49 protein-coding genes (1 of these 49 running past the window's edge) are annotated in these 57,671 nt (G+C 56.0%); 26 read left to right on the top strand and 23 right to left on the bottom strand.

The features are described from left to right. Positions 1-2,576, top strand: the 3' portion of a protein-coding gene (locus IEY52_RS07425) for a putative bifunctional diguanylate cyclase/phosphodiesterase (RefSeq protein WP_189001922.1). The gene continues 178 nt to the left of window position 1, outside the view; 2,576 of the gene's 2,754 nt are visible here — the last part of the coding sequence; its start codon lies off the left edge, out of view; its stop codon occupies positions 2,574-2,576. A 66-nt stretch (positions 2,577-2,642) separates the two neighbouring features. Here the strand turns inward: IEY52_RS07425 and IEY52_RS07420 are convergent, their stop codons facing one another. The 3 genes from IEY52_RS07420 to IEY52_RS07410 all read right to left on the bottom strand — a co-directional run bounded on the left by IEY52_RS07420 (position 2,643) and on the right by IEY52_RS07410 (position 5,085). Then, the gene (locus IEY52_RS07420; RefSeq protein ID WP_189001920.1) at positions 2,643-3,548 is read right to left on the bottom strand and encodes a pseudouridine-5'-phosphate glycosidase; all 906 of its coding nucleotides are present in this window, start codon (positions 3,546-3,548) and stop codon (positions 2,643-2,645) included. Beyond that, positions 3,529-4,614 (bottom strand): carbohydrate kinase, encoded by a 1,086-nt coding sequence (locus IEY52_RS07415; protein WP_189001918.1) that lies wholly within the window; start codon positions 4,612-4,614, stop codon positions 3,529-3,531. The genes IEY52_RS07420 and IEY52_RS07415 overlap by 20 nt, the downstream gene beginning before the upstream one ends. An 87-nt stretch (positions 4,615-4,701) precedes the next feature. Continuing rightward, a complete protein-coding gene (locus IEY52_RS07410) occupies positions 4,702-5,085 on the bottom strand; it encodes an Hsp20/alpha crystallin family protein (RefSeq protein ID WP_189001916.1) in 384 nt (127 codons plus the stop codon). 112 nt (positions 5,086-5,197) lie between these two features. Here IEY52_RS07410 and miaA point away from each other — a divergent pair, with 112 nt between their 5' ends. The 6 genes from miaA to IEY52_RS07380 all read left to right on the top strand — a co-directional run bounded on the left by miaA (position 5,198) and on the right by IEY52_RS07380 (position 13,400). Continuing rightward, positions 5,198-6,100, top strand: coding sequence for a tRNA (adenosine(37)-N6)-dimethylallyltransferase MiaA (gene miaA / locus IEY52_RS07405; RefSeq protein ID WP_189001914.1), 903 nt, complete (start codon positions 5,198-5,200; stop codon positions 6,098-6,100). Between the two features lie 193 nt (positions 6,101-6,293). Beyond that, on the top strand, positions 6,294-6,674 hold the full coding sequence (locus IEY52_RS07400) for a GntR family transcriptional regulator (RefSeq protein WP_189001912.1): 381 nt from the start codon (positions 6,294-6,296) through the stop codon (positions 6,672-6,674). Beyond that, positions 6,671-7,612 carry an ABC transporter ATP-binding protein gene (locus IEY52_RS07395; protein WP_189001910.1) on the top strand — a complete coding sequence of 314 codons (942 nt, stop codon included), beginning with the start codon at positions 6,671-6,673 and terminating at the stop codon, positions 7,610-7,612. The genes IEY52_RS07400 and IEY52_RS07395 overlap by 4 nt, the downstream gene beginning before the upstream one ends. Then, the gene (locus tag IEY52_RS07390) at positions 7,609-8,382 is read left to right on the top strand and encodes a hypothetical protein (RefSeq protein WP_189001908.1); all 774 of its coding nucleotides are present in this window, start codon (positions 7,609-7,611) and stop codon (positions 8,380-8,382) included. The genes IEY52_RS07395 and IEY52_RS07390 overlap by 4 nt, the downstream gene beginning before the upstream one ends. A gap of 197 nt (positions 8,383-8,579) precedes the next feature. Beyond that, the gene (locus IEY52_RS07385; RefSeq protein ID WP_189001906.1) at positions 8,580-10,865 is read left to right on the top strand and encodes a DNA polymerase domain-containing protein; all 2,286 of its coding nucleotides are present in this window, start codon (positions 8,580-8,582) and stop codon (positions 10,863-10,865) included. A gap of 234 nt (positions 10,866-11,099) precedes the next feature. After that, positions 11,100-13,400, top strand: a complete 2,301-nt coding sequence (locus IEY52_RS07380) for an alpha-glucosidase (protein WP_189001904.1) — start codon at positions 11,100-11,102, stop codon at positions 13,398-13,400. Here the strand turns inward: IEY52_RS07380 and IEY52_RS07375 are convergent. The 6 genes from IEY52_RS07375 to IEY52_RS07350 are packed head-to-tail and all read right to left on the bottom strand — an operon-like array spanning position 13,378 to position 19,208. After that, complete coding sequence (locus tag IEY52_RS07375; RefSeq protein ID WP_229684674.1) at positions 13,378-14,862, bottom strand: aldehyde dehydrogenase (NADP(+)); 1,485 nt, start codon at positions 14,860-14,862, stop codon at positions 13,378-13,380. The genes IEY52_RS07380 and IEY52_RS07375 overlap by 23 nt on opposite strands. Then, positions 14,859-15,788, bottom strand: coding sequence for a dihydrodipicolinate synthase family protein (locus IEY52_RS07370; RefSeq protein ID WP_229684673.1), 930 nt, complete (start codon positions 15,786-15,788; stop codon positions 14,859-14,861). The genes IEY52_RS07375 and IEY52_RS07370 overlap by 4 nt, the downstream gene beginning before the upstream one ends. Next, entirely contained in the window at positions 15,785-16,969 is a 1,185-nt protein-coding gene (locus tag IEY52_RS07365) for an NAD(P)/FAD-dependent oxidoreductase (RefSeq protein WP_189001902.1), read from the bottom strand. Before IEY52_RS07365 ends, IEY52_RS07370 begins: the two co-directional genes overlap by 4 nt. After that, on the bottom strand, positions 16,959-17,198 hold the full coding sequence (locus tag IEY52_RS07360) for a (2Fe-2S)-binding protein (RefSeq protein WP_189001900.1): 240 nt from the start codon (positions 17,196-17,198) through the stop codon (positions 16,959-16,961). Before IEY52_RS07360 ends, IEY52_RS07365 begins: the two co-directional genes overlap by 11 nt. After that, positions 17,191-18,285 carry an NAD(P)/FAD-dependent oxidoreductase gene (locus IEY52_RS07355; RefSeq protein ID WP_189001898.1) on the bottom strand — a complete coding sequence of 365 codons (1,095 nt, stop codon included), beginning with the start codon at positions 18,283-18,285 and terminating at the stop codon, positions 17,191-17,193. Before IEY52_RS07355 ends, IEY52_RS07360 begins: the two co-directional genes overlap by 8 nt. Beyond that, positions 18,282-19,208 (bottom strand): proline racemase family protein, encoded by a 927-nt coding sequence (locus tag IEY52_RS07350; RefSeq protein ID WP_189001896.1) that lies wholly within the window; start codon positions 19,206-19,208, stop codon positions 18,282-18,284. Before IEY52_RS07350 ends, IEY52_RS07355 begins: the two co-directional genes overlap by 4 nt. 100 nt (positions 19,209-19,308) lie before the next feature. On the opposite strand from IEY52_RS07350, the gene IEY52_RS07345 reads away from it, so the two are divergent. Next, on the top strand, positions 19,309-20,040 hold the full coding sequence (locus IEY52_RS07345) for an AraC family transcriptional regulator (protein ID WP_189001894.1): 732 nt from the start codon (positions 19,309-19,311) through the stop codon (positions 20,038-20,040). A gap of 87 nt (positions 20,041-20,127) precedes the next feature. Further along, a complete protein-coding gene (locus tag IEY52_RS07340) occupies positions 20,128-20,319 on the top strand; it encodes a hypothetical protein (protein WP_189001892.1) in 192 nt (63 codons plus the stop codon). Positions 20,320-20,405: 86 nt separating this feature from the next. Here IEY52_RS07340 and ileS read toward each other — a convergent pair whose 3' ends face one another. Together ileS and IEY52_RS07330 are read right to left on the bottom strand one after the other, a co-directional pair. Then, positions 20,406-23,555, bottom strand: a complete 3,150-nt coding sequence (ileS, locus tag IEY52_RS07335) for an isoleucine--tRNA ligase (RefSeq protein WP_189001890.1) — start codon at positions 23,553-23,555, stop codon at positions 20,406-20,408. A 179-nt stretch (positions 23,556-23,734) separates the two neighbouring features. Beyond that, entirely contained in the window at positions 23,735-24,067 is a 333-nt protein-coding gene (locus IEY52_RS07330; RefSeq protein ID WP_229684672.1) for a DHCW motif cupin fold protein, read from the bottom strand. Between the two features lie 797 nt (positions 24,068-24,864). Between IEY52_RS07330 and rho the strand changes: the two genes are divergently transcribed. The 6 genes from rho to IEY52_RS07300 all read left to right on the top strand — a co-directional run bounded on the left by rho (position 24,865) and on the right by IEY52_RS07300 (position 31,720). Next, the gene (rho, locus tag IEY52_RS07325) at positions 24,865-26,154 is read left to right on the top strand and encodes a transcription termination factor Rho (RefSeq protein WP_189001888.1); all 1,290 of its coding nucleotides are present in this window, start codon (positions 24,865-24,867) and stop codon (positions 26,152-26,154) included. Between the two features lie 355 nt (positions 26,155-26,509). Beyond that, a complete protein-coding gene (locus IEY52_RS07320) occupies positions 26,510-27,955 on the top strand; it encodes a peptidoglycan DD-metalloendopeptidase family protein (RefSeq protein ID WP_189001886.1) in 1,446 nt (481 codons plus the stop codon). 54 nt (positions 27,956-28,009) lie between these two features. Further along, the gene (locus IEY52_RS07315; protein ID WP_189001884.1) at positions 28,010-28,375 is read left to right on the top strand and encodes a response regulator transcription factor; all 366 of its coding nucleotides are present in this window, start codon (positions 28,010-28,012) and stop codon (positions 28,373-28,375) included. A 67-nt stretch (positions 28,376-28,442) separates the two neighbouring features. Then, positions 28,443-29,324, top strand: coding sequence for a pyridoxal 5'-phosphate synthase lyase subunit PdxS (pdxS, locus tag IEY52_RS07310; RefSeq protein ID WP_229684671.1), 882 nt, complete (start codon positions 28,443-28,445; stop codon positions 29,322-29,324). Positions 29,325-29,454: 130 nt separating this feature from the next. Then, positions 29,455-30,042, top strand: coding sequence for a pyridoxal 5'-phosphate synthase glutaminase subunit PdxT (pdxT, locus tag IEY52_RS07305; RefSeq protein WP_229684670.1), 588 nt, complete (start codon positions 29,455-29,457; stop codon positions 30,040-30,042). Positions 30,043-30,331: 289 nt separating this feature from the next. Then, complete coding sequence (locus tag IEY52_RS07300) at positions 30,332-31,720, top strand: aspartate kinase (protein ID WP_189001880.1); 1,389 nt, start codon at positions 30,332-30,334, stop codon at positions 31,718-31,720. A gap of 123 nt (positions 31,721-31,843) precedes the next feature. Here the strand turns inward: IEY52_RS07300 and IEY52_RS07295 are convergent, their stop codons facing one another. Then, positions 31,844-32,554, bottom strand: coding sequence for a metallophosphoesterase family protein (locus IEY52_RS07295; protein WP_189001878.1), 711 nt, complete (start codon positions 32,552-32,554; stop codon positions 31,844-31,846). A gap of 274 nt (positions 32,555-32,828) precedes the next feature. Here IEY52_RS07295 and lnt point away from each other — a divergent pair, with 274 nt between their 5' ends. Then, complete coding sequence (lnt, locus tag IEY52_RS07290) at positions 32,829-34,250, top strand: apolipoprotein N-acyltransferase (protein ID WP_189001877.1); 1,422 nt, start codon at positions 32,829-32,831, stop codon at positions 34,248-34,250. Here lnt and IEY52_RS07285 read toward each other — a convergent pair. The 5 genes from IEY52_RS07285 to IEY52_RS07265 all read right to left on the bottom strand — a co-directional run bounded on the left by IEY52_RS07285 (position 34,216) and on the right by IEY52_RS07265 (position 38,104). After that, the gene (locus IEY52_RS07285) at positions 34,216-35,010 is read right to left on the bottom strand and encodes a Cof-type HAD-IIB family hydrolase (protein ID WP_189001875.1); all 795 of its coding nucleotides are present in this window, start codon (positions 35,008-35,010) and stop codon (positions 34,216-34,218) included. The two genes, lnt and IEY52_RS07285, sit on opposite strands and share 35 nt — an antisense overlap. A gap of 126 nt (positions 35,011-35,136) precedes the next feature. Then, positions 35,137-35,580 carry a type III secretion system chaperone family protein gene (locus IEY52_RS07280; RefSeq protein WP_373289840.1) on the bottom strand — a complete coding sequence of 148 codons (444 nt, stop codon included), beginning with the start codon at positions 35,578-35,580 and terminating at the stop codon, positions 35,137-35,139. 97 nt (positions 35,581-35,677) lie between these two features. Then, positions 35,678-36,010, bottom strand: a complete 333-nt coding sequence (locus IEY52_RS07275; RefSeq protein WP_189001873.1) for a septal ring lytic transglycosylase RlpA family protein — start codon at positions 36,008-36,010, stop codon at positions 35,678-35,680. Then, positions 36,011-37,069, bottom strand: a complete 1,059-nt coding sequence (locus IEY52_RS07270; RefSeq protein ID WP_189001871.1) for a M24 family metallopeptidase — start codon at positions 37,067-37,069, stop codon at positions 36,011-36,013. It lies immediately after the preceding gene. Between the two features lie 45 nt (positions 37,070-37,114). Then, positions 37,115-38,104, bottom strand: a complete 990-nt coding sequence (locus IEY52_RS07265) for a S41 family peptidase (protein WP_189001869.1) — start codon at positions 38,102-38,104, stop codon at positions 37,115-37,117. A gap of 133 nt (positions 38,105-38,237) precedes the next feature. Between IEY52_RS07265 and IEY52_RS07260 the strand changes: the two genes are divergently transcribed. Beyond that, positions 38,238-39,290 (top strand): aminotransferase class V-fold PLP-dependent enzyme, encoded by a 1,053-nt coding sequence (locus IEY52_RS07260; protein ID WP_308424997.1) that lies wholly within the window; start codon positions 38,238-38,240, stop codon positions 39,288-39,290. A gap of 69 nt (positions 39,291-39,359) precedes the next feature. Here IEY52_RS07260 and IEY52_RS07255 read toward each other — a convergent pair whose 3' ends face one another. The 5 genes from IEY52_RS07255 to gap form a co-directional block, all read right to left on the bottom strand. Beyond that, positions 39,360-40,076, bottom strand: coding sequence for a PleD family two-component system response regulator (locus IEY52_RS07255; protein ID WP_189001864.1), 717 nt, complete (start codon positions 40,074-40,076; stop codon positions 39,360-39,362). Positions 40,077-40,200: 124 nt separating this feature from the next. Further along, positions 40,201-40,557, bottom strand: a complete 357-nt coding sequence (locus IEY52_RS07250; protein WP_189001862.1) for a hypothetical protein — start codon at positions 40,555-40,557, stop codon at positions 40,201-40,203. Between the two features lie 204 nt (positions 40,558-40,761). Beyond that, on the bottom strand, positions 40,762-41,517 hold the full coding sequence (gene tpiA, locus IEY52_RS07245; protein WP_189001860.1) for a triose-phosphate isomerase: 756 nt from the start codon (positions 41,515-41,517) through the stop codon (positions 40,762-40,764). Between the two features lie 115 nt (positions 41,518-41,632). Next, positions 41,633-42,796 (bottom strand): phosphoglycerate kinase, encoded by a 1,164-nt coding sequence (locus tag IEY52_RS07240; RefSeq protein WP_308424996.1) that lies wholly within the window; start codon positions 42,794-42,796, stop codon positions 41,633-41,635. A gap of 93 nt (positions 42,797-42,889) precedes the next feature. After that, positions 42,890-43,882 carry a type I glyceraldehyde-3-phosphate dehydrogenase gene (gene gap / locus IEY52_RS07235; protein ID WP_189001855.1) on the bottom strand — a complete coding sequence of 331 codons (993 nt, stop codon included), beginning with the start codon at positions 43,880-43,882 and terminating at the stop codon, positions 42,890-42,892. A gap of 297 nt (positions 43,883-44,179) precedes the next feature. Between gap and IEY52_RS07230 the strand changes: the two genes are divergently transcribed. Both IEY52_RS07230 and IEY52_RS07225 read left to right on the top strand, forming a co-directional pair. Next, a complete protein-coding gene (locus IEY52_RS07230) occupies positions 44,180-44,644 on the top strand; it encodes a hypothetical protein (RefSeq protein ID WP_189001853.1) in 465 nt (154 codons plus the stop codon). 253 nt (positions 44,645-44,897) lie between these two features. Then, entirely contained in the window at positions 44,898-46,148 is a 1,251-nt protein-coding gene (locus IEY52_RS07225) for a cation:proton antiporter domain-containing protein (protein ID WP_189001851.1), read from the top strand. Between the two features lie 103 nt (positions 46,149-46,251). On the opposite strand, the gene asnS is transcribed toward IEY52_RS07225, so the two are convergent. Beyond that, positions 46,252-47,547 (bottom strand): asparagine--tRNA ligase, encoded by a 1,296-nt coding sequence (asnS, locus tag IEY52_RS07220; protein WP_189001850.1) that lies wholly within the window; start codon positions 47,545-47,547, stop codon positions 46,252-46,254. A 491-nt stretch (positions 47,548-48,038) separates the two neighbouring features. On the opposite strand from asnS, the gene IEY52_RS07215 reads away from it, so the two are divergent. The 7 genes from IEY52_RS07215 (at position 48,039) to IEY52_RS07185 (ending at position 57,444) form a co-directional block, all read left to right on the top strand. Beyond that, positions 48,039-49,274, top strand: a complete 1,236-nt coding sequence (locus IEY52_RS07215) for an ABC transporter substrate-binding protein (RefSeq protein ID WP_189001849.1) — start codon at positions 48,039-48,041, stop codon at positions 49,272-49,274. Between the two features lie 176 nt (positions 49,275-49,450). Next, positions 49,451-50,650, top strand: a complete 1,200-nt coding sequence (locus IEY52_RS07210; protein WP_229684668.1) for a carbohydrate ABC transporter permease — start codon at positions 49,451-49,453, stop codon at positions 50,648-50,650. Further along, positions 50,647-51,507, top strand: a complete 861-nt coding sequence (locus tag IEY52_RS07205) for a carbohydrate ABC transporter permease (protein WP_229684667.1) — start codon at positions 50,647-50,649, stop codon at positions 51,505-51,507. Before IEY52_RS07210 ends, IEY52_RS07205 begins: the two co-directional genes overlap by 4 nt. Positions 51,508-51,630: 123 nt before the next feature. Continuing rightward, positions 51,631-52,221: an SsrA-binding protein SmpB gene (gene smpB / locus IEY52_RS07200; protein WP_308424995.1), complete on the top strand. Its 591-nt coding sequence runs from the start codon at positions 51,631-51,633 to the stop codon at positions 52,219-52,221. Beyond that, positions 52,218-53,600 (top strand): N-acetylmuramoyl-L-alanine amidase family protein, encoded by a 1,383-nt coding sequence (locus tag IEY52_RS07195; RefSeq protein ID WP_189001847.1) that lies wholly within the window; start codon positions 52,218-52,220, stop codon positions 53,598-53,600. Before smpB ends, IEY52_RS07195 begins: the two co-directional genes overlap by 4 nt. Next, on the top strand, positions 53,597-54,142 hold the full coding sequence (locus IEY52_RS07190) for a GerMN domain-containing protein (protein ID WP_189001846.1): 546 nt from the start codon (positions 53,597-53,599) through the stop codon (positions 54,140-54,142). Before IEY52_RS07195 ends, IEY52_RS07190 begins: the two co-directional genes overlap by 4 nt. Beyond that, positions 54,139-57,444, top strand: a complete 3,306-nt coding sequence (locus IEY52_RS07185; protein ID WP_189001845.1) for an SMC hinge domain-related protein — start codon at positions 54,139-54,141, stop codon at positions 57,442-57,444. The genes IEY52_RS07190 and IEY52_RS07185 overlap by 4 nt, the downstream gene beginning before the upstream one ends. Positions 57,445-57,671 lie beyond the last annotated feature (227 nt).

Genomic DNA, 57,671 nt, shown 5'->3' with positions numbered 1-57,671 from the left:
GGGTGCTCGAAGCCCTGATCCGGCAGCGGCTCTTGATGGCCTACAACCTGGCAGAAAACACCACCTTGCAAGATCCTGTTCTGGAAACCGAATTGCAACACAGCGTTCAGGCCCTGTCCAGCGTCAACCTGCAACTGGGTCAGCAATTGCGCAGCACCGTGGCCTGGGAAGGATTCAACAGCGTCTGGCAGAACACGCAAAACCAGTCCGAGGGTTCTTTGCTGCTGAGGTACACGGCCCAGAATGTGCTGGTGCAGGAACTCACAGGCCTGATTTCCCGGGTGGGGGACACCTCCAACCTGATTCTGGACCCCGAACTGGACTCTTACTACCTGATGAATGGCCTGATCAATGTGCTGCCTGCACTGGCCCATCAGCGTGCGGAAGTGGTTGAAAGGGCCATGCAGGTCACGGCGAGCAAGCACATCCTCTCTTCGGAAGAGAGCCACCTGAATGCCCGACTGCAACTGGTGGATGACTCGTACATCCACCTGTGGCGCAGCCTGGACAATGCCCTGCTGGCCCGTCCCCAACTGGGAGATGCCCTGCGGATCCTGATTCAGCAAAACCAGAAAATCCAGGTTCTGCTGCAGGAAAAAGTTCAGGACAACCTGCTCAGCAAGTCTGATTTCAACCTGCGAAGCCAGGAGCTGTACCAGATGGAAAAAACGGCCCTTGATGCCCAGTTTCAACTGGAGCACCACATGGCCCTGCAACTCCAGCATCTGCTGGACCAGCGTGTACAGCATCTGGAACACAGGCGCAATCTGGTGCTTTTGCTGGCCCTGATCATGGTGGTGTTCAGCGGGGTGGGGGTGCGGGTTGTTCTGGGCACCCTCAGGCGCAGGCAGGGCCTTGAGGCCAACGCCCGCCTGATCTCATCGGTGTTTTCCACTTCTGGAGAAGCGTTTTTCATTGCGGACCGCAAGCAGGGCATCACCGGGGTGAATGCTGCTTTTCAACAGATCACTGGATATGAAGGTGCAGATGTGCAGGGCCAGCCGGTCCTGATGCTGGCCCAGAGGGCCTACGAGAACGAGGTGTACCAGCAACTGATGCAGGAACTCATGGCCACGGGCCGCTGGAAAGGAGAGGTGTTCTTCCGGCGCAAAAATGGCCATGTGTACCCCGTCTTGTTGAGCGTGACGGTGCTGACCGACCACCGGGGTGCCATGATCGGCTTTGTGGGCAGCTTTTCCGACATCACCGAGAAGAAGGAATTTGAGCAGAGCCTGCTGCATCTGGTGCACCACGATGTTCTGACCGGGCTTCCCAACCGTGCCCTGTTTGAAGACCGCACTTCACAGGCCCTGGCCCTGCAACAGCACAGGGGTGGAATGCTGTCGGTGCTGTTCCTCAATCTGGACCACTTCAAGCAGATCAATGAAAGTTTTGGGCATGCCACCGGAGATTTGATCCTCTGTGAAGTGGCTGCCCGCCTGAAGCAAACCCTGGGTCAGGATGCCACGGTGGCCCGTCAGGGTGGAGATGAATTCATGCTGCTGCTGCCAGAGGTGCCCTCCTGGGACCACGCCGGAGAGATGGCCCAGAAGATTCTGGATGTGCTGGCCAGCCCTTACCGGGTGGAAGACTATGAATTTGCCCTGCTGGGCAGCATCGGGATCAGCATGTTCCCCAGAGATGGCGACGATGTGAAAACCCTGCTGAAAAATGCCGACACAGCAGTGTCCAGGGCCAAAGCGCAGGGCCGCAACACCTTCGGGTTCTACACCGCAGAAATGAACCAGGTGTCCCTGGAAAAACTGCGGCTGGAGCATGACCTCAGGCAGGCGGTGGCCCGCAATGAACTGGTGCTGTTCTACCAGCCCCAGGTGAACGTGAGCACCGGACAGGTGGTGGGGGTGGAAGCCCTGCTGCGCTGGCAGCATCCCCAATTGGGCATGGTCTCACCTGCAAAATTCATCCCTCTGGCCGAAGAAACCGGCCTGATTGTGCCCATCGGAGCGTGGGTGCTCAGGGAAGCCTGTGCCCAGAGCCAGAAGTGGCAAGCCTGGGGTTTCCCGCCGCTCAAGATGTCCGTGAACCTGTCTGCCTTGCAGTTCAAGAAGCAAAATGTGGTGCAACTGGTGCAATCGGTCTTGCAGGAGACCGGCCTTCCTGCCCACCTGCTGGACCTGGAATTCACCGAAAGCCTGGTGATGGAAAACACCGAGTACATCATCCAGGTGCTGCAATCCCTCAGGGATCTGGGCGTGCAACTGTCGGTGGATGACTTCGGAACCGGATATTCCAGCCTGAGTTACCTCAAGCGTTTCCCGGTCAACACCGTCAAGATTGACCGCTCTTTTGTGCAATCGGTGCACCATGTGCGGGAGGATGCTGTGCTCACCCGTGCGATCATTGCCCTGGCCCGCAGCATGAACCTCAAAACCGTGGCAGAAGGGGTGGAGACCATCGAGCAACTGAACTTTCTGATGCAGCACAACTGTGACGAGGTGCAGGGGTTCTACTTCAGCAAGCCCCTGCCTGTCTTTGAACTGGAACAGTTGATGCACAGACAGACCCATTTCGAAATTGCATCTTTTGAACCCCTTCCCCAGACGGCCAGCGATTGATTCAACCAGCGATTGATTCAACAAAAAGAAAGCCTTCTGGTCAGAAGGCTTTCTTTTCAAGAGCTTTCAGTGCAACTTTGCGTAAGCCACTGCAATCTGTGCCCCCAGCAGCGCATTGTTTTTGACCAGTGCGATGTTGGATTTCAGGCTCTGGCCGCTGGTGATCTCGCTGATTTTGGCCAGCAGAAAGGGGGTAACGTCTTTGCCTTTGATGCCTTTTTCTGCAGCTTCGGAAAGGGCCTGCTCAATGTGGGGATCAATGCGGCTGGCAGGAATTTCATCTTCCAGGGGGATGGGATTTGCAACACTGATGCCTCCAGTCAGGCCCAGATCCCACTTGTGTTTCATAACGTTTGCAATGTCTGATGGGCTGTCCAGTTGCAGGGGCACCTTGAACCCGGAGATTCTGGAATAGAAGGCCGGGAAGTCTGATGTGCCGTATCCAATCACCGGCACCCCCAGGGTTTCCAGTTTTTCCAGGGTCAGCCCAATGTCCAGAATGGATTTCACGCCAGCACTGATCACAGTCACATCGCTGAGGGTGAATTCGGTGAGGTCCGCAGAGACATCGAAGGTGGTTTCTGCGCCCCTGTGCACGCCGCCCAGTCCTCCGGTCACAAACACCCGGATTCCGGCCTGGTGGGCAATGCGCATGGTGCTGGCAACGGTGGTGGCCCCGTGGCGTTTCATGGCGGTCACAAAAGGCAGATCCCGGATGGAAACCTTCATCACATCCTTGCTGGAGCCCAGCAGTTCCAGTTCCTCGTCTGACAGGCCCACCTTGATGTCGCCGTTCAGAATGGCAATGGTGGCAGGAATGGCCCCCTGGTCCCGAATGATGGCTTCCACTTCCCGTGCGGTCTGCACATTCTGAGGGTAAGGCATCCCGTGAGAGATGATGGTGGATTCCAGGGCGACCACAGGCTGGCCGTTTTGCAGGGCTTCATGGACTTCAGGGTTTAAGGTGATCATTTTTCCTGCTTTCTAGAGAACTGACGCTCAGTTCGGGATTGACGGTGCTGGGGCTTTCCAGGGTCAGCACAGCAGCGGCCTGACCGTATTCACAGGCGGCTTTCAGGTCCTCGTTGTGGCTGAGGGCATACAGCATCCCCGATAGGAATGCGTCTCCGGCTCCGGTGACATCCTGCACTTTTGCTGGGATGGCTTTCAGTTGCAATTTGCTTCTGGGTCCAGAGACATACACCCCTTCTTCTCCCAGTGTGACCACCACGTGTTCCACATTCAGGCTGTGCAGGGTTTTGCAGGCCAGTTTGAGGTCGCGGGTTCCGGTCAGGGCTTCCAGTTCATCCAGGTTGGGCGTGAGGGCAAACAGGGGAGCATTCCCCAGAATGCCTTTTAAGGGCAGGGATTTGCTGACGCTGACGGGTTCCAGCACCACTTTGCCTCTGGCGGTTTTCAGGGCATATTCCAGGGTGTCCATGCGCAGGTTGGCGTCCAGCACCAGATATGGCGCATTCTTGATGTGCTGCTCTCTTTGCCGGAGCACATCAGGAGAGAGCTCCTGCATGATGCTCATGTCACTGATGGCAATGAGCAAACTGCCATCCGGGTTGAGGGCAGCGTTGTAGGTTCCCGTGGGGGTGTCCGAAGAAAAGCACAGGCGCAAGTCCACGCCAGCACTCTGGGTGTGCATTTTCAGGCGTTCTCCGCTGGGATCACGGCCCAGCATGGTGATCAGGCTGACCTGCACGCCAAGCCTTGCCAGGTTCTCCGCAATGTTGCGCCCCACCCCTCCGAAGGTGGAGGTGGTCTGTCCAGGGTTGGAACTTCCCATCACTGGACTGTTCAGGCTTCTGGCCTTGAAGTCCAGGTTGGCCCCGCCAATCACCAGCACGCTGCTTTCCTGGCGCACGATGTAGCCGCGTCCCAGAATCACCCCTTTTTTGGTGAGGTTGGAGAGGTGCACGGCAATGGCGCTGGGGGTGGTTTTCAGGCGTTCGGCAAGCTCTTTGGGAGAGAGCAGGGGATTGTCGGTGAGTAAAGAGAGGAGCTGTTGTTCCCGCTCGGTGAGTGCCATGCTTAAATGATATAAAGAATTCTTATAAATTTAAAGAGAGGCTGTGCGGCCTCCCTGAAATTCCTGGGTGTGCAGTCTGGTTTTGCATTATTCTGCGTTGATCACCTTGGTGCTTTTCTCAAAAGAAATCACCAATACACCGTTGCGCAGTCTGGCCTGTGCAGAGCCGGGCATGGTGTCGCGGGGCATCTGGAACTCCCGCACAAAATCCGTTCCGGGCCTTTCATGATGGATCACGGTGCCCGGAACTTCAAGGTCTTCCCGTTTTCCAGCCACGGTCAGGATCTCAGCATCTTCCTGAATTTCCAGGGATTCGGGATCAATGCCCGGCAAATCCATCACCAGAATCACATGAGAATCGGTTTCCAGCCAATCTGAGGACGGTGTCCAGCGGCCTGTTCCAGACAGGACCTCAATGTCTTCACGCAACTTCATCAGCGAACCCAGTCGCTTGAGCACCAGTTCATCCATAGGGGTATTCTAACGTGATTTTGGCAAGGAGTGAAAAGAGTGTGTAGGTCACAGTTGCCCTGTTCTTCTGTGCCCTTGCACCTTGCCTGTCCTTTCTCTAGACTGAGACCTCATGAAGCCCATCCCCGTCCTGCTCGGTCCCACCGCCAGTGGAAAGACCGCTCTGGCCCTGGAAATGGCCCGCATGTTTCCCATCGAAATTGTGTCTGCAGACGCCATGCTGGTGTACCGGAGTCTGGACATCGGCACGGCCAAACCCACACAGGCAGAGTTGCAGGCGGTGCCTCACCATCTGATTGACATTGTGGACCCGCAGCAGGAATACGATGTGGCCCGGTTCGTGCAGGATGCAGAACAGGCCATTGCAGACATTCAGGCCAGAAACCGCATTCCTCTGGTGGTGGGAGGAACCGGTTTTTATGTGAAAGCCCTGCAGCAGGGCCTGCCCCTTACACCCAGAGCAGATGAAGCCCTACAGCAGCAGATCTGGCATGAACTGGAACATCGGGGTCTGGACGCGCTCCTGGCAGAAATCTCAGCGGTGAATCCAGCAGAAGCCCAGCGCATGCAGCGCAACCCCAGAAGGGTGATCCGGGCACTGGAGGTGCAGCGCAGAACTGGAAAATTTCCGGGGGATTTTGGTTACACCACACCCCGGTTTCAGTACCGGCTTTTTGGCCTGTCTCCAGTTTTCCCTGACCTTGAAAAACGCATTGCCCTTCGGGTGCAGCAGATGTTTGCAGCAGGTCTGGTGCATGAGGTGAAAAGCCTGCTGGATGTGCTTTCCGAAGATACGGGTCGCAGACCCACTGCTTTGCAGGCCATTGGATACAAGGAAGTGCTGGAAGGTCTTTCTGAAGGTCACAGCGAAGCCGCCATGATCGAAAAAATCACCCTGGCCACCAGGCAGTACGCCAAACGGCAACTCACCTGGCTGAAAACCCAGTTGCACGCAGAATGCCAGAGCATTGATCAGGTGAGGCCAGATCTGCTGGCTTATTTGCAGGAAGGTTGAGTTGTGGATGAAAGGGTTTGAGATCCAGCAGGTCTGTGTCTCTGAAGGGGTGCAACAGGGTTTGATCCGCAGCAAACCTCCCATTTGCTGATTGCTGAATCCTGACCGCTGACGGCTGCTTTGCCCATTTGTATCATTGTGTTATAGTTATGATACAATGATACAAGCAATCCAGGAGGTGCTGTCCCGATTCATGTTGCAACTCAGAGTGGACCCCCACAGCGGCATCCCCATTTACCTGCAGATCCTCAGCACCATCAAGGACCAGATTGAACATGGGGTGCTCCGGCAGGGAGACACCCTCCCCACCGTCAGGCAACTGGCCACCGAACACCGCATTGCCCCCAACACCGTGATGAAAGCTTACAGCGAACTGCAGCGTGAAGGCCTCATTGAATCCAGGCCCGGAGTGGGCACCGTGATCACCGCCGGAGGCATGGTTCAGCAGGACCTGCAACTGAACAGTGCCATCCAGAACTTCAAAGACGCCACCCTCAGGCTGAGGGGCATTGGCATGAAACGTGCTGCCCTGCAAGACCTGCTGCACGACACTTATGGACCGGAGGACGCATGACCCACGCATACCTGTCTTCTGCTGCTTTGCAGGCAGAACACCACCTTCCCCTCAGCATCCAGGGCCTGACGGTTCAGGAGCGCAAACACAACATTCTGGAAGACCTCTGGCTGGATTTGCAGCCCGGACAGACCACCGTGTTGCTGGGTCCCAATGGAGCAGGCAAAAGCACCCTGATGCACACCCTGATGGGCCTGATCCAGCCCACCACAGGCACAGCCCAGGTCTTCGGACATGATGTGTTCACAGATGGGGTGCAGGCCAGGGCCAGAACCGCACTGGTCAGCGACAGCATCGGACTGCTGGAAAGTTTTACGGTGCTGGAGCACTTCGAGTACGGCCAGGATTTGCAACCCAACTGGAACCAGGGGAGAGCCCTGGAGGTGGCAAAACACCTGCAGATTCCCCTCAACCAGCAGGCCCGCAAGCTCTCCAAAGGCCAGAAAATGGCCCTCAGAACCGCATATGCTTTCGGATCACAACCTGAACTTCTGCTTCTGGATGAGCCCACCAATGGTCTGGACCCGGAAAACCGCTCCAGGTTCCTGTCCCTGATGGTGGATTTTGTGGCCACCGGAGGCACGGTCCTGATGTCCACCCATGTGCTCTCAGAAATCGAGACCCTGGCAGACCGTCTGGTGATCATGAAACGCGGCACCCTGCTGCTGAACGCCGAAATGGAAGACCTCAGGCAGCACCGCAATCTGGTGCACGTGAATTTCGAGCAGGAATTGAACGACCACCAGTTGGCCCGACTGCGCAATCTGCCAGGGGTCTACAAGCTGGGTGCACGTGGGCGCAGCCTGACCCTGCATGTCAGGGGTGAAGTGGCCCTGCTTGCCCAGATGATCGAGCAGGAATTTCCTGTCCTGAACCTGCACATCCAGCCCTTCATGCTGGAACAGATTTACACCGAAGCCATGGGAGGTCAACTGTGAAACGGCATGAATTGAAACCCATCTTGCGTCTGCTGCAGGTGGCCACAGCATTTTTTGTTTTGATGTTTCTGATTGGATTTGGGAGCGACTGGCGAAATGAACATGTTCATTTCATCCACTACGGCAGAAATGAATATGGAACCCTGCTGATTCCGCTGCACACCTCCTGGTTTCTTTTTGCAGGACCTGTGTTTTTGAATGCCCTGGCTGTTTTGATGGCTGCAGCGCTCAGTGCCAGCACCTCACAACTGCGGTTTCACCTGATACAGCCCATTTCCCGCAATCTGGTGCTCTTTCGACAGGTGAAAACCATGGCCCTGGTTCTGGGAGGGTTTGCTGCACTGGGAACCCTCTGGGCTGCTTTGCAAGGTGGAATCTCTTTTGCCTGGGGTCTGGCTCCACTGAAAAACATGTTCATGCTCTGGGCCATTGCCCTGTTCTGGGGTGTGCTGACCCTGGGAGTGCTGCACCTGTTTCGCATTCCAGTGGTCATGGCTGCTCCAGCCGTACTCTTTGTTTTCCTGCTGGTGATGCTGGTGTTTCACAACTCAGACATGTTTGAGGTCAATCCGGTGTATTACATGCGTCTGGCTTTGCCTGCCCATGACATGCATGCGTTCATGACCACCACAGAAGCCCAGAACCTTGTTCTGAGCAAGCACCTGAATTACACCATCACAGGCGACATGAAAGCGTTGTGGTCCTTCCTGATGCTGGGTCTGGTTTACGGTGCAGCACATCTGGGTTTCCAGAAGCGAAAGTTGTTCTGAAAGGTAAAAAACAAAAAGCGGGGATGCTCCCCGCTTTTTGTTTTCATGCATCAGAAAACCAAGCAGAGCAGAAGACATGCTTGCAGTGCTGACGGGTTCGTTGGAACCTCCAAAATGGACAGGGATTCTGTTTTTATGCCGCCAGCTGGCTGTTTTGCGTATTATGAACCCAGCAGAACCATGATAAACTGTTCTTGATGCAGACGATTTCCGATCCTGCCTGGCTGTACGGTGCAGATCCCACCCCTGGCATTGTGGGGGTGTGGGCAGACTGGCGGGGTCAGGCCCTGGTGTGGCGCAGGACGGCGCAGGGATTGCTGCTGGAAAAGGAAACCTTCACGCCCTGGGTTTATGCAGACCACCTCACCGACCTCAAGCTTTCCGGGATGCCTTTTGCAAAAGCTAGTGAAGAACGTCTGGAAGGCCAGATCACTTACCTTGAGCTGCCAGGAGGTCCAGGAAGTTCGCGTTTCCTGTTGCAATGCACAGATGGTCGCATTCTGCGAAATGCCCTCCTGCAGGGGGCTTCCAGGCGTCTGGGCAAAAAGGTCAGCCACCTGTCCGACCTGTGGGAGTGCTACACCATGGCCCCACTGGAACAGTACCTGATGCTCACAGGTCGGACCTACTTCAAGGGGTTGCGTTATGAGGATTTGCACCGCATGCAAATCGACCTGGAAACCACCAGCCTGAGCCCTGAAGATGGGCACATCTTCCTGATCTCCGTGAAAGACAATCAGGGTCTGGAAGTGGTTCTGGAAGACAAAAGCGAAAAAGCGCTGCTGGAATCCCTCACCCGACTGATCCAGCAGCGCAATCCAGATGTCATAGAGAACCACAACCTGATGGGTTTTGATTTGCCCTTCCTGATGCGTCGTGCAGAGCAACTGGGCCTGAAACTCCTGTGGGGCCGGGACCCTGGACCTCTGGAAGTGGTGGCCATCCGCTACCAGGATTTCACCCGCTACAGCGTGGCGGGCCGTGAGATGATCGACACCCTGGACGCCGTGCGCAGGCACCAGTTTGTCACCCGCGACATGGCCAGCCAGCGCCTGAAAGATGTGGCGAAATACTTCGGGGTGGCTTCTCCTGAACGGGTTTACATTGCCGGAGAAAAGATTTACCAGACCTACCTCTCTGACCCGGAGCAGGTCAGGCACTATGCCCTGGACGATGTGCGGGAGGTTTCTGCCATCTCTGAGCGTCTGATGCAGCCAGCTTTTGCCCTCAGCCAGATGGCCCCACGCAGTTTTGAACGGGTGGCTTACGCTGGAACAGCCACAGGCATTCTGGAACCCATGCTGGTGCGGGCTTACCTGCAGGAAAAACAGGCGTTGCCCTGCTCCCAGCACATGGCTTCAGACACACCGCATGAAGGGGGAGCGGTTTATCTGTTCCAGACCGGGGTGGCCCGCAATGTGGTCAAGGCAGACATCTCCTCGCTGTACCCGTCCATCATGCGGCAATACCAGATTGGACCCAGATGCGACACCCTGGGAGTGATGACCACCCTGGTGGACCAGCTCACCGCTTTGCGCCTAGAGCACAAAGAGCAGGCCAAAAAAGCCAGCCAGGAAGCCCCTTACCACAATGCCATCCAGGCCGCCATGAAACTGGTGATCAACTCGGCTTACGGGTACCTGGGTGCAGGCAAAATGGCCCGCTTTGCAGACCGGAATGCTGCAGACCAGATCACGGCCCTGGGGCGTGAAATCCTGCAACAGGTGTTGCACGAACTGCAGGCCAGAGGCATGACCCTCATCGAGGCGGACACCGATGGAGTCTTTTTCTCCATGCCCGAACACTGGACCGAACAGCAGGGCCGTCAACTGGTCGCAGAGGTCAGTGCAACGCTGCCAGAATTGATCCATCTGGATTTTGAAGGCTGGTACCCTGCCATGTTCAGCCATCAGGTGAAAAATTACGCCCTGCTGACTGCACAGGGAAAACTGGTGTTGCGGGGGGCATCCCTGCACTCCATCCGGTCAGAGGCATTTGGCAGCCAGTTTCTCAAAGAAGCCCTGATGGCCCTGTTGCAGGGAGATGTAGAGGGGGTCCACCATGCTTTTACAGAAACCGTGGAGAAATTGCGTGCCCGGGCCTTCAAAACCCGTGATGTGGCCATGCGGATCCGGCTCACCAAGTCTTCCCAGCAGTACCTGCACCGCAGGTCGGACCGCAAAGAATCCCCATACGAGGCCATGCTGCTGTCTGGCCGGGAAAGCTGGAGCAAAGGGGAACGCATCCTGATGTACCAGGGTCGAGGCAGAATTGGCCGCATTTTACAGGATCAGGACCCAAGAGATTACGACATCCAGCATTACATTGAAGCCCTGAAAAAACATTATGCAGAGCGGCTTTCCAGTGCGTTTTCTCCAGAAGATTTCGAAGCGGTGTTTCCTGCACACCTGCAGGGAAGGCTTTTTGAGAGAACCCTGGAAGAGGTCCAGATCCAGCATGTGCCTTATGGGCAAGAGATTTGAACCCAGGGACAGGGCAACAACGGCGGTCAGCAATCCATGAGGTCAGCAATCCATGTGGATGAAGACCAACTTGTTGTTGGGGTTGCATGGAAAGGAGGGGTTTGGGACCGCTGGGTCGCTTGCCCTCGGCCCTCGGCCCTTGGCATCGTCCCATGTCTATCCCAGGCTTTTCCCTGCCCAACTGCCCGTTTCTATTGTGCTCAACCTGAAAAAACGCTATAATCCCTCCGATCGATGAAGAGGAGCCAGCGCACCATTTTGCTTGCCTTCGGTGCACTTCTGGTGGGTGCAGGTGCTTATTTTGCAACCAACTCTGCATTGACGCTGTATGCCCAGCGTCAAATTCAGGGGGACCTTTTCAACACGCTGGGCAATCAACGCATTTCTCTGGGGGCTTTCCTGATCCGCTGGGATGGACATGCCCTGCAGGTCAGCCATGCCCTGGCTCCGGGCCGCACCCTCTTTTCCACGTTGTCCGATCAGGGGTTCATTGCTTCGGCCATCGGGGAAGAGGACGTCACAGACTCCAGGGGCTCGTTTGAGGTCTCGGACCAGCGCTTCAACACCTGCCGCGACCAGACCATGAAGCAGGTGATCCACAATGCAGGTTACGTGCTGTTCAAAGGCAAACTGCGTTGTGCTGGAGGAGGCCAGATCCCTTACGAACTGGCGTTTGCCCTCAAGAGCAGCAACCAGCTCGGATTCAGCATCAAAATAGACGATCCCCGCTACAACCGGCTTTACCTGACTTACGCCTCTGATCCAGATGAGCATTTTTACGGTTTTGGAGAGCAATTTTCAAAATTTGACCTGAAAGGCCAGCGCCTTCCCATCTTCGTGCAGGAACAGGGCATCGGGAGGGGATTGCAACCTCTGACTTTTGGGGCAGACACCGTTGCAAAGTCTGGAGGCTCCTGGGACGCCACCTACATCAGTGTGCCCCACTACCTCACCAGCAAATTGCGCTCTCTGGTGCTGGAAAACAGTGAATACATGGTCTTTGATTTGCGCAAGAAAGACCGGGTGCATGTGCAGTTGTTCTCTGGTGAGATGCACGGCCAGATCCTGTACGGAGACACCCCCATTCAGCTCATCAAGACCTACACCAGTTTCATGGGCCGCATGCGGGCCCTGCCCGACTGGATTTTGAAGGGTGCCGTGGTGGGCATGCAGGGCGGCACCCAGAAGGTGCGTGACATCTGGGAGAAACTCAAAAAGATGGGCACCCCCATTGCTGCTTTCTGGTTGCAGGACTGGGTGGGCCAGCGGGAAACCTCCTTTGGCAAACAGCTCTGGTGGAACTGGGAACTGGACGAGCAGCGTTACCCGGAATTCAAGAAACTCACAGCAGATTTGCAACAGGCAGGCATCCGCACGCTGGGATACTTCAGTCCTTTTCTGGCCGACGCCTCCAGAAAACCCGGGGTCAAACGCAACCTGTTCCAGGAAGCCATGGACCACGGTTACTTTGTGCGCAACGAAGACGGCAGGCCTTACCTGTTGCAACAGACCGACTTCCGGGCAGGTTTGATTGATTTCACCAACCAGGAAGCCCTGGCCTGGTACACCCAGGTGGCAGAGGAGAACCTGATTGGCAACGGGTTTTCAGGCTGGATGGCAGATTATGGCGAGGGTTTGCCTTACGATGCCCGCCTCTACTCCGGGTCCACCGGGAAAGACAACCACAACCTCTATCCCGTGATGTGGTCCATTTTCAACCGCAATGTGCTGGACCGCCAGCAGCACCCCGAAGACAGTGTGTTTTTCATGCGCTCGGGGTACACAGGCAGTCCGTATTTCTCCTCCCTGTTCTGGACCGGAGATCAACTGGTGAGCTGGGATGACCGGGATGGCATCAAAACCGCAGTGCTGGCCATGCTCAGCAGTGGGCTTTCTGGATTCAGTTTCAACCACTCGGACATCGGGGGTTACACCACCATCAAAAACCCGCTGCAGAGTTACACCCGCAGCAAGGAACTGCTGATGCGCTGGATGGAACTCGGGGCTTTCTCCACGGTGTTTCGCACCCATGAGGGCAACCGTCCTGAAGACAACGCCCAGTTTTACTCTGACGAAGAAACCCTCAAACAATTTGACCGCATGGCCCGTGTGTACCGGGCCTGGGCGTTCTACCGCATTCAACTGGTCAAAGAAGCCGCCCGGACAGGGGTTCCAGTGATGCGCCCTCTGTTCTTGCAGTTTCCACAGGATCAGCAGGTTCTGGACCTCACGTACCAGGAATTCATGCTGGGCAGTGAACTGCTGGTTGCACCGGTGCTGGATCCGGGCCACGAGGAGGTGCAGGTGTACCTTCCGGCAGGAACATGGGTGGAAGCCTGGACAGGAGAGGTGTTTTCCCATCAGGAAGGCCAGGAGGTGACGGTCAAAACCCCCATGGGTTACCCTGCTGTGTTTTATCCGCAGGGCTCCAGGGTGGGGGAGATGTTCCGCAAAAACCTCAAGCAGCAGGGCCTGATGCCTCTGGAATCTGTTCAGGAGGCCTGCTTGAAAGTCACTCCAGCTTGCCTTCCCTGAGCCTCAGAACCCCCAGGGGATTGTTTTCCTGCAACTCTGGAGGCAACAAACCATCAGGAAAATCCTGAAAGCAGGCAAGCCGCGTAAAACGTGTGATGGCGCGGGTGCCCACTGAAGTGCTGCCAGGATCGCTGGTGGCAGGGTAGGGGCCACCATGCACCATGGCAGCACACACCTCCACTCCGGTGGGATAACCATTGAACACCACCCGTCCCGATTTTTCCTGCAGCAAAGGAAGCAGGATTTGCAAGGCTGCAAGGTCTGCCTCAGCAGCCTGCACTGTGGTGGTCAATTGACCTTCCAGACCCTGCAGGATGTTTTGCACTTCTGCCAGATCCTGGTAGAGGCACAGCAGGGTGCTGGGACCAAAAACCTCTTGCTGCAGCTCAGGGGTCCAGTCTGTTGCCTGCACGGTGAACACCTGGGCGGCAACCTCTCCAGTTCCCTGAGCCAGCAATTGCACACCAGGATGGTTGTTTAACCTGGAGGTTCCTGCCAGATACTGCTGCTGGATCCCTGAGGTTAGCAGGTGAAAGCCTGCAGTCTGCTCTGTCAGGGTTTGCAGGGTTTGCAGAAAAACTTCTGATTCTGCCGGAATGAACACCAGACCCGGATTGGTGCAAAACTGTCCTGCTCCCAGCGTGAAAGATCCGTACAATCCTGTTGCCAGTTCTTCAGCCCTTTCCTGCATGGCATCTGGAAAGACCACCATCGGGTTGATGCTGCTCATCTCGGCATAGACCGGGATGGGCTCTTTGCGCTGCTGGGCCAGTGTTTGCAAGGCCAGTCCTCCTGCCCGTGATCCAGTAAAACCCACAGCTTTCACGGCAGGATGTTGCACCATCGTTTCACCAATCTGGTTGTCTGCACCAAAAATCAGGCTGAACACCCCAGCAGGCAATTGGCAGGTCTCTATGGCTTTCTGAATGGCCTGAGCTGCCAGAAACCCTGTTCTGGGATGGGCATTGTGGGCTTTCACGATCACCGGGCATCCTGCGGCCAGTGCACTGGCTGTGTCTCCCCCTGCCACCGAAAAAGCCAGTGGGAAATTGCTGGACCCAAAAACCCCCACCACGCCCAGGGGCACCCTCATGCTGCGAATGTCCGGTCTGGGAGGGGTGCGGTCAGGGAGGGCAGGGTCAATGCGGGCATCCACCCAGGAGCCTTCTTTCACCACTTCTGCGAACAATTTTAGCTGGCCTGTGGTGCGGCCCAATTCACCGTTCAGGCGGGTCAGGGGCAGGGCGGTTTCCTGGTGGGCCACCTCTACAATCTCCTCCCGCAAAGCCTCAAGTTCTGCAGCAATTTGCAGCAAAAAGGTTGCTTTCTGGTCTTTTGGGAGGGTGCCATATGGATGCACTGCAGTCTGGGCCAGCTCAAAAACCTGCTGAAGTTCAGCTTCAGAGGTGATGGGAACGCCTGCCAGACGTTCCCCATTCACTGGATTGATCCCGTGGATCACGACTCCACCATTGATGCAGTCATCATCAAAGCAGGGCGCTCCTGCAGGGCTTTTTGCAGCAGACCCCGTGCATAGGCCACTTCACTGGCATTCAGTTCCAGACGGGGAGGCCGCACCCGTGCAGAACCCATTCCTACTTCTTCCTGCACAAACTTGATGTACTGCACGAACTTGACCACGGTGTCCAGCCTGAGCAGGGGCAGGAACCACTCGTACAGGGGTCGGGCCTCCTCCCACCGGCCTGCCATGCTGAGGTTGTACAGGCGCACGGATTCCTCGGGGAAAGCATTGACCAGACCGGCAATCCAGCCAGTGGCTCCTGCAGCAACTCCTTCCACCAGCAGGTCATCCACCCCGACCAGAATGGTGAGGCGGTCTTTCAGCAGGGCACGGACGGCACTGACCCGCCGCACATCTGCACTGGATTCCTTTACGGCATGCAGGTTTTCATGTTTCTCGGCCAGTTCCAGCATCTGTTCAGGCAAAAAGTCGGTTTTGTAGGCGATGGGGTTGTTGTAGAGCATGCAGCTCAGGGAAGTGGCCTCAATCACGCTGGACATGTGAAACTTCATCTCCTCCCAGTCCGAGGAGTAGACATAAGGAGGCAGCACCATCAGGCCTCTACAGCCCACCTCCTCTGCAGCCTTTGCAAGCTGAACGGCTTCACGGGTGGAGAGGGCAGCAATGCCTGCCACCACAGGTTTTTCTCCGGAAACTTCCACACAGGCTTTCAGGATCTCGACTTTCTCCTGAAAACTGAGGGTGGCACTTTCCCCCAGCGAACCCAGCGCGGTGATGCCGCTGCAGCCTTTGTCCAGCATCCAGCGGATGTGGGCCTTCAGAAAATCAAAGTCCACAGAGAGGTCTTCGTGAAAAGGGGTGGTGATGGCGGGAATGACACCCTGGTGATTCATGGGTTGGTTCATGGTTCTTCCTCCAGAAGCAGGTTTTTGAGGGGGGTGGCGAAAATGGGCGGGCGGGTTTGAGGGCTGTCCAGTCCCAGCAGGATCTGACAGATGGGGGCACAGGTGCGGCCCTGACAGGCCCCCATGCCCAGACGGGTGTGCAATTTGGCACTGCGCCAGTTGTCGTGCTGCTGGGCCTGTGAAAGCCGCACATCTTCACAGCGGCAGACGATGGTGTCCGGCTGGGCCAGTTTCAAGACTTCTGGCCTCAGGGTAAAACTGTTTTTGAGGGTGCGAACAAAACGCTGGGAGGCCCGCAGTCTGGGCACCAGATTCTTGATGGTCTGGTTTGTGGCAGCCAGTCCTGAAATTTCTCCTTGCAGCAGGGCACGGTCCAGACCGCCAATGCCTGTGATTTCTCCTGCTGCGTAAATGCCTTTTTGTGAGGTCTTGCAGGTGTCATCCACCTGAATGAAACCCTGGTCCAGCCTGCAGCCCAGTTGCACAGCCAGTTCCAGATTGGGCACCAGACCGAACCCCACAGCCAGCAAATCGCATTCAAGCTGCACGGTTTTGCCCTGAATCTGGCAGATCACCTGTTGCAACTGACCCTCTCCAGAAGCTTGCAGCAAGTAAGCATCCGGGTTGTACCCGAGCAAGGTTTGTGGTCCCATCTGGGCAGCTTGCAGGATTTTTCCAGCTGACAGTGCTCTCAAAAACGGGAGAAGTTGCCATGTCGGGGCCTGTTCCAGAATTTTCAGGACTTTTGCACCTTTCTGCCTTGCCAGTGCAGCCACGGCCAGCAGCAGCGGTCCAGAACCTGCCACCACAATGGTTTTTCCGGCCACATCCAGACCATTCTTGATCATGGCCTGCAAGCCTCCTGCGCCCAGCACTCCGGGCAGGGTCCAGCCTGGAAAGGGGAGGTGCAGTTCCCTGGCCCCTGTGCAAAGGATAACCTGGTCAAACGAGAGGGCTTTCCCTTCCAACAGCAGGGTTTTTTCATCCAGCACCCCTGCAATTCCGCTGGATGGAAGCCACTGGACGTTTGCAGGCAGCTTAAGATCAGGTCGGTTGCGCCAGATCTGGCCTCCCATTTTTGCGTTGTCGTCCAGCAGGGTGACCTTTGCGTTTTTGCTGGCTGCGCGTGCAGCGGCAAGTCCTGCAGGTCCAGCACCCACCACCAGAACCTCAGCGTGCATCCAGTACCACTTTCATGCCCTGCTGCACCATCAACTGACAGGCTTTCTGAATTTTTCCATCCACCTGCAGGCGGCATTCAAAGCATACGCCCATCCCACACAAGGCCCCTCTGGGTTCACCGGAAACACTGGTTCGGGTGGTCCAGATGCCCTGGTTTTGCAGGGCAGCAAGCACAGAGATGCCTGCTTTGACGTTTAAAGGCTGTCCATTGACCTGAATTTCAGGCATGGGCCACCTCCCGTGTGGGCAGGTAAGGTCTGGGATCCAGGGCGCAAGGGTTGCCCGTGATGTGGGAACAGACCAGTTCTGCTGTTCCCAGCGAGGTGGTGATGCCCAGACCTTCGTGTCCTGTGGCCAGCACCAGTCCTTTTCTGGCCGGATGTGGTCCAATCAGGGGCAGGCTGTCCGGTGTGGCAGCACGAAAACCCGTCCATACCCGCGTCACCAGCACATCATGCAAAGCGGGCATGAAAGCTGTCGCCCGTTTGAGCATGCGGCCCAGGATCTGAAAATCCACTTTGCCATCTGGGGCCTCAAACTGCCTGCTGGACCCGATCAACACCTGCCCGGTGCTGCGGGGCTGCACATTGAAAGCAACGCTGTCCAGGTCCGAGCCATGGGCACTTTTCAGGTAAGAGAGTTCCACCAGTTGATGTTTCAGCAATCCAGGCATGCGGTCGGTGATCGCCAGATGTCCTTTTCGGGGCCGGATGGGCAGTTCTGGAATCAGTTGCACAGATTTCACTCCGGTGGCCAGCACCACATGCTGGGCAGGGATCTTTTCCCCGGAAGTCAAACACACTCCCTGATCCAGAATTTCAGATACAGCCACCTTGCGAACCTCCACCCCGCTTTGCTCAAGCAGAAAAGCAGCAACCCTGGGAGGGTAAACCACACTGTCGTTGGGGATGAGCAGTCCTCCTTCCAGACCGCCCCGCAAATGGGGTTCCAGCTGTTGCAGTGCTTTTGCAGACACCAGTTCTGCTTTCAGGTCACGCTGCAGATAGCCGCTCTGTTTTCGGGTTGCTCCTTCCATCTCCTCTTCGTCTGAAGCCACCCACAGGGTGCCTGCATGCACCCGTTCTGCGTCTCCGGGCAAGTCCAGGGTGTCCCATAGCATCTGGGAATGGTGGGTCAGGGAGAATTCGGGTTCGTTGTCGTCCATCACCACGATGTGGCCCATTCCAGCAGCGGTGGCTCCCTCTCCAATGCCTTTTTCATCCAGCACCAGCACGTTCATGCCTGCATGGGCCAGACGGTGTGCGCAGGCGGCCCCCACAATGCCTGCACCCACCACCACCACATCCCAGTTCATTGCCCGATGCCCCAGCAGTAAGGATCCATCTCATCCAGAATCAGGACGCCTCTCATGTTGATGAAGGCCTGTCCGGTGATGCTGGGGATCACCTGCCCTCTGGTGAGTTGATACGACCCCTCAAAGACACTCCCGATGATGCTTTCCTGCTTCCAGACCTGACCTTCCTGCAATTTTCCGTCGGCTTGCAAGCAGGCAAGTTTGGCGCTGGTTCCAGTACCACAGGGGCTGCGGTCATAGGCTTTCCCCGGACACAGCACAAAATTGCGGCTGTCGGCTGTTTCGGCTGGCCCGAACACCTCGATGTGGTCAATCAGGGCACCGTCTTTTCCCGTGATGTTCTGTTCCTGCAAAGCCTGCCGGACCTTCCAGGTGAATTCGGTCAGTGCCTCCAACTGGCTGAATTCCACAGCAATGGGGCAATCCTGAATCAGAAAGAACCAGTTTCCGCCCCAGGCCACATCTCCGGTGACGGTACCATGACCGGGCACCTTCACCTGAACCTGCCTGAGGTGCCGGTATGCAGGCACATTTTGCACGGTCACCCGCCCGTCTGCATGCAGGGTGGTGGTGACGGTGCCCACGGGCGTTTCCAGCAGGTGTGTCCCTGGTTCAATGCGCCCCAGGGTTTGCAGGGTTCGGATCACGCCAATGGTGCCATGCCCGCACATGCCCAGCACCCCCACATTGTTGAAAAAAATCACGCCACTGACGCAAGCCGGGTCTGTGGGTGGCACCAGCAATGCACCCACCACCGTATCTGAAGCGCGGGGCTCATTGCAGGCCGCCTTGCGAATGTGGTCCCAGCGGGTTTTGAAAACTTCACGCTGCTCAAAAAGGGACCCCCCTCCCAGATCAAAAGGGAAATCCAGCACCCGAGTGGGTTCGCCTCCGGTGTGGGAATCGATGAAAGGCACTTCCATGTCCTGCCTCCTGTGTTTGATGGACTGTGGTTCTACGGGCTGTGATGATTTGACTGTGAATTTACATTAACCCCCTGCATGCCATACTGTCTTGTAGAAAATGGATCCAAGAACCGCAAGTTTGATACAAATTCCCCTTCCGGCGCTGGAAGCGATCTTTGACCGCTCTGCAGACACGGTTTTCTTTGTGAAAGACCTGCAAGGCTGTTACCTCTCGGTGAACCAGACCTTGCTGGAAAGGGTGGGCCTCAAATATCCACAAGAACTCATTGGCAAAACTCCAACAGAAGTCTTCCCCCCTTCCCTGGGCCTGGGTTTTGCAGAGCAAGACCAGCAGGTGCTGACTGGAGAACTCCTGCTGGACCAGCTGGAACTTCATCTTTACGCCTCTGGAGGGGCAGGCTGGTGCATCACCCATAAGGTTCCCCTCGTGCATGACTCTGGCGAGGTGTGGGGCATGATTGGCATCTCCAAGGACCTGGGCATGCCTGACATGACCGGCACCGTATACGCAGAGGTGGCCCGCGCTGTGCAATTCATCCAGTCGGATTACATGCACAACCTGACCTTGCAGGACCTGGCAGATGCAGCAGGCATCACCATCAACAAACTGGAACGGCACATCCGGCGCATTTTTGGCCTGACCACCTATCAACTTTTGCTCAAGACCCGCATCGAGCAGGCTTCCAGGCTCCTCAAGACCACACAGGACAGCACCGCACAGATTGCGCTGGCCTGTGGTTTTTACGACCAGAGTGCTTTTTCAAAGCAATTCAAGGCCGCAGTGGGCATGACCCCCAGTCATTTTCGTTCCCTGCATGTCAGAAGCTGAAACAACCCTTCTTGAAGACACCAGTGTTACAGGGTTGTCTTCACTTCTGGCTTTTGCCCCTTCTTCGGGAAAGGATACACTGGGATTGTGACCAAAAACAGTCGTTCACAGGGCCGCATCCGGGGCCACATTTTCACTGCGCTGGGCATTTTCTCGGGCCTGATCGGTGTAGGCATGCTGGTGGCAGGCTATTACGTCAAAGAAGTGATGATGCTGATCGGGGCCGCTTTTCTGGTCTGCTGTTATGGCATCTGGCAGTACAAGTCTTCGGATTATTGAGACCGCTGGCCGTCTGCGCTTTATCCTCAAAGCGAACATTAAAAATCCCCTCCTCGGAGGGGATTTTGTCTGTCTGAATGTTTTGATCAGGCTTTGAGCACGGCCAGCTTTCCACCCTCAACTTCGGCCACAAATCCGTCGGTGTCTCCAGAGAACAGCACATCCACAGACAGGGTTTCCTCTGCGATGGTGTCTTTGAAAACCTGGGCTGCTTCCAGCATGTCACCAGAGAAATCCAGGGTCAATTTGATGCGGTCGCTGACCTCCAGCCCTGCATCTTTGCGGGCGTTCTGCACGCTGCGCACGATGTCCCGCATCAGGCCCTCAAGTTCCAGTTCACGGGAGATCTGGGTGTCAAAGGCCACCAGGTAACCCTGGTCTTCGAGTGCCGCGTAACCCTCAGGGGATTTGGCATCCACCAGCACCTCGTTGGGTTGCAGCTCAAAACGCACCCCATCGGCCTCCACTTCAAAAGCGAGGTTGTCCCGGACCATGCGGGCCACATAACTGGCATCGGCCTGATCGAGGGCTTTTTTCAGCAGGGGAACCTGCTTGCCCACTTTTTTGCCTACCACGGGCAGGTTGGGTTTCAGGGTGTACTGCACCAGATCGGCGTACTGGTCCAGAAGCTCGACTTCCTTGACGTTCAGTTCTTCCTTGATTTGCTCAGCAAAGCGGCTGAGGGACTGGGTTTGCTCTTTGCTTCTGGCCCGCAGCAGCACTTTGGGCAAGGGCTGGCGGTTCTTGATGTTGTTCTGACCGCGCACCGCACGGCCCAGAGCCACCACCCGGATCACAGCGTTCATCTCATCCACAAGCTGGCTGTCCTTCAGGGCCTCGTTCACGGTGGGCCACTTTGTCATGTGCACGGACTCGGGGGCTTCACTGTTCACGGAGAGCACCAGATTCTGGTACAGCACCTCTGCAATGAAAGGGGTGAAGGGGGCGGTCAGGTGGGTCACGGTCACCAGGGCTTCATGCAAGGTGGCGTAAGCAGAGAGGTCCACGCCGTCAGACTTCCAGAAACGGCGGCGGTTGCGGCGCACGTACCAGTTGGAGAGGTCCTCGACCACAAAATCCTGGATCAGGCGTCCAGCAGTGGTGGGGTCATACCCTTCCAGAGACTTTGTAACATCCTCGATCAGCACCTGCAGTTGCGCGATCAGCCAGCGGTCCACCTCGGGGCGGTCCTTGACTTCAGGAGCACTTGCCAGATCGGGTTTGTCCAGATTGGCGTACATCACAAAGAAGCTGTAGGTGTTCCACAAAGTCAGCAGGTAATTGCGCAGGGCCTCGCCCACCAGACCCGGACCAAAGCGGCGGGACAGTTCAGGTGGGGCAGAGGTGTACATGTACCAGCGCACCGCATCTGCACCAAATGAGGAGAACATCTCCCAGGGGTCCACGATGTTGCCTTTGCTCTTGGACATCTTGAAGCCCTTCTCGTCCAGGATGTGCCCGCAGCAGATCACATCTTTGTAGGTGATGGAATCAAAGAGCATGGTTCCGATCTGGTGCAGGGTGTTGAACCAGCCACGCGTCTGGTCGATGGCCTCAGAGATGAAATCCGCTGGGTAACGCTCCTCAAAGACCTCTTTGTTCTCAAAGGGATAGTGGTACTGTGCGAAAGGCATGGCCCCAGAGTCGTACCACACGTCAATCACGTAAGGCACGCGTTTCATGGGTTCGCCAGATTCAGGGTGGTACAGCACGATGTCGTCCACTTTGGGTCTGTGGGGATCAAAGTCAGGGCTTTTGGGATCGACTGCGCCTCTGGAAAGTTCTGCCAGTTCGGCGTAACTGCCGACCACATAATGCTTGCCAGATTCGGTTTCCCACACAGGCAGGGGGGTGCCCCAGAAGCGGTTTCTGGAGAGGTTCCAGTCCACCAGGTTCTCCAGCCACCCACCGTAACGGCCATTCTTGATGTGCTCGGGGTGCCAGCCGACGGTCTGGTTCAGCTCGATCAGGCGCTGCTTGTACTTGGTGTTGGCGATGAACCAGCTCTCGGTGGCGTAGTACATCAGAGGGGTCCCGCATCTCCAGCAGTGGGGGTAACTGTGGTTGAAGTTGTGCAGTTTCCACAAAACCCCTTTTTCCTTCAGGTCACGGTTGATCTGGCTGTTGGCATCTCTAAAGAACACGCCCTGCCAGGGACCAAAGCGGTGCTTGCCCTCATTGTCCACACCCACCAGCACAGGGAAGCCGTAGTTGCGGGCCAGACGCAAGTCATCCTCACCGAAAGCAGGGGCGGTGTGCACGATGCCCGTACCATCGCTGTCGGAAACGTAAGTGTCCAGACCGGAGAACCACACAGGTTTGCCTTCCCCTTCAGCCTCGTAAGCCTCGGAGTAAGGGGCCGTGTAAGCCACACGCTCAAGTTCAGAACCTTTGAAGGTTTTGACCACTTCTGCAGCCTCGCCCAGCACTTTGTCTTTCAGGCTGGAGGCCAGGATCAGCACTTTGCCCGCTTCATCTTTTGCAGCGGTGTACTCAAATTCGGGGTGGATGGCCACACCCACGTTGTAAGGGATGGTCCAGGGGGTGGTGGTCCACACCAGGAAAGCAGAACCCTCAGGCAGGCCCAGTTTCTCGGGTTCTTTCAGGTCAAAGGTCAGGTAGATGGAGGGGTCCTGGATGTCCTTGTACCCATCGCTCACCTCTGCGTTGGACAGGGTGGTGCCGTCCTTGGGGCAGTAAGGGGCCACACGGAAACCCTTGTACAGCAGGCCCTTCCCGTTCAGTTCTTTTAAAGACCACCAGATGGACTCGATGTAGTCCTTGTTGAGGGTCATGTAAGGATTGTCGAGGTCCAGCCAGTAGCCCATGCGCTCAGTGAATTCACGCCACTTGTCCTCGAAGACAAAAACGCTGTCGCGGCACTCCTGGTTGAATTTGGCAATGCCGTACTCTTCCACTTCACGTCTGGAACCCAGGCCGATGCGCTTCTCCACCCCAAGCTCCACAGGCAGACCGTGGGTGTCCCATCCGGCCTTGCGGGGCACATAATAGCCCTGCATGGTCTTGAACCTGGGAAACAGATCCTTGTAAGCCCGCGCCTGCACGTGGTGGATGCCCGGTGTCCCGTTTGCGGTGGGTGGCCCTTCAAAGAAGGAATAGGTGGGCTTGTCCTGATCTTCAACGGTCTTTTTGAAGATCTCTTTCTCCTGCCAGAACCTGAGAACACTCTCTTCAAGTTTTGGGAAGCTGGGGTTGGATTCTACGGGTTTGAACATGTTGGGGTGCTCCTGGTGATTGAGAAGTGGGGATTTCTGGGGGAAATGCTCGAAGCCAAGGCAAAAAAGCTTAAGCTCTGGCTTTAAGCAAAAAGCCTTCTGCTTTCTTCTTGACCCTGACTACGCGCTTACGTGGCGGCACGTTTCGCGCTGGGTCGCTGCCTTCAGCCTTCTGCATGTCAGTCCACAATGAACAGCTTCGCCCCCTGTGGTGCCCTGGATTTGTGCGCCTCTGCCTGGTCGGCCACCTGATAGCTCATGCCAGGGGTGAGGGTGAACAGGCGTCCATCTTCGAGTTCGGTGATCAGTTCGCCTTCCAGCACCAGCAGGATGTGGCCTTTTTTGCACCAGTGGTCGGAAATGTAGCCGGGGGTGTATTCCACCATCCGCACGCGCACATCTCCAAACATCTGGGTTCTCCAGAAGGCTTGCCCTGCTTCTGCAGAGTGCTCGGTGGGGGAGATGTCCTCCCACCGGGTGGTGTGAAAGGGCAGGTTTTCAATTCGCATCATCCCTCCTTGTTCTGGGCCTTGATGGCCCCTGCAAAACACGCCAGAAAAACGAAAATCCCGGCATTCCTGTGCGGAAATGCCGGGACGCTGAACATCAACGTGGTACCACCCGAGCTTCAAAAGCAGCTTTTGGCTGACTTTCCTCGTTCTGCTCCGCTGACGGGGGATGGCCGTTCCGTTCTAATGGAAGCTGTGCCGATGTGCTCGGGGCTTCTTTCTTCGGACAGCGTTGCCAGATGTGTGACCAGATGTCTGGCAAAGTGAGGTGATTTTCAGAGGTTTCCTGACCTGTCGGGCTCACACCATCCCCAACTCGCTGAAGGCGTCCGTCTCTTACTCGTCTCACCTGCGCTTTTGATTGTTCGAGGGTTTTCTGACCCGTTTGCAGACCAGATTGCCTTCTCAAGGCCTATGGTAAGCGTGAAAGGTGAAAAGAGTCAATCCGCAGGAAGGCCGAGGGCCGAGGACTGAGGGCCAGAAATGCTGAAGCTGAAGGCCAAATGCTGAAGGCATTGCGGGCTTCAGCCTTCTGCTCTGGGTTGTCCTTCCAAGAGGTACAGATGTCCTTTTTCAAGGTGGTATCTTCAGCGTCAGGACCGTCTGACTCAGGCAGATTGGGTTTTGCGGCAGGGTGCGTTTCAGTCACCTTTCAGGGTGCAGGTCTTGTGATAGACTCTGCTTGAGGTGGCACCACGGCTGTCACCCTCCCCCCCAAAAGTCAACACAAAAATGCACCGTCAGCCATTGACTGACACAGCCATGAAACAGTTGATGGAAGACTGGTCCAGAAGGAAACAATGAGAAAACAGCACAAGACCGATGACAGCCTGAAGTTCCAGGACCTACAGAGCAAATTGCTTCCTGAATTGCATCTGCTTGCATCTCAGGTGGGCATCGACAATTACCGCAAACTCAAAAAAGACGAACTGGCCATTGCCATTCTGGAAAAACAGGCCGAGCAGGATGGTTTCAAGCTGGCCCGTGGCTTTCTGGAAATTTCCCCTGATGGGTATGGCTTTTTGCAGGACAATTTGCTTTCCACCGAATCCCGAAGCGTGATTGTCAGTGCGGGTCTGATCAAACAGTTCCAGCTTCGCACAGGAGACAAGATCCTGGGCCGTGCCCGTCCTCCCCGCGAGAACGAGCGTTATGGCACCCTGATGCGGGTGGAGGCTGTGAACGGTCTGGATCCTTTCACGGCTTCTCGCCGTCCCAAATTTGATGACCTGATCCCCACCTTCCCGGACCGCCAGCTGGTGCTGGAAGATCCCACCATGGATGACAACCTGGCCCTGCGGGTGATTGATCTGCTGGTGCCGATTGGTCTGGGTCAGCGTGGTCTGATTGTTGCGCCTCCCAAGGCCGGTAAAACCACCCTGATGAAGAAAATCGCCAACAGCATTGTGAAGAACTATCCCGAAATCACGGTGATGGTGCTGCTGGTGGATGAGCGTCCCGAGGAGGTCACCGACTTCCGTGAATCTGTGAAGGGTGCGCAGGTTGTCGCCTCCACTTTCGATGAGCCCCCCCAGAACCATGTGCGTGTGGCAGAGTTTGTGCATGAGCGTGCCCGCCGCATTGTGGAGGAGGGCGGCCATGTGGTGATTTTGCTGGACTCCATCACCCGTCTGGCCCGTGCCAACAACCTGGTGACGCCGCCCACCGGACGGACCCTCTCCGGGGGTCTGGATTCCAATGCCCTGCACTGGCCCAAACGCTTCCTGGGTGCTGCCAGAAACATCCGTGGTGGAGGCAGCCTGACCATCCTGGCCACGGCCCTGGTGGAAACCGGATCCCGCATGGACGATGTGATCTTCGAGGAGTTCAAGGGAACGGGCAACATGGAACTGGTGCTGTCCCGCCGTCTGGAAGAACGCCGTATTTTCCCTGCCCTGGATGTCCTGAAATCTGGCACCCGCAAAGAAGAACTGCTGCTGGCTCCAGAGGTGCTGCAAAAGATGTGGCTCTTGCGCAAGGTCATCAGCGACATGGATCCTGCTGAGGCCATGGACATGTTGCTGAACCGCATGTCCAAGACCCGCAACAATGCAGAGTTTCTGTCCATGCTGGCTGGAAACAACGCCTGAGTTCTGAAGCCTTGATCAAACAACAGTCTTACAAAATTACCTCTGCACTGTGGTTTAACCCGCAATGCAGAGGTCCACTTTGACCCTTTTCAGCATTTTCGCTTAAATGTTGAAATGAAAGCTTCTGAAGCCATCCTGAAAGCTGCAGTGCAGAAATTTGTTGCTTGACAAAGCAAAGAACCACAGCTGGAATTCAGCTCTTAAGCTGCAGCTTCATCTTCTCATCAGCTCTTTTGCTGTCTGACACGTCTAGAGGTTCCAGAATGAAAAAATGTGTTTCTCATGAGTTGTCATTGAAATTGCTTAACCCACCCCTTAGTATGGCTTCTGGGAGGAAGAGTTGAAGTCCATTTCGATGACTGCCCGCCGGCTCACGGCGGCTGCGATAGCTTTACTGCTTCAGCAGGCGGTTGCAACACCTCTGGTGTTCCCCTACGACTTCCGCACTGCGACCAAAACCATCTCCGTCAAATCTGTGGAATCGACGGTGGAGCGCGGCTCTGCCATTGTGCGCATTGAACCAGGCGATTCCCTCACCCAGATTGCAGCCGAATATGGGGTGCGTGTCAAATCCATCATGTGGGCGACAGGCATCAAAAAAGACCAGTTGAAACCCGGAATGCTCATCAGGGTTCCACTGGTGGCTGTGGTTGAAGACAGCATCACCAAATTGCCCCCCGGAGTGGTGGTGCATGAAGTGCAATCTGGCGAAACCCTCAGCACCCTTGCTGGCCGCTACGGGCTGTCCATCATTGAACTGATCAGTGCCAACCCCTACACCTCCAGCCTGGACCGCCTGAAAGAAGGCGACCGCCTGATGATTCCCAGTGCCCAGCGTGGCCTGATCGTGCGCATCAAGCCCGGTCAGGACCTGGTGAGTGTTGCGGATTTTTATGGTGTGGATGTGGGACGGGTGGCCAAAGCCAACGGCGTGAGCCTGCCCAGCGACGTTTCTGAAGGGGACTATGTGCTGCTTCCCGGCGTGATGGCCGAAGGCACCCTGGAAGCCCTCAATGACCGCCGCCAGACCGAGATCGAAAACCGCAAGAAGCGGGAACTGCTGGAACGCTACCAGCGCTACCTGGTTTTTGTGAAGCGCAAGAAGCAACTGCAGTACGAGCGTTACCTGGTGTACCTCCAGGAGAAACAGGAAAGAAAAGCCCGGGAAGCCCAGCTGGCCAAAGAGCGTGCCATCGAGGAGGCCCGTCAGGAAGCCATTGCCAGAGAGCGTGCCATCGAAGAAGCACGACAGACAGCCATTGCCAGAGAGCAATCCCGCAAAGCCGAAGCCCGTGCCCTGGCTTTGCAGAAGCAGCGCCAGCAGCAGGCTGCAGTGCAGGCCCAGCAGGCCCGTACAGCCCAGCGCAAGGCCAGTGCTTCCAAAGTGGTGCGTGCTTCTTATGATTCAGGCTCTGTGGCCAACACAGGCTTCCAGTGGCCCCTGCGCAGTTTCACCATCACCAGTGGTTATGGCAGACGGGGTTTCTGGATCGGTTCCAGCAACTTCCACACCGGACTGGACATGGGTGCTCCCACCGGTACCCCCATTTATGCTGCTTCTTCTGGTCGCATCACCGCTTCGGGCTGGGGAAGTTACGGTATCAATGTGTTTGTCTCAAATGGTAACATGAGGGTCATCTACGGTCACATGAGCCGCGCTGCTGTACAGGTGGGTCAATATGTGGACCGCGGAGACTTGCTTGGATATGTGGGGTGCACGGGCATCTGCACCGGTCCGCACCTGCACTTTGAAGTTCAGCGTGGTGGTCAGCACGTGAACCCTTACAATTACCTGCCCTGATTTTGTTGTTTTCTTGCACCACCCATTTCCAACATCCAAACCCATGGGGTGATCATGCAACGCATTTTGCTGGTAGATGATGAAGAACAGATTTTGCAACTGCTGGAGATGTTCCTGGAGATGAATGGGTACCGGCCTGTGCTGGCCCATTCTGTCCAGGAAGCCGTCCAGGTGGTTTCCACAGCAGAATTCGATCTGGCCATTCTGGATGTTTGCCTGGACGATGGCAATGGTTTTGAACTGGCCAGACGCCTGAAAGCCGACCATCCCCAGCTTCCGGTGGTGTTTCTTTCTGGCCTCAGTGCAGAACAGGACCGGGCCACGGGACTCAGCATTGGCAATGCCTATCTGGTGAAGCCATTCCAGCCTGATGTGTTGCTGAAGGTCATCCAGCAGCAGATTTCTGGCTCTCCAGCATAAACTGGTACCTAAAAAATGCCAAAACTGGTTCTTCTAAAGAACCAGTTTTTTCTTTAACATGCAAGACATGGAAAAAGGCACCTTACCCATCAAAACCGGTTTCGCAGAAATGTTCAAAGGCGGTGTGATCATGGATGTGGTCACCCCCGAGCAGGCCATCATTGCTGAACAGGCCGGAGCCACTGCCGTCATGGCCCTGGAACGCGTTCCTGCAGACATTCGTGCAGACGGGGGCGTTGCCCGCATGAGCGACCCCAAGATGATCAAGGGCATCATCGAAGCGGTTTCCATTCCTGTGATGGCCAAAGTGCGCATCGGGCACTTTGTGGAAGCCCAGATCCTGCAAGCCCTGGGTGTGGATTTCATCGACGAATCCGAAGTGCTGACCCCTGCAGACGAATCCTTCCACATCTTCAAGCACGGCTTCACCGTGCCTTTTGTGTGCGGAGCCAAAAACCTGGGCGAGGCCCTGCGCCGCATCGGTGAAGGTGCTGCCATGATCCGCACCAAAGGCGAAGCAGGCACCGGCAACGTGGTGGAAGCAGTGCGCCACGCCCGCACCGTGCTGGGAGAAATCCGCGCCATCCAGACCAGACCCGTGGAAGAACTGATGACCGTGGCCCGTGACCTGCAGGCCCCCTATGAACTGGTTCGCTACATCCACGAGCACGGCAAACTCCCCGTGGTGAACTTTGCTGCTGGTGGTGTGGCCACCCCTGCAGACGCTGCCCTGATGATGCAACTGGGCCTGGAGGGTGTGTTTGTGGGCTCCGGCATCTTCAAGTCCGACAACCCCGAAAAACGCGCCCGTGCCATTGTGAAGGCCGTGACCCACTACAACAACCCAGACATCCTGGCCGAAGTCTCCGAAGACCTCGGGGCACCCATGACTGGCATCGGCATTGATGAAATCATCGAAGCCGACAGGATGGCAAAGCGGGGCTGGTAAGACCCCTCTGTGACAGCTTTGCTGTCACGGTCTCCCCTCTGAGGGCGCAGCACGCTGCGCCCCTACACCTGAATCAACCCCGTAGGGGCGAGGCATGCCTCGCCCTTCTCGCATGATTGGAGAACCACACATGAAAATTGGCGTTCTGGCCCTGCAAGGGGCTTTTCGTGAACACAGGCAGATGCTGGAGAAATTAGGTGTGGAGGTCACAGAGGTGCGCCTCCCGCAGCATCTGGCAGGCCTGGACGGGCTGGTGATCCCCGGAGGGGAATCCACCACCATGGGCAAGCTCATGATGGATTACGACCTGAAAGACCCCATCCAGCAGTTTTATCAGGATGGAGGAGCCATCTTTGGAACCTGTGCAGGAGCCATCATGCTGGCCACAGAGATTGAAGGGCAACCGAAGCACATTCAGGGCAAACAGCCTTCGCTGGAACTGATGGACATCACGGTGGCCCGCAATGCCTTCGGACGTCAGGTGGATTCCTTCAAAGAACCCCTGAACATCCAGGGGCTGGACAGCACTTTCGATGCGGTGTTCATTCGTGCTCCAGGGATCACCCATGTGGGGAAAGACGTGGAAGTGCTCTGTGAGCACCAGGGTCAGGTGGTGCTGGCCCGCTCTGGTCGCCTGATGGCTGCCAGTTTTCACCCCGAACTGACAAAAGATGCCCGGGTGCACGAGCTGTTCCTGAAAACTTGCGTAAAAGCGTAACCCTCAAAGCGCAATTGGGCAGAGGCAGATTTCTGGTGCCTCTGCCTGTTTTTTGTCCTGCCTGCTCCCTGCAATTGTCTAAATGCGTATAAATGTCCGTTTCACACCATCCCTGAAGCTGATACACTACACACCGAGAGCTTGCAGGGTCTGTGAAAAGGCCCTTGCAAAAAGACGCAAAAGACGTACAAAGACAACGGTGCAAGCACAGCAAAGCTGAATCGCTGTGGCAGGGAAGGCCCACTTCACCTTCCTGCACAGGCTGCACAGTTTCCAACGGGAGGTCTGGATGATTATCATGAAATTCGGTGGCACGCTGATGGGTTCAGCTCAGGCCATCCAACATTCCGCAGGTCTGGTGGCGCACTCCATCCAGCAAGGTGAAAAAGTGGTGGCTGTGGTTTCCGCCATGTCCGGTGTGACCGACACCCTGATCAAAGTCGCCAACAGCGCTGAAAACGGCGACATTGCCTTTGCCAACGATGAACTGGCCCTTCTGCGAAACCGCCACCTCAACACCGCAAATGAACTGGGGGCGGCCCCGGACAGCCACACCGCGCTGGAAATCCGCGAACTGCTGGAAACCCTGCGCCAGACTGTGGTGGGTGTTTACCTGCTGCGTGAACTCAGCCCCAGAAGCCGCGATTTGATCGTGTCCTTCGGAGAGCGCCTGTCTGCTCCCCTGATGGCGATTGCACTGCAACAGCTCGGAAACCACGCCCACAACCTCACTGGAGGTCAGGCGGGCATCCTCACCGACCATCACTTCGGCAATGCCCGCCCCATGCCCGAAGCTTTTGACCGCATTCCTGCCCGTCTGGAAGGTCTTTTTGGCGCTGGCATCACCCCTGTGGTTGCTGGTTTCATCGGAGAAACCAGAGAGGGTGCCATCACCACCCTGGGACGCGGGGGCACCGATTACACTGCCACCATCATTGGCGCGGCCCTCAAGGCAGATGAAGTGTGGGCCTGGAAGGATGTGGATGGGGTCATGACCACCGACCCCCGCATGGTTCCCGAAGCCCAGAACATCCAGCACCTCTCTTACTCTGAGATCATGGAACTGGCTTTCTTCGGAGCCAAGGTGTTGCACCCCCTGGCCGTGACCCCTCTGCAAGAACATGCCATTCCCCTGCGTGTAAAAAGTGCAGCAGATCCTTCCTTTGCAGGCACCCTGATCACTGGCAAAGCCGTGCGCAACAAGCCTGTGAAAGCCGTGACGGCCATCCGTCAGGTGTCCATCATCACCGTGGGCGGTGCACTGGTGGGCGTTCCCGAAACCGTTGCCGAAATCTTTGACACGCTGGCCCGTGCCCAGATCCCGGTCCTGATGATCTCCCAGAGCTCCAGCATGGCCAACGTGTCCCTGGTGATCCAGAACGCTTATGCCAAAAAAGCCATGGCAGAACTGAAATCCTCTTTTGCCAAGGCCGATCTGGTGCGCGATTTTGAATTCCAGGAGAACGTTGCAGTGGTTGCCATTGTGGGGGAAGGCATGCGCGGTGCCCGTGGCATTGCGGCCAAACTGTTCTCTGCTCTGGCAGAAGAAGGCATCAACCTGCTGATGATCTCCCAGGGTTCTTCAGAGTTGAACATCTCCCTCGCCATCGAGGACCGGGATGTGGCCAAAGCTGTGCAGGCGGCCCACAAAGCCTTTGATCTGGAAAAAGCCGACTGATTTCAGAGGTTTGTAGGGGCGAGGCATGCCTCGCCCTTTGCTTTTGTTGTGTTTTACAGCAAAAAATCGGGCGGCGAGGAATCCCTCTGCCGCCCAGCATCATGTATGTGTATTGCAGGGTACTTAAGAGAATTTTCCGGTCTGAATCACTTGAACCAGCACCGGGGGCAGGTTCCAGGCGAGAATGTCGAAGGCCGCAGCGTGAAAGTCATACACCACTTTGTGCATCTTGATTTTGACTTCCTGCTGACCAATGTCCATGATGCACACATCTGCTCCGGGTTCACGATTCAGGGTGAGGCCCACGGATCCAGGATCGATCACGTAGCCGCCATTCCTGAGTTCACGCACCATGGGGATGTGGCTTCCTCCGCACACCAGAATCTTGCAGTTGAGCGAGGTGAGCATGTCTTCCAGGGTTTTGGTGCCCTGGGAGATGTCCAGGCGTCCTTCTGGACTTAAAGGACTGCCGTGGCAGTAACGCAAGCGACCATAGGGGGTCATGAGCCTACCGGTGGGGCTGAAGGATTGCAGGTACAGTTTGTCTTCTTTGGAGAGCACCCCTCGGGTCCATTCCAGGACCTCCTCGGAAATGCCTTTGCGTCGCTCGGCTTTGGCGACGCCTTCAAAGCTGACTCTCAGATCGCTGCTGCCCAGTCCGCAGGTGATGTTGTGGTTGCGCACAAACTCGATGCACTCTGCGGGGCTGGCTCCGTAACCAACCAGATCACCTAGAGCGATGACCTGGTCCACTCGGGAGTCCTGGATGACTCTCCAGGCGGCTTGCAAGGCGTGGATGTTGGCATGGATGTCGCTGATGAAGGCCAGTTTCATATTCCCGTTCCTTGCATGATTTTACAATATCTGAATTGATGTTGTGGTGCATGAAAATGAGTTTGTTACATTAAAATTACCCTGATGGGCGGTAAATTTGATGAGCAAGTTCTTTGCCCAGGCTGTGTTGTGGCTGAAAAAAACCACTTTTATTCGAATCGACTTCAGTTTGCGACTAGACAACCTGAGACCCAGGCCAGAGATGCCAGGGATCTCTGAAGTTCACAACATCCATGCGTCAATGCTTCTCAGAAAACTGCGTTAGAATTTGGGGGTGTTTCTCATTCCTTTTGTTCTTCTGGCGCTGAGCAGCCTGCACATTTTATGGGGGTTTCTGACCCCACTTTTTTTGGCCTGGACACTGAAAGTCCTGATTGACAGCAAAACCCGCCGTCTGGCGGTGGCCCGGATGTTCTGGGGCATGAGTTTGTTTTTTGCCATTTACCTGCACTGGCTTCCCATCAGCTTTTATGGTCAGTATGGGGTTTTTGGTGCTGTTATGTTCATTCCACTGTGGTTCATCGAGGGGGCATTCTGGGCTTTGCTGGCTGCCATTGTTTTTAATTTGAGCACAGACCGCTACACAAGGTTGTGGTTGCTGGCTTTTGGCTGGGTGATTCTGGAATGGCTCAGGCACCTGGGCATGTTCGCCTTTCCCTGGGGCACCCTGGGCTACACCCTGCAGAACACGCCCCTGATTCAGGCAGCAGACCTGGGAGGGGTGCTCTTGCTCAGCCTGCTCACCACAGGCACTGCAGCAGCACTGGCCAGTGCACTGGAAGGACAGTTTCTTCCGTTGGGGATCTCCGTTGCACTGTGGGCCTCTGGCTGGGTTTATGGCCTGACCCGCACCGCTCCAACAGGTCCTTTGCAGCAGGCCACTCTGGTGCAGGGCAACATCGACCCCAGATTGAAAGCCCAGGATGTCAACCACACCCTGCGTTCCATTGACATCTACAACAACCTCAGCACAGGAAATGGGGTTTACATCTGGCCTGAAACCGCCATTTATGACAGCCACTTGCCAGAGGCCCACCCTGCGCAACTCATCACTGGAATGAGTGACCTCACCACCATCCACAACCGGGTGGTGGCCCGTGAAATGGATGTGGCCCTCAACCAGCAAAGGATCACCACCCACGACAAGATCCGTCTGGTGCCCTTTGGAGAGTGGTATCCCATGAGGGAACAACTGGACGCTGTGTACCGTCCCATCGAGCAACAACTGGGGGTTTACCTGGGAAGCTGGAAGGTTGGAGAGACCGCAAAGCCTCTGGAACTGGCCGGTCAAAAATTTGGCACTTACATCTGCTACGAAAGTGTGTATGGCTGGATTGCCAGAAGCATGGCCCTCAATGGAGCCACCGTGCTGGTCAATGTTTCCAACGATGCCTGGTTTGGAACGGGAGCAGGTTTGTGGCAGCACTACGACATGGGTCGGGTGCGTGCCATTGAAACACATCGTTACATCCTCCGGGCAGGCAACACCGGGGTCACTGCAGTGATTGATCCCCTGGGAAGAACCATCGAAAAGCTTCCCCTCTGGGAAACCAAAACTCTGCAAGCCAGATACCAGTCCCTGACCGCAGCCACCATTTACATGCTGGTCGGGGACTGGCTGGTGCTGGGGTTCTGCCTGTTTGGCAGCCTGTGGGTTTTGATCACAGGATCCAGGAAAGCTCGAGTGCTTCTATGAGGCCCCCTTCGTCCACATGACCCACATGGTGGTTTGCAGCAGCCCTGGCTTCATCGTCGGCGTTGGCCATGGCAACCCCGTGCCCGACCACTTTCATGGCCTCTGCATCGTTGTGACCATCGCCCACCATCATCACCTGATCGATGGTGAGGCCCAGTTTGTCTGCAATCTTTTGAATTCCTGAAGCCTTGGACACCCCTTTGCGGGTCATGGAGATGAACATGGCATCAGGCATGATGGGGCTTCCAGCAGGAGAGAGGGTGACACTCTCAGGCATCAGGGCCATGCACTCCCGGGTCTGTTCAATGGGAATCACCCACTGTGCACGCACGGGTGTGCCTTTTAGTGCAGTGAAAGGTCTAGGGTCAAAAGGCAAACCCAGCAATTCTGCATGCTCTCGGGCAAACCTGTGGGTGTCTTCCACAGCGTAATCGGTATCTGAATAAAGCTCCAGAACCCAGTTTTTCTCTTTCCCAAGCTGTTCCAGCCAGGGAAGCAGTTCTTCTGGAAAGGAAGCAGAGAGGGTTTCACCTGTCTGCACGTGGTAAATGCTTGCTCCATTCTGGAAAATGTGCCAGCCTTCAGGATCAAGCTTCTGGGCGTATCCCAGGGCTTTTCCAAAAGCAGGACGTCCGGTACAGATCACCAGATGCTGCCCCCTGCTGCGGGCCTCTCGGGTGGCCTCCCAGACTTCTTCTGTGACTGTTCCGCTGGATCCGACCAGCGTGCCATCGACATCAATGCATACCAGTTTCAACACCGTAACAGCTTAAGGGATCTGTGTGAGCGGGAGATGGTGTTGCTTAGCTCAAAAAACTTGTCAGCCCAAAATATCCAACAAAAATCAGGGAGGCAAACCTCCCTGATCGAAAAATCCTGTGTTGGATCAGGCCTGGGCAGCAGGCACGTAGCCTTCCAGGGTGGCGTAATCGTCCTGGAAGTGCATCAGGACACCGCTGAACAGGGTGTCGAAGGTGCTCTGGGGGAACTCGCAGAGGGTGGGGTAGAAGCCAACGTACTCCAGCCACACGTTGCCATCGTCATCGATGCTGCGTGAAAAGGCGCGTTCACGGTTGCGGGAGTTCAGCATGGTCACCACTTCGTCGCGGCGATCGGTGTAGGTTTTCTGGGTCACGCAGGTGATTTCCAGACGGCTGGTGTCGTTGGGGCCGTCAGAAACACTCACCAGAACGGCAGCGTCGCCCATTTCAAATTTCCAGCCCATGCGGATGAAGCGCTGACCGTTGTTCTCCTGGAGGTCCAGGTGCACTTCTTTTTCTTTCAGGTACTTCGCGATGGTATCGAGTGTCAGCAGAGCGACATCAGACATGATTGTTTTCCTCCTAGAATTGATGGACAAAGCCTAGCACATCCTACATGATTTTGGTAAGGATTTCTCTGGCCCTTTGTCCTGATTCGGGTGATGCTCAGTTGCTTTGCACCACCCGGATTTCCACGGGAGCAACACCCTCGGAAATGATGCCCAGTGCCCGTGCCGCAGCCGTGGAAAGGTCAATGATGCGGCTCTTGTTGCCAAAAGGACCCCGGTCATTGATCTTGACCCGGATGGTTTTGCCGGTTTTCTGGTGTTTGACTTCCACCCAGGTGCCAAATGGCAGGGAAGGATGGGCTGCAGTCAGGGTGGTTTCTCTGTCTTTGAGGCCACCATAATAAACGGCAAAGCCTGTTTGCACCCAGTTGCTCTGGGCCATTCCCGAGACAGGGAACACCAGAAGAAGAACTGCCAGCAAATACTTCATTTACACCTCCGCGAAGGGGGCGTGGCTCAGGACCTCGCAACCCGTTTCGGTGACCAGCACAAGTTCTTCAAGGCGCACTCCGCCCACACCAGCCACGTACAATCCAGGCTCGATGGTGATCACCATGCCAGCTTGCAGGGGCACATTGTATTGGGGAAGGTCAGGGCGAAATCTGGCCAGATGGGGATTTTCATGGATGGCCAGACCCACCCCGTGACCCAGAGAGTGCACGAAATGTTCGGCCAGTCCCTGCTCTTCCAGATAACCTCTGGCCACCTGATCCAGGTCACTGGTCATGACGCCCGGTTTGATGGCTTCCAGAGCAAGGTTCAGGGCTTTCTGGGTGTGGCGGTACAGGTTCTTCAGTTCTTCGCTGATTTCACCCACCGGAAAAGCACGGGTGCAATCGCTGTAGTAACCCCGGTAACGGGCTCCCCAGTCAAAAGTCACCAGTTCACCTTCCTGAATCACCTTTTCACTGGCGGTGCCGTGGGGCATGGCGCTGCGGTAACCGCTGGCCACTGTGATGTCAAAAGCCCGGTCCTCAGCCCCATGGGAGCGCATGTACACTTCCATTTGCAGGGCCAGATCCACTTCCCGAACACCCGCTCTCAGGCTGGGCAGCGCCTGTCTCAAGGCTTCATCGGCAATCTGTTGTGCCTGACGGATGAGCTGGATTTCTTCAGGGGTTTTGATGAGCCTGCGGGCCTCCAGAATGCCCTCGGTGGGCACCAGCTTTTTGGCTTGCAGGCCTGCAAGTTGATGGAGTTTGTTGACCAGCAGGGCATCGGCTTCGTAACCCACCACTTTGCCTTCCAGCAGGGTGCGGGCATGCTGAATCACATCACTGTGGCGGGCGATGTGTTGTGGAATGAAGCATTCTTCTTTGGCCTGTTCGGTGTAACGGGCATCGGTGTAAAGGAGTGCCCCCTCCTTGTGCAGCAGCACCAGGCCGTCTTTGGGCGTGGAAAAACCACTCAGATACCTGACATTTTCAGGCTTGGTCACCCACAGGGCGTCCAGTCCGTGAGAGGTCAGCAGGTCAGCGGGTTGTTGCATAAAGAAGAGTATAACCCGACCCCATGGCTTGCCGTCTAGTCCCCTTTAAGGTTTTAGCTGTCCAGCAGCCCATTTTACTGCGTCAGAAAGGGTGCTTCCGGGCTGGTCTGGAACAACCCCCACCCCTTCCCAGGTTTTGCCGCTGAAAGGGGCAAGCTGTCCAGAAGCCAGAAACATCATGCTGCCATCGTTGAAACAGTAAGGGTAAACAGCTTCTACATTGCCCGCACTGGTTTCTCCAAAAACCTTTGCCCGGCCCACCCGTTGCAATCCACCACTGAATCCTTCTGCTGCACTGTTGACGTTGCGGTCAATGACCAGGGCCAGAGGAACCTGGGCATAAGGCTTGTTGCCCAGTGCAGGCAGTGGGATGGGGAAGGAACCTTTCAGGCGCATCCTCCACAGAAAACCCGATTGAAACAGACCTGCAGTGCGCATCATTTCTACGGCAAGGCCGCCAGGATTGCCCCTCAGGTCAATCACAAAAGCCTTGACCCCCTGAGCTGTCAGGGCATTCAGGGCCTCCTGTACGCCAGCCGTGCGGTCAAACCCGGCAAAATCTTCAATGCGGATGATGCCCACCCTGGAGTCTTCCTGAGACACCTCATATGTCACCTGGGCTGTGGTCCTTGTGGGTGTTGCATCCAGGGTGTACTGCAGACAGGGCAGATCACCATACCGGCTTTTTAAAGCCGTGGCTTCAAATTTGTTCAGGTACACCGAGTGGTTGTCTCCCAGCCAGTCCACCAGACTTTTCAGGGCGAAATCCAGATTCTTGGGGTTTTTGAGCACTTCATTGCGGTAATAAGCCTGCACAGCCTCCCAGTTGTTGGAGTGCTCAATCAAGGTTTGCTCAAGGGCCAGAGGGGTGTGGGACGGTAACGAAGCAGGCAGTGTCAGGGTTTTGGGTGGGGTTAAATGTGAGGTGTAGATGTATTTTTCCGTGATCATGTCGGCAATTTTCTGGAATTTGTCTAATTCTGGGCTGAGCACACTGCCCGCGATCACTGCAGAAAGCGCTACACTAGAGAGCATGCTTTTACCTTAACAGGTCAGGGCATAAGGAATATACATGAGCCAGAATACAGATCTCCTTCTTTTGACTCCAGGCCCGACGCCCATCCAGCCTGATGCGCTCCAAGCCCTCCTGATTCCCATGGTCGGACACATGGATCCCGCGGTTTTCGCGCTGAACGCGCGCATCCAGGCGAACCTTAAAGTCCTGTACGGAGCGGCGGCGGATGCGTTCACAGCACTGGTGGCGGGCACCGGAAGCCTCGGAATGGAGACTGGATTTGCCAACCTTATCGAAGCCGGAGACACCGTGGTGGTGGCCACCAACGGTTCTTTTGGAGACCGCATGGTCGAGATGTGCGAGCGTTACGGTGCAAAAGTCATCGTGGTGCGTGCCCCCATCGGAGAAGCTGTGCGCCTCGAAGAGGTTGAAAAGGCCCTGAGAGAACACCAGCCCAAAATGGTCAGTGTGGTGCACGGTGAAACCAGCACTGGCGTTCTGAATCCTGCCCCTGAAATTGCCCACATTGCCCAGGACATGGGCATCCTGGTGACTGTAGATGCTGTCACCACTGCAGGCATGATGCCCTACGAAATGGAAAAATGGGGCATCGACTATGCTTACACCGGTTCCCAGAAGTGCCTCTCGGCCCCTCCCGGAGTGGCTCCTGTTGCCGTCAGTGCCCGGGCCATGGAAGTGGTCAAAAACCGCAAAACCCCGGTGACCCTGTGGTACTCCGACTTTCTGGGTCTGCAAGCTTACTGGGACCACAAAGACTACCATCACACCGTTCCCGTGCAACTTCACTACGCTCTGGATGCAGCCCTCACGGCTGCCCTGAGCGAAGGTCTGGAAGTCCGTGCCCACCACGCTGCTGAACTCAGTGTGGCTGTGGCCCGCACCCTGGAAACCATCGGGTTTTCCCACTTTGTGAAAAACCCCCGTGAACGCCTTCCCAGCGTGCTTTCGCTGCGTCTCCCCGAAGGCATGAACGATGCCCAGGTGCGGGGTGCCCTGCGTCAGAAGAACATCAGCATCACCGGAGGCCTGGACGCCACCCGTGGTCTGATCTGGCGTCTGGGCCTGATGGGTGAAGCCGCACGTGTGGAACACTACCTGCGGTTCATGCGCACCCTGGATGAAATTCTGGGCCACAAGCACCTGGAAGCCACACTGGAACAGAACCTCTCTGCTGTGCACGCCTGATCCAGACTCAAACCAAACCCAAAGACCTCCTGTTTTCAGGAGGTCTTTTTCTTTCCATGGAGCTTTGTTTTAAGCGGTCTGCATCCGGGAAACCAGGGCCTCCACGATGTTTTCTGGACTGCCTTCCCAGGTGTCTGCCCAGGACAGACGAACACCCAGTTCGGGCATGTCTGCAAGCTGGGTCAGCAGGTTTTCTTTCTGCTGCTGGTCCAGAATGAACACGAAACGTTCGGATTCAAAACGGTAAGCATGCAGGGTGTGTTGCTTCAGGATTTTGACCACTTCCAGAATCAGATGGTCCATGAACGGACGATGCAACTGGTCCGTGCTGGAAATGTGGGTCAATTCCAGCAACCCCACATGATAAGAGGACAGCAATCGACCGTAAGCATCCAGCTGCCGGTACAGCTGAAAGCGGTGGGGAAGACCGGTGAGCCAGTCTCTTCTGGCCTGACGGTCCAATTCCTCCTGAAATGCTGTCAACAGCAACGCCTGTTCAAACTGCTGCAAGAAGCAGGCCAGCAACAGTTTTTCTGCTTCAGATGGAGGTGAAGCCAGGGTGACTGTGTACGCCAGTGGGGTGGGAGGAAGGCTGACATACCCCCGATGTTCCACCTCACTGAACCAGCCCACCGGAAGCAGGGTCTGTTCATCCAGCTGGAACCGACTGCCCGGAAAAAGCTCAGGCAGGGATGCTGCAACCGCGTGCAAGACCTGCAAGCTGCTGTTTTGCTGGAGGGACGTGCAGGCCAGGGCAAATTTTAGGGCTGTCTCGGGGTTCTGCATGCTGGGGCTCCGTGAGGTGAAATGTTCCCTGAATGTCTGAAAGGGGAGTCGGGATGACAGCAGCATTGTTTCTTCTGCTGTTTCAGCCGGGATGCTCCAGTATGACAGGCCCACTCTGACACTTTTATGCGCGGCGCATTCTGCGCACCATCCATGCCACAAAAGCAATCACCACCGCCAACACCACCAGATTCAACAGCAGGCTCAGCACCCCCAGAAAACTGAAAGGACTGTATGCGTACCCCAGATGCCCAAAACCAAAAAAAGGAACAAAAATGAAGCTGGGAAAACCTGAACGGGAATTGCTGTAAGTGCGTCTGGGTGCAGCATAAGTTTTGCCGGGAGCGCGGTATTGGGCAGAGACACTGGGTTTGGACCGGGTGCTGCGACCGAATCCCCCACCGCTGCGTTTCGCCAATGCATCACTGAAGAAACCCAGAAAGAGCAGACTGACCAGCACCCACAGAAAAGAACGTTTCATGTTTCTGGATACGGTTTGTGTGAGAAAAGGGTTGCGCTTCATGCTCTTTTTGCGTTTTGGAAACATGTTAGAGCTTTTTCACAATCGCTGTATTCCCTTACAGAAATCTGAAAACCGCTGTGCCAAACAAAAAAAGCAGAGGATCACTCTGCTTTTGAATGGTGTTCATGAAACCGTTGCCAGATCATTGCGATCTGGGGTTCTTCACTTCAGCCCGTCCACCAGACCCGTCACACCGTTGACCAGCAGGCTGGCTCCGCCCACCAGGGCACCATTGACATTGGGCTGGCTGCAGATTTCGCTGATGTTGTCGGGCTTGACGCTGCCACCGTATTGCACCACGATCTGGTCTGCAAACTGGGGGTAGAGTTCCTTCAGCACACCACGAATGGCTGCACACAGTTCTTCCGCATCCTGAGCTGTGGCGGTTTTGCCGGTGCCGATGGCCCACACGGGTTCATAAGCAACCACCAGATCATCGGCGGACTGCAGTTCCACACCCGCAAGGCTGCCGCGCAACTGGGCCAGGGTGTAGCTGACATGCTCGCCCTTTTCACGCTCGGGGAGTTTTTCGCCCACGCACACAATGGGTACAATGCCATTTTTGATGGCTTGCACAGCTTTGGCGGCCACCACAGCATCAGACTCAAAGTGGTATTCACGGCGCTCACTGTGGCCCACCACGGCATACTTGACCCCGAGGTCTTTCAGCATGGCAGCACTCACTTCACCGGTGTAAGCACCAGAAGCGTGCTGGGAGATGTCCTGGGCACCCAGTCCAACCTGGGAGTCGCCCAGCACACCACTCAGACCGGCAAGGCTTACACTGGGAGCCATGATGGCCAGTTTGATGTTCAGGTCGTCCAGTTGGCCAAGCAGTTCTTCGGCCCACTTGATGGACTCGGAGGGGGTTTTGTTCATTTTCCAGTTGAGGGCGAGGAAAGTCTGGGGTTTGGTCATGTTGTGTTCCTTTCGTCACAGCAGAAGGCAGAAGGCCAAAGGCTGAAGGCAATGGTGCTTAAGCTTTAGCTTGTTCCTGCCTTCTGCTTTCTGCTTTCTGCCTTCTGCAAATCGTTTACTTCACTGCTTCAACGCCGGGCAGCTTCTTGCCTTCCAGCAGTTCCAGGCTGGCCCCACCACCGGTGGAGATGTGGCTGATCCGGTCAGCCTGACCGCTCTTGTTGATGGCACTCACGGAGTCACCGCCGCCCACCAGGGTGTAAGCGCCTTGCAGTTCGGCCACTGCGGCAGCAATGGCGTTGGTGCCACCGGCGAATTTCTCGAATTCGAACACACCCATGGGGCCGTTCCAGAACACGGTCTTGGCTCCGGCCAGAGCGGTGGTGAAAGCTTCGCGGCTGGCTGGACCAATGTCCATGCCTTCCCACTCGTCGGGGATGTTGAAGACATCGAAGACTTCGGTGTTGGCTTCAGGGCTGAATGCGTCGCCAGCCAGGGTGTCGGTGGGCAGCACGATCTTGTCGCCGTATTTCTGCAGCAGTTCGTTGGCCTTGTCCATGAAGTCGTCTTCGTGGATGGATTTGCCGATTTTGCCGCCCTGGGCTTTCACGAAGGTGTAGGCCATGCCGCCACCAATCAGGATGCGGTCCACTTTGGGCAGCAGGTTTTCAATCACCAGCAGCTTGTCGGAGACTTTGGCTCCACCGATGATCACCACGTAAGGGCGCTCGGGTTCGCCCAGCAGGTTGCCGAGGGCGTCCACTTCTTTTTGCAGCAGGAAGCCACCCGCAGAGGGAATCAGTTCGGCCACGCCAGACACGCTGCTGTGGGCACGGTGGGCACTTCCGAAGGCGTCCAGTACGAAAGCATCTGCCAGTTTTGCAAATTTGGCGCTCAGTTCGGGATTGTTTTTCTCTTCGCCAGCGGCAAAGCGCACGTTTTCAATCAGGGCCACTTCACCAGGTTGCAGGGCCTGAACGGCAGCCAGGGTTTCTTCACTGTCAGGGCTGCCAGCAATGAACTTGACGGGCACGCCCAGGTGTTTTTCCACCACAGGAGCGATGGCTTCCAGGCTGTACTTGGGTTCAGGTCCATTCTTGGGACGGCCCAGGTGGCTGGCCAGCACCAGGCTTGCGCCCTGGTCCAGCAGGTATTTGAGGGTAGGAATGGAGGCTTCCACACGGGTTTCATCCTGCACCACGCCGTCTTTGATGGGAACGTTGTAATCGACGCGCACCAGCACGCGTTTGCCCTGTACGTTTAAATCTTCGAGTTTCATGGTCACTCCTTGAAGTTGAAAGACCCCCCTGGTCTGGAGTGATCCTTCCCCGAAAGCAGGAAGAATGTCCATCGGACAGGGGGGTAAATCGGATTAAGCTTTGTTTTGGATCAGTTCAACGAGGTCAGCGATGCGGTTGCTGTAGCCCCACTCGTTGTCGTACCAGCTGAAGAATTTGACCAGATTGCCCATGGCCATGGTCAGACCACCATCGATGATGGCGCTGTGGGGGTCGCCCTGGATGTCGGTCAGCACGATGGGATCTTCGGTGTAGTCGATGATGCCCTTGTGGGAACCCTCGGCTGCAGCCTTGAACACGGCGTTGACTTCTGCCACGGTGACATCACGCTTGAGCAGCACCACCACGTCACTGATCGAGCCAGTGGGGGTGGGGACGCGCAGGGAGGTGCCATCGAACTTGCCTTTCAGGTTGGGGTAAACCTGAGCAACGGCTTTGGCGGCTCCGGTGCTGGTGGGGATGATGTTGATTCCGGCAGCACGGGCACGGCGCAGGTCAGAGTGGGGCAGGTCCAGCACGCGCTGGTCGTTGGTGTAGCTGTGCACGGTGGTCATGATGGCTTTTTCGATGCCGAAAGCTTCATCGATCAGCTTCATGGGTGCAGCAAGGCTGTTGGTGGTGCAAGAAGCGTTGGAAATGATGTTGTGAACAGCTGCATCATAATCTTGCTCGTTGACGCCCAGCACGATGGAGATGTCCTCGTTCTTGGCGGGAGCAGTGATCAGGACTTTTTTGGCTCCGGCCTGCAGGTGCAGGGAAGCCTGCTCTCTGTTGGTGAAGATGCCGGTGGACTCGATGATGAGGTCTGCACCCAGCTCGCCCCAGGGGAGTTCTGCGGGGTTTCTCACGGCCAGGGCTTTGATTTTCTTGCCGTTGACAGTGAGGGAGTCATCATCATATTCCACAGTGCCGTTGAAGCGACCGGCGGTGGAGTCATATTTCAGAAGGGTTGCGAGGGTTTTGTTGTCGGTGAGGTCGTTGATGGCAACAACTTCAATGCCGCGTTCGACGAGAATACGGAAGACCAAGCGTCCGATGCGTCCGAAACCGTTAATGCCTACTTTCATGGTCATTTCCTCCGCTGAGTAGTTTAACACCATTCCGTCAAGGCACATGCCCCACTTGTTTGGATTTTGGTGTCTTTGTGACGCTAAATAAAACCGTGCTGCAGAATTGGTGTAGCAGCCCTTTCACCAGATTAATCTGCAAGAGGTGATTTTTCTGAGAAAACATAAGGATTTAGACCAGGTATAACTAAAAAATAAACATTTCACAATCTGATTGCAAAGGAATTTCTGGCCTGCTAAATGGACATTTCCCCACACTTTCATGCAAAATCACCAGCCAGACCCTAAACTGCAAGCATGAAAAAGTGGATGGCTTTTCTTGTTTTCAGCACCCTCAGCACTGCCATGGCCCAGGTCAGCCTTGGGGTGGGGGCAACCTACCAGTTTCTTCCTGGCACCAACAACCTCAGCAACCAGGGATTTTTTGTGCAATTTGATCAGGATGGCCTGCTGATTGGCAGCAGGATTGAAGCAGGTTTGCAGGGAGGCAACAACCCTGGTTTCAACCTCAAAGCTGCTGTGCTGGCAGATCTTCCCCTTGCAGCAGGGTTCAGATTGAAAGTGGGGGCTGGCCCTGAATTGGTCAGAGACACCCAGACCAACAACTGGGCTGTGAATGGCTACGTGTTTGCCAGCCCTGAATATGAACTGGCACTGGGCTTCTCTGCGTTTGCAGAAGTGGCTTACAGCAAAGTCCTGTACACCCAGGTGGCCACACCAGATGGCATTGCTGTAAAAGCAGGGATCCGATTCAGTTTCTGATCCCTTCGTATCCGTTTTTGTGGTGAAAAGGCCAGGGCAAAAGAGTGGACATGTTTGTCCACTCTTGCTTTTGTCTGTCGTGTTGACGCAAAGAGACATCATTTTTGTCAGGGCAGCCAGGGTTGTGTTGTGCTGGGACCGACCCTGAAAAACCCTTTTCAATGCTAAGCTCAAATCAGATGCAGCGTTCTGGGAACCTCAATTCTTCTGCTGTCAACCACAAAAACCCAACCTGCAAAAGAGGAACCCAACCATGAGTCTGACCCTGATGTTTTTACAACTGGCTGTGATTTTGCTGGTGGCCAGGCTGGTTGGCCTGCTGATGCGCCGCATGGGTCAACCCCAGGTGATTGGAGAGATTCTGGCTGGCATTGCTCTGGGGCCTTCCTTGCTGGGCCTCATGGCACCCACAGTGCAACATGCCCTGTTTCCAGCAGAATCTGTGGGGCTCCTGAAGAACCTCAGCAGTCTGGGGCTGGTGCTGTTCATGTTTCTGGTGGGTCTGGAACTGGATTTGCAACAGATCCAGAAGATGTACCGCAAAGCCATCAACATTTCCATTGGTGGAATGGTTTTGCCCTTGTTGCTGGGCATTGGGGCTGGAGCTTTTCTGATGTCTTATCCAGAGTATCTGGCTGCTTCTCAAACCCCGCTGGTGGGGGTGCTTTTTCTGGGGGTGGCGCTTTCCGTGACCGCTTTTCCAGTGCTTGCTCGCATTCTGTCTGAATTTGGCATGACCCGCACCCGTCTGGGTGCTCTGGCCCTGGCCAGTGCTGCCATAGATGATGTGGTGGCCTGGCTTTTGCTGGCAGGTGTTCTGGTGCTCGCCAGAGGGAACTCTGAACATGCTGTGGTGCAAGGTGCAGGAACCATGGTGTTTCTGCTGGTGTGCTCTCTGGTGTTGCGTCCCATGCTGCGCTGGTTGGCAGATTTCCTCAGCCAGAAACAGGCCACCGATTGGGCCCTTCCCATCTGGATGGTTCTGCTGTTTCTGTGTGCCTCGGCCACCGAATACCTGGAAATGCACTATGTGATGGGGGCCTTTCTGTTTGGGATGATTTCCCCCAGAGGCTGGGTGGTGCAGGCAATGGAACAGCGCATTGCCCCACTCACCACCCAGTTGATGCTGCCGATCTTTTTTGTGATCTCGGGCCTGAACACCCAGCTCAATTTGCTGAGCAGCATTTCTGGATGGCTGGTTGCCCTATTGATGATTTTTCTGGCTTCTGCAGGGAAACTGGTGGGCTGTGGCTGGTTGGCCTGGAGGTCAGGGGAAAGCCGGGGAGATGCACTGGCTCTGGCCGGGCTCATGAATGCCCGGGGCCTGATGGAATTGGTGATGCTCAACATCGGGCTGCAGATGGGATTGATTGGTCCTTTGCTCTTCAGCATCATGGTGCTGATGGCGGTGGTGACCACCATGCTGGCCACGCCGATTTTTCAGCTGGGCATGCGCTGGTCAGGCCAGCAGATGGGGGAGACTTCAGCAAAAACCCCTCAATAAATTGTGCAATGAAGTGTTTTTGAAAGCGCCTGTCAAAATCAAAACCAGGAACTTCTGTTCCTGGTTTTTTCTGCTGTTATGGTCAGAAAGAGATTCTGGAGGCTCAGGGGTACATGCGGGTGAGCATTCTGGGGAAGGGAATGGCTTCCCGCAGGTGGTCAATTCCGGTGATCCAGGACACCAGACGCTCCAGACCCAGACCAAATCCGCTGTGCGGGACACTGCCATAACGCCTGAGGTCCAGGTACCATTCAAAGGCTTCTAAAGGCAGGCCATGGTCTTCGATGCGGCTTTTCAACAGTTCAAAGTCATGGATGCGCTGGGAGCCTCCGATGATTTCTCCGTAGCCTTCTGGAGCAATCATGTCGTCGCACAATACAGTGTCAGGATTTTCGGGGTCAGGCTGCATGTAGAAGGCTTTAAATGCAGTGGGGTACTTCTCGATGATGACCGGACGGTCAAAATGGTTGCCCAGCAGGGTCTCATCGGGCGCACCAAAATCTTCACCCCAGGGGATGTCGCGTCCGTAGGTTTTGAGGATCTCCAGGGCTTCTGTATAAGTGATTCTGGGGAAATTGCCCTCTGAGGCGGGTTTCAGTTTTTCGAGGTCCCGTTCCAGAATTTTCAGTTCTTCCTGACAATGGTTCAGCACATGGCTGACCACAGAACTGACCATGCGTTCCTGCAGGGCCATGTTGTCCTGGTGGTCTGCGTAGGCCACTTCGGGCTCGATCATCCAGAATTCCAGCAGGTGGCGTCTGGTTTTGCTTTTTTCTGCCCGGAAGGTGGGGCCGAAGGTGTACACCTTCCCGAAAGCCAGGGCTCCGGCTTCTCCATAAAGCTGCCCGGACTGGCTCAGGTAGGCTTTGTCCTCGTCAAAGAGGTTGATTTCAAAGAGGTTGGTGGTGCCTTCTGCTGCGTTGGGTGTGAAAAAGGGAGCATCAAAGCGAATGAAGCCTTCCTGATGGAAGAAGTTGTTGATGGCCGTTTGCACTGCGTCTCTGACACGGATGATCGCCCAGGGCCGCTTGTGTCTCAGCCACAGGTGACGGTGTTCCAGCAGGAAGTCAATGCCGTGTTCTTTGGGGGTGAGGGGGTAATCGGCAGCATTGTCGGCCACCACCTGAATTTCACGCACACTGAGCTCTACGCCCCCAGGCGCGCGGTCGTCCAGCCTTGCAAGGCCAGTGAGGATCAGGCTTTCTTCCTGTTGCAGGCGTTTGGCCGTCTGGAAAACCTCTTCGGAGACATCTCCTTTAAAGACTGTGGCCTGCATGAAACCCGAGCCGTCTCTGATCTGCAGAAAGTGAATTTTGCCGCTGGAGCGGATTCCGGTGAGCCAGACTTGCAATGTCACGGTCTGGTCAGCATGTTGTTTGAGGTCACGGATGAGCGTCATAACCTACAGATTATAAGTTGTCCAGTCAAATTCTGGGAAGGTCAGGGGGCTCTGGTCTGGTGGCGTTTTCAGCGGGTCAGTTCCAGTGGAAATACATTTGTGAACGTTTACGAATCTTTGTAAGGTTTCTGCAAACGCCTCAGGATATACTGAACTTGGTCTATGAAAGCGTGTTCTTGAAGTTCTTGGAAGCACTTCCCTTTTGACTTTGAAAGATTTTGAAAGGGGGCTTTACAGGCCGGGGTGGATTCTGCTACCTTTAGTTTGTTCTGAAAACTAAGTATGCTGTTTGTGCCGCGAACAGCATATGAGGACTGCTTTACATCCCACTTCAAGCACCACCACTCACGTGTTGCCGCCACGTCAGAGTGTTTTGGTCGTGCGGTCGCAGAAACAACAGAACACAAGGGAGGCCTTGACAGAACATTGTTTTGGGCGTTACCGTTTGGGTAACGACATCACAAACTGATCAAGGTGGAAAGGGAGCAACTATGAAGAAAGTACTCGCCGCCGTAACTGTTTCACTGCTGGCTGCATCCGCAGCAGCCCAGTCCAAGCAGCTTGAGATCTTCTCCTGGTGGGCCGGAGACGAAGGTCCTGCCCTGGAAGCACTCGTCAAGCTGTACAAAGCGAAATACCCCGCAGTGGACGTGCAAAACGCCACTGTGACCGGGGGATCAGGTGTGAACGCTCGTGCTGTGCTCAAAACCCGCATGCTCGGGGGAGATCCACCAGACTCCTTCCAGGTGCACGCTGGTCAGGAACTGACCGGCACCTGGGTGGCTGCAGGCCGCATGGACGACCTCAGCGCCCTCTACAAAGAGCAGGGCTGGAACAAAGTGTTCCCCAAAGGCCTGCTTGACCTGATCAGCACCAATGGCAAACCCTGGGTCGTTCCCGTGAACGTGCACCGCTCCAACGTGATGTGGTACAACCCCGCCAAACTGCGCGAGTGGGGCATCACCCCTCCCAAAACCTGGGACCAATTCTTCGCCACCTGCAAAACCCTCCAGGCCAAAGGCATCACCCCCCTGGAAGTCGGCGAAAACTGGACCCAGCAACACCTGTGGGAAAGCGTCGCTCTGGGCACACTGGGCCCAGCCGATTACCTGAACCTCTGGAACCGCAAACTGAAGTTCAACAGCCCCAAAGCCATCAAGGTCTGGGAAAACTTCGGCAAAGTGCTGGCCTGCACCAACACCGACGCTTCCGGTCTGAGCTGGCAGCAGGCCATCGACAAAGTGGTCAGTGGCGAAGCCGCCTTCAACATCATGGGTGACTGGGCTGCAGGATACCTCTCCACCACCCTGAAACTGGAAGCAGGCACGGGCTTTGGCTACGTGGCTTCCCCTGGTACCAATGGCACATTCATCATGCTGGCCGACGCTTTCGGTCTGCCCAAAGGCGTGAAGAACAAAACCGAAGTCACCAACTGGCTGCGTCTGCTGGGTTCCAAAGCAGGTCAGGATGCGTTCAACCCCCTCAAGGGCTCCATCTCCCCCCGCAATGACTCCGACCTCAGCAAGTACAGCAAGTACTCCCAGAGTGCTGCCAGAGACTTCCGCACCAACAAGATCGTCGGCAGCCTGGTGCACGGCGCAGCTGCCAACGAGACCTTCATGAGCAACTTCGCCACCGTGATGGAAATCTACCTGTCCACCAAGAGCGCCACCAAGGCCGCCAACGCTGCCGAGGCCATCGCAACCCAGAGCAACCTGGGCAAGTAAGTTTTCACGCACAACCCCTAAAACTCCCGAGGGTCAGTTCACCGGAGGGTGAACTGACCCCCTTTTTCATCGGGAGCCAGAACGTCTTCTCTCCGTCCTTCCCTATAGAGGTGGGATTTTTTTAACGTTCTGGATGTCACAAAAAGGGCTGTGCAAGACAGAGTAGGAGCCGCACCATGGCGAATGCAAAACAACCCATCCTTAAAAACACCCCGTCTCCCAAGACGGCCTCCAAAAAACCCATGGATTTTGACCGGCTGTACGCAGCGCTGCTGCTGATCCCGAGCATCATTCTGGTGGGCATTTTTGTGTACGGCTTCATTGGGCAGACCATGTACACCTCCCTGACCAACTGGGGTCAGGACCCTGCCCAGACCCTTGCCCTCAACCCCCAATTGAAGTACATCGGATTCCAGAACTATGGTGATTTGTTCACCGGTCTGCTGGATTCCCGTTTCCGGCAGGACCTGGTTTCCACCCTGTTCTTCACCGTGTTCTTCATTGCAGGATCGCTGGGCATGGGCCTCATTCTGGCCGTGATGCTGGACCAGAACCCCAAAGGGGAGAGCTTCTTCAGAACCCTCTTCCTGTTCCCGATGTCCCTGTCCTTCATCGTGACCGGAACCATCTGGCGCTGGCTGCTGCAGCCTGGTGGGGGCTTCAACCAGCTGGGCAACAGTGCACTGAACACACTTTTTGGCACTGATAAGCAATACTTTGGCTTTCAGTGGCTCAACACCCGCCAGCAAGTCTGGCAGTTCAACTGGCAGGATGTGCCTTTCTACACCGCTCTGGTGGTGGGTCTGGTGTTCTTCTACCTGGCCTACCAGGCATGGCAGAACCGCAACACCAATCGCATGATTGTGGCTGCCATTTCTGGACTGGTTCTGCTGGTGTGGGGCATCATCTGGGGCAGAAATGCTGAATGGCTTTACCCCATTCCTGAAGACCACGGTTTCAACCTTGCCTTCATCGGCATCATCATTGCTGCAGTCTGGCAGATGGCTGGTTACACCATGGCCCTCTACCTCGCAGGAATCCGGGGCATTCCCGAAGACCTCCGTGAAGCCGCCCGTGTGGACGGTTGCACCGAGATCCAGATTTACCAGAAGATCATTCTGCCGCTGCTGACCCCCATCACCCTCTCCGCCGTGATCATTCTGGGCCACATCAGCCTGAAAATCTTCGACCTGGTCTTTGCCATGGCCGGTGCAGACAACGCCACCACCGACGTTCCTGCCCTGCTGATGTACCTGACCAGCTTCCGCAGCAACCAGTTCGCCAAAGGTGCTGCCATCTCCATGGTCCTGCTGGTGCTGGTGGCCGCCGTGATCGTGCCCTACCTGTACACCTCCCTGAGAAAGGAACGCAGATGACCAAGGCTGCTCCTGCCAGTGCCGCCCACGGCAGCACCCACAAGACCCTGATCCCCATGCCCATCGTCTACACGGTCCTTGGCATCACTGCCCTGTTCTTCCTGGTGCCGATGTACATGGTGCTGATCACTGCGTTCAAAGATCCCTCCCAGATCAACCTGGCGACCGCCTGGGTTCCGCCCACCACCCCCAACTGGCAGGGCTTTGCAGAAGCCATGCGCCTGTTCCTGCCCAAATTCCAGAACAGCCTGGTCCTCACCATCTCGGCCACCCTGCTGTCTGCTTTGCTGGGCTCCCTGAACGGCTACATCCTCTCCAAATGGCAGTTCTGGGGAAGCGGCATCCTGTTTGCCCTGATGCTGTTCGGGATGTTCATTCCCTACCAGAGCACCCTGATCCCCATCTTCCAGACCCTGAAAAGTGTGGGCCTCTACGGCTCCATCTGGGGACTGGTTCTGGTGCACGTGATCTACGGCATTCCCATCACCACATTGATCTTCAAGAACTACTACTCTGAAGTTCCTGATGAACTGATGGAAGCCGCCAAGATTGACGGTGCAGGTTTCTTCCAGGCTTACACCAACATCATTCTGCCCATCTCCATCCCCGGTTTCGTGGTGGTGATCATCTGGCAGTTCACCCAGGTCTGGAACGAGTTCCTGTTCGCTGTGACCCTCACCAACCCCGACTCCCAGCCCATCACGGTGGCCCTGGCCCAGCTGGCCGGTGGTGAAGCCGTGAAGTGGAACCTGCCCATGGCCGGAAGCCTGCTGGCCGCCCTGCCCACCCTGCTGGTGTACATCTTCCTCGGGAAGTACTTCATCCGCGGATTGCTGGCCGGTTCGGTCAAAGGCTGAGCAGGTTAAGTCAGAACACCTGATTTTTCCAGGGACGTTTCTAAGCACTCCGGCGATTTCGTCGGGGTGCTTTTTTGTTTAGGATGGGCAACATGACCGATTCAAACCTCCCTTCAAACCCAAATGTTCATTTTTATGCTTCCAGAAAAGAGACAGAACGCCTTTCCAGGGGCATTGGTCCTCTGGAGCATCCTCACTTTGTCTGCCCTGCCCGAAACCCCCTGCCTTGATAAGGAAAGACCTCCTTTACAACTAAGGACTCTTTCAAGAAAAGAGGATAGAATGTCAGTCGTGTACGTAAACCGCCGCGCCAACTACGAGTATGAAATTCTGGAGCGTTATGAAGCCGGAATCGTCCTGACCGGAACGGAAGTCAAGAGCATCCGTGCTGGTGGGGTGGATTTCCGGGACGCTTACGCCCGTCTGGAAAATGGCAACATCGAACTGGAAGGGCTTTACATCCCCATTTACGAAAAAGGCACCTACAACAACCACGAGCCGCGCCGCAAACGCCGTTTGCTGCTCAACCGCTCTGAGATTGTCAAACTCAAAAAAGCCCTGGTGCAAAAAGGTTTGACCCTCATTCCCACCAAGATGTACTTCAAAGGGCAGTACGTGAAAGTGGAAGTGGCTGTGGCCAGGGGCAAGAAGCTGCACGACAAACGCCGTGCAGAAGCTGAAAAAACCATGAAACGGGAACTCAGGGAATTGTGAAACGGTTTTTGCTGCTGCTGTTTTTGCTGATGAACACCGCTTTCGCCCAGTACACCCTGCAAACCCTGGGTGTGGGGAAAAAACAGGTGCAGAGCATCAGTTACTATGGGGTCCAGTTTGTGCGGGCAGAACTGCTCAGCCCGTACTTTCTGGTTTCGGTGGATGCCCGGACGGTGCGGGTCAAGTACGGCAAGAACACCCTGACCCTGCCCATCGAGTCCAATCCAGCAGCAGGCATTTACCAGGCGTATTACATCCAGGTCAACGACCAGACCCAGACGGGCTTCCCTGCCATTGTGGTCAACCGGGGCATTTTTGTTCCGGTGCAACAGCTGGCCAATGCGCTGGCCATCACCATGTCTGGAAACCAGCTGGTCATTCCACGGGCCAGATTGGGCAATGTGGCCTCCAAAACAGATGGCAAGTATGACCGTCTGGTGTTTGAGCTGGATCAGAATGTGACCATTGAAGACCAATCCACGGCCAGTGAAATCAAACTGGTGGTGCGGAGCACATGGGCCAAAGGCACCACCTACACCTCATCTGGAAAACACCTGCCCAGGGTCAAGGTGGAGGTGGATGGAGATGATCTGGTGGTGCGTGCCCCCTTGCCCAAAGGATCTGGTTACCAGTTCTTTTTCACCCCCCTGTCGGACCGCAGTGCCCGGCTGGTGCTGGATGCAGGGCCGCAGTTTCAGGTGAAGCAAACAGCTTTGCAAGAACGGGTCCTGAAGCCGGTCATTGTGCTGGATGCAGGGCATGGCGGAGAGGACACCGGCGGCACCCGTGGGGTGATTGAAAAGGATCTGGCTCTGGAAGTGGTGCGCCGCATGGGACAGGCCCTCTCCAAAGCAGGCTGGATGGTCAAGTACACCCGCACCAGCGACACTGCAGTGTCTTTGCAGAACCGGGCGGCCCTGGCCCGCAGCAGTGATGCTTTTGTGAGTGTGCATCTGGGCTATGCTCCAGGCAACACCCAGAGCGGGGTGGTGATGTCTTATCCTGCAGGGCATGAACAGCTGGAGTACATCCGGCAGTTGCGTGAAGAGAATGCCACTTCGCTGGCCGTCAGCAACTTTGAAGCCCTCAAAACCTTTGGGCAGACCGTGCAAAAAGAGCTTTCCAAAGTGAAAGTGAAGTCCAGACTGAAAGCCACCCGCGACCTGTACCTGCTTTCTGAAGCGCCCAAGGCTGCTTTGATGGTGGAACTGGGCTACCCCCAGAACGCTCAGGACCTGGCCAAACTGAAAGACTCCACTTACCTGGACACCCTGGCCCTCGGGCTGGCCCGGGGGATCACGGTTTACCTGACCCCCAAAGACCAGAAAACCCAGAAAGCCCAGCAAACCCCCCAGACCCAGAAGGACCTCAAGCCATGAACAAAGTGCTCACCCCTGTGAACATCATTGCCCTGTTGCTGCTGGCTGCTGCCGGATTGTTCTATTATTTTGTGACCCTGCCGCCCAGTGTGCCCGAATATGACCTCAATACCGGAGGGGCCACCGTATCCAAAAATGTGCGGTTGTATTTCAATGATCCTGCCCTGGAGAAATACCGCACCGAGGAACGCAGCCTGCAGCTCCCAGTGGACAATGAAACCACCCTGGCCCAGCTGGCCATCAAAGCCCTGATGACTGGACCCAAGGCGGAAGGCAGCGTCAGCACCCTGCCCAAAACCGGGGATGCTCCGGTGGTGTTCACACGGGAAGGCCATTATTATGTGAACATTCCTGCATCCTGGCAGAAACTCAATTATGGCAGCACCGCTGAGCTGCTGCTGATCTGTACCATCACCCGCACCTTGCTGGACCTCAACCCCAACAATCTGGACGTGGCTTTCATGGTGGAGGGCAAGACCGTGGAGAGTCTGGCGGGTCATGTGGATCTGCGCAATGCGTTCAACCGGGAGAGTTGTCCTTGAGAATTGAGTCCATCAGCCTGCAAGGGTTCAAAAGTTTTGGAGAGAAGACCCGCATTGAGTTTGTGCCTGGCATCAACGCTGTGATTGGTCCCAACGGCAGCGGGAAAAGCAACGTCATCGAGGCGATCCGCTGGGCCACCCACACGGCAAGGGTGCGTGAGCTGAGGGCCGGCAATGCCACCGAACTCATTTTCCACGGCAGCCAGGGCAAAAGTTCCCTGGGTCTGGCAGAGGTGTTGCTGGAACTTTCAGGCCTCCACAAAAGCCCTCTCCCTGAGCGCCTGAACCTGGCCCGCCGGGTGTACCGGGATGGAGACACCGAACAGGAGCTGCTGGGCAAAAACGTGCTGGTCCGGGACATCCAGAATGCCCTGAGGGGCAGTGGCCTGGGACCGGGAGGTCTGGCTGCCATCGGGCAGGGAGAGGTCTCCGGGGTGGTCACAGCAGACAGCAAGACTTTGCTGGGCTACCTGGAAGAAGCTGCAGGTCTGAGTGCCCTGACCCACCGGGAAAAACAGACCCTGGACCGTCTGGTGGAAGTGGAGAGGCACCTGGAACAGCTGGAACTGGTGGCTGCGGGTCTGCGGGAAAGAACCGAGCAACTGAACAGAGAAGCCGAAACCGCCCGCAAACACAGCCGTTACACCCTGGAATTGCAGCACCTGCAGCAGGCCACCCATTGGGCAAAGCATCAGGGTCTCACCCGTGAATTGCAGGATTTGCAAACCCAGGAAACTGCTTTGCAAGCAGAAATCCAGCAAGGAGCAGAACAGTTCACGGCCTTACAGAACCGTCAGGAAGCCCTCAGGCTGGCCTTGCAGGCCGCAGGCGTGGAACGGGCAGAATACGAAAGCACCCTGCGCCTGATTAAAAATGCCGAAGAGCGGGTGCGGGACACCGAAAAATATCTGGACCTCTTGCAGCAGGACCAGCAGAACCTGCTTGCAGAGATGGAGCTTCTGGAAGCTTTGCCTGCCATCGAGAAACCTGCAGCAGACCCGGTGCAGATTGAGGCCAGCCTGAGGTCCTTGAAAATCCGCCTGCAGAGTGCTGAACGCCGGTTGCAGGCCAGCGAAAAAGACCTCAAAGAGGCTTACCTGCAGGCCCAGGAAGCGGCCCGTGAAGAAGCCCAGAACGCCACCTTGCAAGAAGAAGCAGACAACCTGCAAACCCTGGTCGATCAGGACAGTGAAAACCTCAAAACCACCGAGGAGCAATTGACCCTGGTGCGTTCCCGGCTGGCCCTCACAGAGGAGCAGTACAAAACCACACTGGATGCTTTTGAAATGGCCCGCAAGAACCTGCAACTTGCCAAAAACGACCTCTCAAAAGCCAACAACGAGAAAGCCCCTCTGGAACGGGAACTCAAACGCCTGGAAGTGCTGCTCAACAGTTATGCCCGCTATGGTGAAGGGGCCAGAAATGCCCTCAACAGCGACATCGAGGGCATCATTGGCAGTGTGGCAGACTGCCTGAGTGTTCCCGAAGCGTACGAAACCGCCATCACTGCAGCCCTGGGACGCAGGCTGGAGCAGGTGGTGGTGCAGAATGCCCAGGTGGCCCAGGACACCATTGAGCACCTGAAACGCTCTGGAGGACGGGCCACTTTTCTGCCGCTGGACCTGATCAGATCCCGTGTGAGGCCAGACAGCCGTTTGCTGGCTGAGCGTGGTGTGCTGGGTTACGCCCACAACAAGTGCCCCAGTGATCCTCCCCTGATCAGTGAACACCTGCTGGGAGACACCCTGATGGTGCAGGACCATCCCACCGCCATCCGCATTGCCCGCAGCCATGCCCAGAGGCCCCGACTGGTGACCCTGGATGGAGAGGTCATCGAGGCCACAGGAGCCGTCACCGGGGGTAAACTGAAAGACTCTGGTCTGACGGTGCTGGCCGACCAGCGGCGTTACCATGACCTGCAAGACGAACTGGACGATCTGGACCGCAAAGCAGACCGGGCACGCAAGCAGGAACGCTCGCTGGAGGAAAGCCTCAAACAGCTGGAAGACCAGGTGCGAGATCTTCGCCTGAAACACCAGCAGGAAAAAGGCCAGGAAGCCCAGCTGGAACGCACCCTCACCCAGGCTGCTGCCCGCAGGGATGCCTTGCAGAGGCAACTCAGAAGCGTGCAGGGCAGAATGCATGCAGAAGCAGGCACCACGAGCCCTGCTGGTGTGCAGGTGCTGGAAGAAGCCACTGCGCAGATTCGTCAGGACCTCGAAACCATGCGCCAGCAGGAACAGCAGTTCACCTCTGAGTTGCACGGGGTCAAAGAACAGCACACCGCCTACCAGCACCACCAGCAGGAACTGCAGCGCCTGAGCAGCACCCGTGAGAAACACCAGCGTCTGAATGGACAGATTCAGGGCTATTTGCTGAACCTGGACAACCATCAGCGTGAACTGGGCACCCACCAGAGCAAACTGCAGGCGCTCAGCAAGCCTGAGCTGGCCCCTCTGGAAAAGGAATACCGCCAGATTTCCGAACAACATGCTGCCCTGACCCGCAAAGTGGCAGATCTGCAGCGCACCCTGGAAAACACCCGTCTGAACCTGGCCCGCAAGGAAACCCAGCGGCAGGAAATCGGTGAGGTCACCCCACCCGAACAGATGCCCGAAGGGGACCTCAGAAACTGGACTTCTCGTATTCAGACGCTGGAACGCTTGCTGCTGGACCTCGGGGCCATCAATGCCCTGGCCGAACAGGAACACCAGCATGAATCCCAGCGCCTGCAGGTTATGGAAAGCGACATTCAGGACACCCGGAATGCCATCCAGCAGATCCGGGAAGCCCTGAAGGACCTCAGGCAGGACATCCACAACAAGCTGTATCTGGCCTTTGACCGGGTCAAGACGGCTTTCTCCAGTTATGCGCAGGAACTGCTGGGCGGCCTGGGAGAATTGCAGCTGGAGCGGGATGAAACCGGCAAACCGACAGGAATGGGAATGGTGGTTCAACCCAGAAGCAAACGCACCCGCAACATCCACCTGCTGTCTGCAGGGGAGAGGACCATGGTGGGGCTTGCTTTCCTGTTTGCCCTTTCAGAAGCACCAGAAGACCAGCGTGGCCTGCCCATTGCCATTCTGGACGAAGTGGATGCTCCTCTGGACGAGGCCAACATCCGAAGGTTCACCCACTTTTTAAAGCTGCTGGCCTCCAAAGGGAGCCAGTTCATTCTGGTCACCCACCAGAAAGCCACCATGGAAATTGCCCATGCGCTCTGGGGGGTCACCACGGATGCCAAAGGGGTGTCCAGAACCTTCAGCATCAAAAACAGCGACATTGAGACTTTTGTGCAGTGATTCTGTGCAGTGAAAGTCGAACCATTGCTCTGATTTTATAGAGCTGTAGAGTCAAAGAAAATCCCCTTCCTTTCTGGAAGGGGACAGCATGATGCTGAAGGATGATCAATGCCCAAGGATCTGGGAAAGAAAGAGTTTGGAGCGTTCATGCTGCGGGTTGTTGTAAAACTCCTCCGGGGTGGCCTCCTCCACAATTGCCCCCTTGTCAAAGAACACCACCCGGTCCG

The organism is Deinococcus roseus (assembly GCF_014646895.1).
GTDB lineage: Bacteria > Deinococcota > Deinococci > Deinococcales > Deinococcaceae > Deinococcus_C > Deinococcus_C roseus.
This window is presented reverse-complemented; position numbering and strand designations above follow the sequence as displayed.

Excerpts from the sequence above, each read along its gene's own strand:
- IEY52_RS07420 (WP_189001920.1), bottom strand. The coding sequence starts at position 3,548 with ATGATCACCTTAAACCCTGAAGTCCATGAAGCCCTGCAAAACGGCCAG.
- IEY52_RS07415 (WP_189001918.1), bottom strand. The coding sequence starts at position 4,614 with ATGGCACTCACCGAGCGGGAACAACAGCTCCTCTCTTTACTCACCGAC.
- IEY52_RS07410 (WP_189001916.1), bottom strand. The coding sequence starts at position 5,085 with ATGGATGAACTGGTGCTCAAGCGACTGGGTTCGCTGATGAAGTTGCGT.
- miaA (WP_189001914.1), top strand. The coding sequence starts at position 5,198 with ATGAAGCCCATCCCCGTCCTGCTCGGTCCCACCGCCAGTGGAAAGACC.
- IEY52_RS07400 (WP_189001912.1), top strand. The coding sequence starts at position 6,294 with ATGTTGCAACTCAGAGTGGACCCCCACAGCGGCATCCCCATTTACCTG.
- IEY52_RS07395 (WP_189001910.1), top strand. The coding sequence starts at position 6,671 with ATGACCCACGCATACCTGTCTTCTGCTGCTTTGCAGGCAGAACACCAC.
- IEY52_RS07385 (WP_189001906.1), top strand. The coding sequence starts at position 8,580 with ATGCAGACGATTTCCGATCCTGCCTGGCTGTACGGTGCAGATCCCACC.
- IEY52_RS07380 (WP_189001904.1), top strand. The coding sequence starts at position 11,100 with ATGAAGAGGAGCCAGCGCACCATTTTGCTTGCCTTCGGTGCACTTCTG.
- IEY52_RS07370 (WP_229684673.1), bottom strand. The coding sequence starts at position 15,788 with ATGAACCAACCCATGAATCACCAGGGTGTCATTCCCGCCATCACCACC.
- IEY52_RS07365 (WP_189001902.1), bottom strand. The coding sequence starts at position 16,969 with ATGCACGCTGAGGTTCTGGTGGTGGGTGCTGGACCTGCAGGACTTGCC.
- IEY52_RS07360 (WP_189001900.1), bottom strand. The coding sequence starts at position 17,198 with ATGCCTGAAATTCAGGTCAATGGACAGCCTTTAAACGTCAAAGCAGGC.
- IEY52_RS07355 (WP_189001898.1), bottom strand. The coding sequence starts at position 18,285 with ATGAACTGGGATGTGGTGGTGGTGGGTGCAGGCATTGTGGGGGCCGCC.
- IEY52_RS07350 (WP_189001896.1), bottom strand. The coding sequence starts at position 19,208 with ATGGAAGTGCCTTTCATCGATTCCCACACCGGAGGCGAACCCACTCGG.
- IEY52_RS07345 (WP_189001894.1), top strand. The coding sequence starts at position 19,309 with ATGGATCCAAGAACCGCAAGTTTGATACAAATTCCCCTTCCGGCGCTG.
- ileS (WP_189001890.1), bottom strand. The coding sequence starts at position 23,555 with ATGTTCAAACCCGTAGAATCCAACCCCAGCTTCCCAAAACTTGAAGAG.
- IEY52_RS07330 (WP_229684672.1), bottom strand. The coding sequence starts at position 24,067 with ATGATGCGAATTGAAAACCTGCCCTTTCACACCACCCGGTGGGAGGAC.
- rho (WP_189001888.1), top strand. The coding sequence starts at position 24,865 with ATGAGAAAACAGCACAAGACCGATGACAGCCTGAAGTTCCAGGACCTA.
- IEY52_RS07320 (WP_189001886.1), top strand. The coding sequence starts at position 26,510 with ATGACTGCCCGCCGGCTCACGGCGGCTGCGATAGCTTTACTGCTTCAG.
- IEY52_RS07315 (WP_189001884.1), top strand. The coding sequence starts at position 28,010 with ATGCAACGCATTTTGCTGGTAGATGATGAAGAACAGATTTTGCAACTG.
- pdxS (WP_229684671.1), top strand. The coding sequence starts at position 28,443 with ATGGAAAAAGGCACCTTACCCATCAAAACCGGTTTCGCAGAAATGTTC.
- pdxT (WP_229684670.1), top strand. The coding sequence starts at position 29,455 with ATGAAAATTGGCGTTCTGGCCCTGCAAGGGGCTTTTCGTGAACACAGG.
- IEY52_RS07300 (WP_189001880.1), top strand. The coding sequence starts at position 30,332 with ATGATTATCATGAAATTCGGTGGCACGCTGATGGGTTCAGCTCAGGCC.
- IEY52_RS07295 (WP_189001878.1), bottom strand. The coding sequence starts at position 32,554 with ATGAAACTGGCCTTCATCAGCGACATCCATGCCAACATCCACGCCTTG.
- IEY52_RS07280 (WP_373289840.1), bottom strand. The coding sequence starts at position 35,580 with ATGTCTGATGTCGCTCTGCTGACACTCGATACCATCGCGAAGTACCTG.
- IEY52_RS07275 (WP_189001873.1), bottom strand. The coding sequence starts at position 36,010 with ATGAAGTATTTGCTGGCAGTTCTTCTTCTGGTGTTCCCTGTCTCGGGA.
- IEY52_RS07270 (WP_189001871.1), bottom strand. The coding sequence starts at position 37,069 with ATGCAACAACCCGCTGACCTGCTGACCTCTCACGGACTGGACGCCCTG.
- IEY52_RS07265 (WP_189001869.1), bottom strand. The coding sequence starts at position 38,104 with ATGCTCTCTAGTGTAGCGCTTTCTGCAGTGATCGCGGGCAGTGTGCTC.
- IEY52_RS07260 (WP_308424997.1), top strand. The coding sequence starts at position 38,238 with ATGGATCCCGCGGTTTTCGCGCTGAACGCGCGCATCCAGGCGAACCTT.
- IEY52_RS07255 (WP_189001864.1), bottom strand. The coding sequence starts at position 40,076 with ATGCAGAACCCCGAGACAGCCCTAAAATTTGCCCTGGCCTGCACGTCC.
- IEY52_RS07250 (WP_189001862.1), bottom strand. The coding sequence starts at position 40,557 with ATGAAACGTTCTTTTCTGTGGGTGCTGGTCAGTCTGCTCTTTCTGGGT.
- tpiA (WP_189001860.1), bottom strand. The coding sequence starts at position 41,517 with ATGACCAAACCCCAGACTTTCCTCGCCCTCAACTGGAAAATGAACAAA.
- IEY52_RS07240 (WP_308424996.1), bottom strand. The coding sequence starts at position 42,796 with ATGAAACTCGAAGATTTAAACGTACAGGGCAAACGCGTGCTGGTGCGC.
- gap (WP_189001855.1), bottom strand. The coding sequence starts at position 43,882 with ATGAAAGTAGGCATTAACGGTTTCGGACGCATCGGACGCTTGGTCTTC.
- IEY52_RS07230 (WP_189001853.1), top strand. The coding sequence starts at position 44,180 with ATGAAAAAGTGGATGGCTTTTCTTGTTTTCAGCACCCTCAGCACTGCC.
- IEY52_RS07225 (WP_189001851.1), top strand. The coding sequence starts at position 44,898 with ATGAGTCTGACCCTGATGTTTTTACAACTGGCTGTGATTTTGCTGGTG.
- asnS (WP_189001850.1), bottom strand. The coding sequence starts at position 47,547 with ATGACGCTCATCCGTGACCTCAAACAACATGCTGACCAGACCGTGACA.
- IEY52_RS07215 (WP_189001849.1), top strand. The coding sequence starts at position 48,039 with ATGAAGAAAGTACTCGCCGCCGTAACTGTTTCACTGCTGGCTGCATCC.
- IEY52_RS07210 (WP_229684668.1), top strand. The coding sequence starts at position 49,451 with ATGGCGAATGCAAAACAACCCATCCTTAAAAACACCCCGTCTCCCAAG.
- IEY52_RS07205 (WP_229684667.1), top strand. The coding sequence starts at position 50,647 with ATGACCAAGGCTGCTCCTGCCAGTGCCGCCCACGGCAGCACCCACAAG.
- smpB (WP_308424995.1), top strand. The coding sequence starts at position 51,631 with ATGTTCATTTTTATGCTTCCAGAAAAGAGACAGAACGCCTTTCCAGGG.
- IEY52_RS07190 (WP_189001846.1), top strand. The coding sequence starts at position 53,597 with ATGAACAAAGTGCTCACCCCTGTGAACATCATTGCCCTGTTGCTGCTG.